57 protein-coding genes and 2 tRNA genes (2 of these 59 cut by a window edge) are annotated in these 54,920 nt (G+C 61.4%); 38 read left to right on the top strand and 21 right to left on the bottom strand.

Translation table 11 applies throughout. The features are described 5' to 3' along the window. From AC1RM7_RS05540 to AC1RM7_RS05490, 11 genes are all read left to right on the top strand, one after another. Positions 1-1,564, top strand: the end of a protein-coding gene (locus tag AC1RM7_RS05540; protein WP_492838754.1) for an indolepyruvate ferredoxin oxidoreductase family protein. 1,928 nt of this gene lie to the left of the window's left edge; 1,564 of the gene's 3,492 nt are visible here — the last part of the coding sequence; its start codon lies beyond the left edge, outside the window; it ends in the stop codon at positions 1,562-1,564. 34 nt (positions 1,565-1,598) lie between these two features. After that, entirely contained in the window at positions 1,599-1,955 is a 357-nt protein-coding gene (locus AC1RM7_RS05535; protein ID WP_024921532.1) for an antibiotic biosynthesis monooxygenase family protein, read from the top strand. Positions 1,956-2,115: 160 nt separating this feature from the next. Beyond that, positions 2,116-3,264 carry a thiolase family protein gene (locus tag AC1RM7_RS05530; protein ID WP_024921531.1) on the top strand — a complete coding sequence of 383 codons (1,149 nt, stop codon included), beginning with the start codon at positions 2,116-2,118 and terminating at the stop codon, positions 3,262-3,264. Continuing rightward, positions 3,264-3,653 (top strand): Zn-ribbon domain-containing OB-fold protein, encoded by a 390-nt coding sequence (locus AC1RM7_RS05525; RefSeq protein ID WP_024921530.1) that lies wholly within the window; start codon positions 3,264-3,266, stop codon positions 3,651-3,653. Before AC1RM7_RS05530 ends, AC1RM7_RS05525 begins: the two co-directional genes overlap by 1 nt. Before the next feature lie 24 nt (positions 3,654-3,677). After that, positions 3,678-4,538, top strand: coding sequence for a MaoC/PaaZ C-terminal domain-containing protein (locus AC1RM7_RS05520; protein ID WP_024921529.1), 861 nt, complete (start codon positions 3,678-3,680; stop codon positions 4,536-4,538). Between the two features lie 24 nt (positions 4,539-4,562). Next, positions 4,563-5,435 (top strand): SDR family oxidoreductase, encoded by an 873-nt coding sequence (locus AC1RM7_RS05515; protein ID WP_024921528.1) that lies wholly within the window; start codon positions 4,563-4,565, stop codon positions 5,433-5,435. A 29-nt stretch (positions 5,436-5,464) separates the two neighbouring features. Then, on the top strand, positions 5,465-6,394 hold the full coding sequence (locus AC1RM7_RS05510) for a dihydrodipicolinate synthase family protein (RefSeq protein ID WP_024921527.1): 930 nt from the start codon (positions 5,465-5,467) through the stop codon (positions 6,392-6,394). Beyond that, a complete protein-coding gene (locus AC1RM7_RS05505) occupies positions 6,394-7,209 on the top strand; it encodes an NUDIX hydrolase (RefSeq protein WP_024921526.1) in 816 nt (271 codons plus the stop codon). The genes AC1RM7_RS05510 and AC1RM7_RS05505 overlap by 1 nt, the downstream gene beginning before the upstream one ends. Positions 7,210-7,305: 96 nt before the next feature. Then, the gene (locus AC1RM7_RS05500; protein ID WP_024921525.1) at positions 7,306-8,046 is read left to right on the top strand and encodes a DUF3750 domain-containing protein; all 741 of its coding nucleotides are present in this window, start codon (positions 7,306-7,308) and stop codon (positions 8,044-8,046) included. Between the two features lie 32 nt (positions 8,047-8,078). Next, on the top strand, positions 8,079-8,864 hold the full coding sequence (locus AC1RM7_RS05495) for a cobalamin-binding protein (RefSeq protein WP_024921524.1): 786 nt from the start codon (positions 8,079-8,081) through the stop codon (positions 8,862-8,864). 74 nt (positions 8,865-8,938) lie between these two features. Beyond that, positions 8,939-9,829, top strand: coding sequence for a LysR substrate-binding domain-containing protein (locus tag AC1RM7_RS05490; protein ID WP_006020992.1), 891 nt, complete (start codon positions 8,939-8,941; stop codon positions 9,827-9,829). 35 nt (positions 9,830-9,864) lie between these two features. Here AC1RM7_RS05490 and AC1RM7_RS05485 read toward each other — a convergent pair whose 3' ends face one another. From AC1RM7_RS05485 to AC1RM7_RS05470, 4 genes are all read right to left on the bottom strand, one after another. Beyond that, a complete protein-coding gene (locus AC1RM7_RS05485; protein ID WP_024921523.1) occupies positions 9,865-11,265 on the bottom strand; it encodes a hypothetical protein in 1,401 nt (466 codons plus the stop codon). 231 nt (positions 11,266-11,496) lie between these two features. Next, positions 11,497-11,573, bottom strand: a tRNA-Arg gene (locus tag AC1RM7_RS05480). Positions 11,574-11,669: 96 nt separating this feature from the next. Further along, positions 11,670-13,394, bottom strand: a complete 1,725-nt coding sequence (locus AC1RM7_RS05475) for a cache domain-containing protein (RefSeq protein WP_024921522.1) — start codon at positions 13,392-13,394, stop codon at positions 11,670-11,672. Between the two features lie 33 nt (positions 13,395-13,427). Next, complete coding sequence (locus AC1RM7_RS05470) at positions 13,428-14,432, bottom strand: ABC transporter substrate-binding protein (RefSeq protein ID WP_152544205.1); 1,005 nt, start codon at positions 14,430-14,432, stop codon at positions 13,428-13,430. A 425-nt stretch (positions 14,433-14,857) separates the two neighbouring features. On the opposite strand from AC1RM7_RS05470, the gene AC1RM7_RS05465 reads away from it, so the two are divergent. Both AC1RM7_RS05465 and AC1RM7_RS05460 read left to right on the top strand, forming a co-directional pair. Continuing rightward, positions 14,858-16,957: a PQQ-dependent dehydrogenase, methanol/ethanol family gene (locus AC1RM7_RS05465; protein WP_444826216.1), complete on the top strand. Its 2,100-nt coding sequence runs from the start codon at positions 14,858-14,860 to the stop codon at positions 16,955-16,957. A gap of 260 nt (positions 16,958-17,217) precedes the next feature. Continuing rightward, a complete protein-coding gene (locus tag AC1RM7_RS05460) occupies positions 17,218-17,667 on the top strand; it encodes a hypothetical protein (RefSeq protein WP_024921519.1) in 450 nt (149 codons plus the stop codon). A gap of 37 nt (positions 17,668-17,704) precedes the next feature. On the opposite strand, the gene AC1RM7_RS05455 is transcribed toward AC1RM7_RS05460, so the two are convergent. Then, positions 17,705-18,832: an S-(hydroxymethyl)glutathione dehydrogenase/class III alcohol dehydrogenase gene (locus tag AC1RM7_RS05455; RefSeq protein ID WP_024921518.1), complete on the bottom strand. Its 1,128-nt coding sequence runs from the start codon at positions 18,830-18,832 to the stop codon at positions 17,705-17,707. Positions 18,833-18,936: 104 nt separating this feature from the next. On the opposite strand from AC1RM7_RS05455, the gene AC1RM7_RS05450 reads away from it, so the two are divergent. Then, on the top strand, positions 18,937-19,848 hold the full coding sequence (locus tag AC1RM7_RS05450) for a DMT family transporter (RefSeq protein ID WP_024921517.1): 912 nt from the start codon (positions 18,937-18,939) through the stop codon (positions 19,846-19,848). On the opposite strand, the gene AC1RM7_RS05445 is transcribed toward AC1RM7_RS05450, so the two are convergent. Continuing rightward, a complete protein-coding gene (locus AC1RM7_RS05445; protein WP_006020984.1) occupies positions 19,845-21,299 on the bottom strand; it encodes a cryptochrome/photolyase family protein in 1,455 nt (484 codons plus the stop codon). The genes AC1RM7_RS05450 and AC1RM7_RS05445 overlap by 4 nt on opposite strands. Before the next feature lie 124 nt (positions 21,300-21,423). Here AC1RM7_RS05445 and AC1RM7_RS05440 point away from each other — a divergent pair, with 124 nt between their 5' ends. Next, positions 21,424-23,160 (top strand): methyl-accepting chemotaxis protein, encoded by a 1,737-nt coding sequence (locus AC1RM7_RS05440; protein ID WP_006020983.1) that lies wholly within the window; start codon positions 21,424-21,426, stop codon positions 23,158-23,160. A gap of 73 nt (positions 23,161-23,233) precedes the next feature. Here the strand turns inward: AC1RM7_RS05440 and AC1RM7_RS05435 are convergent, their stop codons facing one another. Then, a complete protein-coding gene (locus AC1RM7_RS05435; RefSeq protein WP_006020982.1) occupies positions 23,234-23,893 on the bottom strand; it encodes a peroxiredoxin in 660 nt (219 codons plus the stop codon). Positions 23,894-24,275: 382 nt separating this feature from the next. On the opposite strand from AC1RM7_RS05435, the gene AC1RM7_RS05430 reads away from it, so the two are divergent. Next, on the top strand, positions 24,276-24,872 hold the full coding sequence (locus AC1RM7_RS05430) for a hypothetical protein (RefSeq protein ID WP_006020981.1): 597 nt from the start codon (positions 24,276-24,278) through the stop codon (positions 24,870-24,872). A gap of 30 nt (positions 24,873-24,902) precedes the next feature. Here the strand turns inward: AC1RM7_RS05430 and AC1RM7_RS05425 are convergent, their stop codons facing one another. Beyond that, positions 24,903-26,765 (bottom strand): alkaline phosphatase family protein, encoded by a 1,863-nt coding sequence (locus AC1RM7_RS05425; RefSeq protein WP_024921516.1) that lies wholly within the window; start codon positions 26,763-26,765, stop codon positions 24,903-24,905. A gap of 163 nt (positions 26,766-26,928) precedes the next feature. Here AC1RM7_RS05425 and AC1RM7_RS05420 point away from each other — a divergent pair, with 163 nt between their 5' ends. From AC1RM7_RS05420 to AC1RM7_RS05410, 3 genes are read left to right on the top strand one after another with little or no spacing between them, the layout of a single operon-like run. Beyond that, a complete protein-coding gene (locus AC1RM7_RS05420) occupies positions 26,929-28,944 on the top strand; it encodes an acetyl-CoA carboxylase biotin carboxylase subunit (protein WP_024921515.1) in 2,016 nt (671 codons plus the stop codon). 7 nt (positions 28,945-28,951) lie between these two features. Continuing rightward, complete coding sequence (locus AC1RM7_RS05415) at positions 28,952-29,818, top strand: isocitrate lyase/PEP mutase family protein (protein ID WP_024921514.1); 867 nt, start codon at positions 28,952-28,954, stop codon at positions 29,816-29,818. Between the two features lie 16 nt (positions 29,819-29,834). Continuing rightward, on the top strand, positions 29,835-30,134 hold the full coding sequence (locus tag AC1RM7_RS05410; protein ID WP_006020977.1) for an acylphosphatase: 300 nt from the start codon (positions 29,835-29,837) through the stop codon (positions 30,132-30,134). Positions 30,135-30,140: 6 nt separating this feature from the next. On the opposite strand, the gene AC1RM7_RS05405 is transcribed toward AC1RM7_RS05410, so the two are convergent. Next, entirely contained in the window at positions 30,141-30,995 is an 855-nt protein-coding gene (locus tag AC1RM7_RS05405) for a LysR family transcriptional regulator (RefSeq protein WP_024921513.1), read from the bottom strand. Between the two features lie 114 nt (positions 30,996-31,109). Here AC1RM7_RS05405 and AC1RM7_RS05400 point away from each other — a divergent pair, with 114 nt between their 5' ends. Further along, on the top strand, positions 31,110-31,532 hold the full coding sequence (locus tag AC1RM7_RS05400) for a tautomerase family protein (protein WP_024921512.1): 423 nt from the start codon (positions 31,110-31,112) through the stop codon (positions 31,530-31,532). A gap of 58 nt (positions 31,533-31,590) precedes the next feature. Here the strand turns inward: AC1RM7_RS05400 and AC1RM7_RS05395 are convergent, their stop codons facing one another. Then, positions 31,591-33,186, bottom strand: a complete 1,596-nt coding sequence (locus AC1RM7_RS05395; protein WP_244434522.1) for a GNAT family N-acetyltransferase — start codon at positions 33,184-33,186, stop codon at positions 31,591-31,593. A 181-nt stretch (positions 33,187-33,367) separates the two neighbouring features. Continuing rightward, positions 33,368-34,075 (bottom strand): lipoyl(octanoyl) transferase LipB, encoded by a 708-nt coding sequence (gene lipB / locus AC1RM7_RS05390; RefSeq protein WP_024921510.1) that lies wholly within the window; start codon positions 34,073-34,075, stop codon positions 33,368-33,370. A gap of 38 nt (positions 34,076-34,113) precedes the next feature. Here lipB and AC1RM7_RS05385 point away from each other — a divergent pair, with 38 nt between their 5' ends. Continuing rightward, positions 34,114-34,377: a FliM/FliN family flagellar motor switch protein gene (locus AC1RM7_RS05385; RefSeq protein ID WP_006020974.1), complete on the top strand. Its 264-nt coding sequence runs from the start codon at positions 34,114-34,116 to the stop codon at positions 34,375-34,377. A gap of 109 nt (positions 34,378-34,486) precedes the next feature. Then, positions 34,487-34,571, top strand: a tRNA-Leu gene (locus AC1RM7_RS05380). 151 nt (positions 34,572-34,722) lie between these two features. Here the strand turns inward: AC1RM7_RS05380 and AC1RM7_RS05375 are convergent. From AC1RM7_RS05375 to AC1RM7_RS05355, 5 genes are all read right to left on the bottom strand, one after another. Then, positions 34,723-34,860, bottom strand: coding sequence for a hypothetical protein (locus AC1RM7_RS05375; protein ID WP_157223929.1), 138 nt, complete (start codon positions 34,858-34,860; stop codon positions 34,723-34,725). A gap of 15 nt (positions 34,861-34,875) precedes the next feature. Next, entirely contained in the window at positions 34,876-35,112 is a 237-nt protein-coding gene (locus AC1RM7_RS05370) for a hypothetical protein (RefSeq protein ID WP_006020972.1), read from the bottom strand. Between the two features lie 108 nt (positions 35,113-35,220). Next, positions 35,221-35,991 carry an exodeoxyribonuclease III gene (locus AC1RM7_RS05365; RefSeq protein ID WP_024921508.1) on the bottom strand — a complete coding sequence of 257 codons (771 nt, stop codon included), beginning with the start codon at positions 35,989-35,991 and terminating at the stop codon, positions 35,221-35,223. 113 nt (positions 35,992-36,104) lie between these two features. Further along, positions 36,105-37,271: a polysaccharide deacetylase family protein gene (locus AC1RM7_RS05360; protein ID WP_024921507.1), complete on the bottom strand. Its 1,167-nt coding sequence runs from the start codon at positions 37,269-37,271 to the stop codon at positions 36,105-36,107. A gap of 76 nt (positions 37,272-37,347) precedes the next feature. Further along, entirely contained in the window at positions 37,348-38,127 is a 780-nt protein-coding gene (locus AC1RM7_RS05355) for a polysaccharide deacetylase family protein (protein WP_024921506.1), read from the bottom strand. 128 nt (positions 38,128-38,255) lie between these two features. On the opposite strand from AC1RM7_RS05355, the gene mgtE reads away from it, so the two are divergent. Continuing rightward, the gene (gene mgtE / locus AC1RM7_RS05350; RefSeq protein ID WP_024921505.1) at positions 38,256-39,686 is read left to right on the top strand and encodes a magnesium transporter; all 1,431 of its coding nucleotides are present in this window, start codon (positions 38,256-38,258) and stop codon (positions 39,684-39,686) included. Between the two features lie 92 nt (positions 39,687-39,778). Here the strand turns inward: mgtE and AC1RM7_RS05345 are convergent, their stop codons facing one another. After that, positions 39,779-40,003: a hypothetical protein gene (locus AC1RM7_RS05345; protein WP_244434520.1), complete on the bottom strand. Its 225-nt coding sequence runs from the start codon at positions 40,001-40,003 to the stop codon at positions 39,779-39,781. Positions 40,004-40,067: 64 nt separating this feature from the next. Between AC1RM7_RS05345 and AC1RM7_RS05340 the strand changes: the two genes are divergently transcribed. The 4 genes from AC1RM7_RS05340 to AC1RM7_RS05325 all read left to right on the top strand — a co-directional run bounded on the left by AC1RM7_RS05340 (position 40,068) and on the right by AC1RM7_RS05325 (position 42,723). After that, complete coding sequence (locus tag AC1RM7_RS05340) at positions 40,068-40,532, top strand: hypothetical protein (RefSeq protein WP_244434519.1); 465 nt, start codon at positions 40,068-40,070, stop codon at positions 40,530-40,532. A gap of 103 nt (positions 40,533-40,635) precedes the next feature. Next, positions 40,636-40,950 carry a helix-turn-helix domain-containing protein gene (locus AC1RM7_RS05335; RefSeq protein ID WP_024921503.1) on the top strand — a complete coding sequence of 105 codons (315 nt, stop codon included), beginning with the start codon at positions 40,636-40,638 and terminating at the stop codon, positions 40,948-40,950. A gap of 103 nt (positions 40,951-41,053) precedes the next feature. Further along, positions 41,054-41,872, top strand: coding sequence for an aldo/keto reductase (locus tag AC1RM7_RS05330; RefSeq protein ID WP_024921502.1), 819 nt, complete (start codon positions 41,054-41,056; stop codon positions 41,870-41,872). A 44-nt stretch (positions 41,873-41,916) separates the two neighbouring features. Further along, on the top strand, positions 41,917-42,723 hold the full coding sequence (locus AC1RM7_RS05325; protein ID WP_024921501.1) for a YdcF family protein: 807 nt from the start codon (positions 41,917-41,919) through the stop codon (positions 42,721-42,723). Positions 42,724-42,795: 72 nt separating this feature from the next. Here the strand turns inward: AC1RM7_RS05325 and AC1RM7_RS05320 are convergent, their stop codons facing one another. Further along, positions 42,796-43,071, bottom strand: coding sequence for a DUF3253 domain-containing protein (locus AC1RM7_RS05320; RefSeq protein WP_024921500.1), 276 nt, complete (start codon positions 43,069-43,071; stop codon positions 42,796-42,798). 47 nt (positions 43,072-43,118) lie between these two features. Next, a complete protein-coding gene (locus tag AC1RM7_RS05315; protein WP_006020960.1) occupies positions 43,119-43,799 on the bottom strand; it encodes a DUF599 domain-containing protein in 681 nt (226 codons plus the stop codon). Positions 43,800-43,938: 139 nt separating this feature from the next. On the opposite strand from AC1RM7_RS05315, the gene AC1RM7_RS05310 reads away from it, so the two are divergent. From AC1RM7_RS05310 to AC1RM7_RS05290, 5 genes are all read left to right on the top strand, one after another. After that, entirely contained in the window at positions 43,939-44,595 is a 657-nt protein-coding gene (locus AC1RM7_RS05310; RefSeq protein ID WP_024921499.1) for a glutathione S-transferase family protein, read from the top strand. Between the two features lie 15 nt (positions 44,596-44,610). Continuing rightward, positions 44,611-44,976, top strand: coding sequence for a YidB family protein (locus AC1RM7_RS05305; protein ID WP_024921498.1), 366 nt, complete (start codon positions 44,611-44,613; stop codon positions 44,974-44,976). A 283-nt stretch (positions 44,977-45,259) separates the two neighbouring features. Next, complete coding sequence (locus tag AC1RM7_RS05300) at positions 45,260-45,451, top strand: hypothetical protein (RefSeq protein WP_006020957.1); 192 nt, start codon at positions 45,260-45,262, stop codon at positions 45,449-45,451. 70 nt (positions 45,452-45,521) lie between these two features. After that, the gene (locus AC1RM7_RS05295) at positions 45,522-46,496 is read left to right on the top strand and encodes a hypothetical protein (protein WP_024921497.1); all 975 of its coding nucleotides are present in this window, start codon (positions 45,522-45,524) and stop codon (positions 46,494-46,496) included. Positions 46,497-46,552: 56 nt separating this feature from the next. Then, positions 46,553-46,990 (top strand): DUF1489 family protein, encoded by a 438-nt coding sequence (locus AC1RM7_RS05290; protein WP_024921496.1) that lies wholly within the window; start codon positions 46,553-46,555, stop codon positions 46,988-46,990. A 1-nt stretch (position 46,991) separates the two neighbouring features. Here AC1RM7_RS05290 and panC read toward each other — a convergent pair whose 3' ends face one another. Further along, positions 46,992-47,843, bottom strand: a complete 852-nt coding sequence (gene panC / locus AC1RM7_RS05285) for a pantoate--beta-alanine ligase (RefSeq protein ID WP_024921495.1) — start codon at positions 47,841-47,843, stop codon at positions 46,992-46,994. A 186-nt stretch (positions 47,844-48,029) separates the two neighbouring features. Here panC and AC1RM7_RS05280 point away from each other — a divergent pair, with 186 nt between their 5' ends. The 5 genes from AC1RM7_RS05280 to AC1RM7_RS05260 all read left to right on the top strand — a co-directional run bounded on the left by AC1RM7_RS05280 (position 48,030) and on the right by AC1RM7_RS05260 (position 52,177). Then, positions 48,030-48,950 carry a division plane positioning ATPase MipZ gene (locus AC1RM7_RS05280; RefSeq protein ID WP_006020953.1) on the top strand — a complete coding sequence of 307 codons (921 nt, stop codon included), beginning with the start codon at positions 48,030-48,032 and terminating at the stop codon, positions 48,948-48,950. 329 nt (positions 48,951-49,279) lie between these two features. Beyond that, positions 49,280-50,134, top strand: coding sequence for an alpha/beta fold hydrolase (locus AC1RM7_RS05275; protein WP_006020952.1), 855 nt, complete (start codon positions 49,280-49,282; stop codon positions 50,132-50,134). A gap of 165 nt (positions 50,135-50,299) precedes the next feature. Further along, the gene (locus AC1RM7_RS05270) at positions 50,300-50,479 is read left to right on the top strand and encodes a hypothetical protein (protein WP_006020951.1); all 180 of its coding nucleotides are present in this window, start codon (positions 50,300-50,302) and stop codon (positions 50,477-50,479) included. An 86-nt stretch (positions 50,480-50,565) separates the two neighbouring features. Next, positions 50,566-51,312 carry a vWA domain-containing protein gene (locus tag AC1RM7_RS05265; protein WP_492838743.1) on the top strand — a complete coding sequence of 249 codons (747 nt, stop codon included), beginning with the start codon at positions 50,566-50,568 and terminating at the stop codon, positions 51,310-51,312. 130 nt (positions 51,313-51,442) lie between these two features. Then, the gene (locus tag AC1RM7_RS05260) at positions 51,443-52,177 is read left to right on the top strand and encodes a DnaJ domain-containing protein (RefSeq protein WP_006020949.1); all 735 of its coding nucleotides are present in this window, start codon (positions 51,443-51,445) and stop codon (positions 52,175-52,177) included. Between the two features lie 221 nt (positions 52,178-52,398). Here AC1RM7_RS05260 and AC1RM7_RS05255 read toward each other — a convergent pair whose 3' ends face one another. Next, positions 52,399-54,378, bottom strand: a complete 1,980-nt coding sequence (locus AC1RM7_RS05255; RefSeq protein ID WP_024921493.1) for a serine hydrolase — start codon at positions 54,376-54,378, stop codon at positions 52,399-52,401. Between the two features lie 400 nt (positions 54,379-54,778). On the opposite strand from AC1RM7_RS05255, the gene AC1RM7_RS05250 reads away from it, so the two are divergent. Further along, on the top strand, positions 54,779-54,920 hold the 5' portion of the coding sequence (locus AC1RM7_RS05250) for a phasin family protein (RefSeq protein WP_006020947.1). 197 nt of this gene lie beyond the right edge of the window; the window shows 142 of its 339 coding nt (coding positions 1-142); the start codon lies at positions 54,779-54,781; the stop codon falls past the right edge of the window.

Below are 54,920 nucleotides of genomic sequence, written 5' to 3'. Positions count from 1 at the left end.
CGACTGCTCGGTGCAGTCGAACTGCATTTCGGTGGAGCCGCTGGAGACCGAGATGGGGCGCAAGCGCACCATCAACCAGTCGACCTGCAACAAGGATTATTCCTGTGTGAAGGGGTTCTGCCCGTCCTTCGTCACCATCGAGGGCGGTACGCTGCGCAAGCGCGCGCCGGTCGATATCGGTAATATCGGGGAATTGCCGGCGCCGGCCTCGGTGCCCTCGCTGGATCGTCCGTATAATGTCGCTGTCGGCGGCGTGGGCGGCACAGGCGTGCTCACCATCGGCGCGCTGCTCGGCATGGCCGCGCATATCGAAGGCAAGGCCAGCATGATCCTCGATATGTCGGGGCTTGCGCAAAAGGGCGGTGCGGTGCTCAGCCATGTGCGGCTATCGAAGAATACGGCGGATGTGACTTGTTCGCGCATCGTCACCGGCACCGCCGATCTCCTGATCGCTGCGGATGAAGTGGTGGCTGTCGCCAAGGAGACGATTACGCTGGCGGAATCGTCGCGTACCTACGGCGTGATCAATACGCATTTGATCCCGATTGCGGACTTCATTCAGAACCGTGATTTCGATTTCCAGCGCGGCAAGGTCAATCGCGTACTGGAAAATGCGCTTCGCAAGGAATCTGCGTTCCTCGATTTCACCAAACCTGCCGAGACGCTGCTGGGTGACTCGATCGCGACCAACATGATGATGCTGGGGTATGCTTATCAGAAGGGCTTGCTCCCCGTAGGCGCCGAAGCCATCGAGCAGGCGATCGAACTTAACGGCGTGTCGATCAAGATGAACACGCAGGCGTTCCGCCTTGGCCGCCTCGCCGCGCATGATCCCGCAAAGCTGGCGGCCATGATGAAGGACGACGAACCCGAGGCCCCCAAGACCCTCGATCAGATGTCGCTGGACGAGGTCATCGCGCATCGCACGAAATTCCTGACCGACTATCAGAATGCGGCCTATGCCGCGCGGTATCGCAATCTCGTCGATCAGGTTCGGAAGGTTGCATTCGATGGCGGCTACGGCGAAGCATTGCCGCGCGCTGTTGCGATCAACTACGCCAAGCTGCTGGCCTACAAGGACGAATACGAGGTGGCGCGGCTTTATACACATGGGCGGTTTGCGGACAGCATCCGCAAGCAGTTCGACGGCAACTTCACGATGAACTTCAATCTTGCTCCGCCGATTCTGAACACTGGCACCGATGCATTGGGGCGTCCGCGCAAGCGCGCTTTCGGTCCCTGGATGATGAGCGCTTTCGGCGTGCTTGCGAAACTCCGCTTCCTGCGCGGTACGCTGTTCGATCCGTTCAGCTACAGCGAGGACCGCAAGCTTGAGCGCAACCTGATCAAGGGATACGAGCAGGATGTGGTGACGGCGGTGAAGCTGCTGTCGCCGAAGACCTACGACATTGCGGTGGAGTTGCTGTCGCTGCCGGATCAGATCCGCGGCTATGGCCCGGTGAAGGAAGCATCCATCGCGAAAGCGAAGGCGCGATACGAACAGCTTGCCAAGGACCTGGTCAATCCGCCGCCGATGATCGCGCCGCAAATCGCAGCGGAGTGATTGCTGAAGCCACCGCAAAGCCGTGAGGTCTCAAATGATCGCCATTATCTTTGAGGTCTGGCCTGCGGAGGGACAGAAGGACCGCTATCTCGATCTGGCAGCACGGTTGCGCGAAGACCTCGAGCAGATGGACGGCTTCATTTCGGTGGAGCGGTTTCAAAGCCTCACCGATCCCGGCAAGCTGCTGTCGATTTCGATTTGGCGAGACGAGGCGGCTGTTGCCGGATGGCGGGCATTTGCACGCCATCGCGCGGCGCAGCGGGCAGGGCGGCAGGGAATTTTCAGTGACTATCGGCTGCGCGTCGCGGCTGTCCTCCGCGACTACGGGATGAACGAGCGGCGCGAGCAGGCGCCCGCGGACAGCATCGCAAGCTACGCGCCTGAAATCTGACCGGATCGCTATTGCTTCCCGTCCGGTGCGACGATGTCAATGCGCCAATCGGTGCCGGCAGTTGTATGTCAGGCTCGTTCGCCCTGCGAAATTCAAGATGCTTGCCAAGCGCGGCTTGAAGGGTCAGAAAATCCGCTGAGATAATGCAGCGGAGATGACTTTGAGCATCAAGGGAAAAGCCTATATCGCCGGGATTTACGAGCATCCCACCCGGCATGCGCCGGACAAATCGACGGCCCAACTTCACGCCGAATGCGCCAAGGGCGCGCTGGAGGATGCCGGCCTGACCAAGGCCGATGTCGACGGCTATTTTTGCGCCGGTGATGCGCCCGGCGGCGTGATGCCGATGGCCGATTATCTGGGCCTCAAACTGCGTCATCTGGATTCAACCGAGACCGGCGGCTGCTCCTATATCATCGCGCTTGGGCACGCCGCCGAGGCGATTGCCGCCGGAAAATGTTCCGTCGCGCTGATCACGCTGGCGGGCAAGCCGCGCACTGGGCCGATGCCGCCACGCGCGTTCGGCCCCGAGGTCGATTTCGAAGCGGCTTACGGCGCGACAACCCATAACGCATATGGCATGTGCGCCATGCGCCATATGCATGAGTTCGGCACCACCAGCGAGCAACTCGCCTGGGTCAAGGTCGCGGCCTCGCATCATGCGCAATACAATCCGCACGCGATGCTGCGCGACGTCGTCACCGTGGATGACGTCCTCAACTCGCCGATGATCTCTGACCCGCTGCACCGGCTCGATTGCTGCGTCGTCTCGGACGGCGGCGGTGCGCTGGTTGTCACCACGCCGGAGATCGCGAAGTCGCTCAAGCGCCCGCTGGTGCGGCTGACCGGCCATGGCGAATCCCTCAAAGGGCCGAACGGCGGCCGCAAGCTCGACCTGACCTATTCCGCAGGTGTGTGGAGCGGGCCTCCGGCCTTTGCCGAAGCGGGCGTGACGCCGAAGGACATCAAGTACGCGTCGATCTATGACAGCTTCACAATTACTGTTGTGATCCAGCTCGAAGACCTCGGGTTCTGTGCGAAGGGCGAGGGTGGAAAGTTCGTCGCGGACGGCAACCTGATCTCGGGCGTCGGCAAACTGCCGTGGAACACCGATGGCGGCGGGCTCTGCAACAACCACCCGATCAACCGCGGTGGCATCACCAAGATCATCGAGGCGGTTCGTCAGTTGCGCGGCGAGGCGCATCCGAAGGTTCAGGTGCCGAACTGCGATCTCGCGCTGGTGCACGGCACCGGCGGACTGCTGGGTGTGCGTCATGCGGCATCGACCGCTATTCTGGAGCGCGTGTGATGACCGACAAACCGAAGTATCCGGCCCCTGCGGGCAACCCTGAAACCGTACACTTCTGGGACGCTGCGAAAGAGGGCAAGTTTCTCATCAAGCGCTGCACCGCGTGTGGCGAGCCGCATTATTTCCCGCGCTCGATCTGTCCGGTGTGCTTCTCGGACCAGACGGTGTGGGAGGAGAGCAAGGGCGAGGGCGTGATCTACAGCTACAGCCTGATGCGGAAGTCGCCGACGGGACCTTATGCCGTTGGGTACGTCACGCTCGATGAAGGTCCGTCACTGCTGACGAACTTCGTGGACTGCGATTTGGCGACGCTGAAAATCGGTCAGCGCGTGAAGGTCGTGTTCAAGCCGACGGACGGCGCACCGCTGCCGTTCTTCACGCCGGCCTGACAACAATAACAACAGCGAGGAAACATGCCGATCAAGTACGATGAGGTGATGGCGCTCAGGAATGTCGGCCAGAAGTATTCATGGACTGACCGTGAAGTGATGCTCTACGCCTATGGCATCGGCATGGGCGCCGATCCAATGGACCAGAAGGAGCTGTCGTTCGTCAACGAAGGCTACTTCACGCCGCGCGAGCTGAAGGTGGTCCCGACTTACGCGTCGGTTGCTGCGTGGGGCGCAAGTGCCGGCCCCATCGACGTCAACCGCGTCATGGTGGTGGATGGCGAGCGTGACATCACCTTTCACAAGCCATTGCCTGTCGCCGCCAGTATCACGGCGGACTCCAGCATCCTTGGCGTGTTCGACAAGGGCAAGGACAAGGGCGCGGTGATTCTGCGCAAGACCGTGCTCAAGAATGACAAGGGCGAGGATCTCGCCACGCTGATCGCATCGCAGTTCGCGCGCGGCGACGGCGGCTTCGGCGGCCCGTCCGAGGGACAGCCTGAGCCCCACGCTATCCCTAAACGTGCCCCCGACATGACGGTCGACATCTCGACCCGGCCGGATCAGGCGCTGATCTACCGGCTGTGCGGCGACCGCAATCCGCTGCACAGCGATCCAGAATTCGCCAAGCGCGCTGGCTTCGAACGGCCCATCCTGCACGGCATGTGCACCTATGGCCTGAGCTGCCGCGCAGTGCTTCAGACCTACGCGGATTATGATCCGTCCGCCTTTAAGCAGCACGTGACGCGCTTTTCGTCGCCGGTGTTTCCGGGGGAGACCGTGTCGTTCGATCTGTGGAAAGACGGCAACGTGATTTCGCTTGAAGGTCGCGTGAAGAGCCGGAACGTCACGGTCATCAGGAACGGAAAGACTGTTCTCGCCTGAAACAAGAAGAAACGGGAGGACTCGATGGGTTTGCTCGACGGCAAGGTTGCGATCATTACCGGCGCAGGCGGTGGTCTGGGCGAAGCCTACGCCAAACTGTTTGCCCGCGAGGGCGCATCGGTGGTCGTCAACGATCTTGGTGGGCCACGCGACGGCAGTGGCGCCGACAAGTCGATGGCGCAGAAGGTCGTCGATGGCATCAAGGCCGAAGGCGGGAAAGCCATCGCGAATGGTTCGGATATTTCGACGATGGCCGGTGGTCAGTCGGTGTTCAACGATGCGATCAGGCATTTCGGCCGCGCGGACATTCTGGTCAACAATGCCGGAATTCTGCGCGACGGCACCTTCGCCAAAATGACGGAGGACAACTGGGACAAGGTGATGACGGTGCACCTGAAGGGCACCTTCTGCGTCACCCTGCCGGTCTTCAAATGGATGAAGGACAACGGCGGCGGCGTCATCGTCAATACGTCATCGACCTCCGGGCTGTTCGGGAATTTCGGCCAGAGCAATTATGGTGCGGCCAAGGGCGGTATCTTCGGCCTGTCCAATGTGCTGACGGATGAGGGACGCAAGTACAATATCCGCGTCTGGACGCTGGCGCCGGGCGCTTTGACCCGCATGACGGCGGATCTGCAGCGCTACATCGACAATCCGGGGGCCGCCATGGGGCCTGACGAGATTGCGCCGGCGGTGCTTTACATGGTGAGCTCCCTGTCCGGCGAACAGACCGGAAAGGTACTGGGCGTTTCCGGCCCGCGAGGCATCCGGGAGATAAAACTCCTGGAGCGGGAGGGGTGGAAGCCCGGCGGCCCGTGGAAACCGCAGGACATTGCGGCCCATGCAAGCGAGATTTTTTTCGACGAAGGCGTTAGAATTGTGCCGCGCAGCTACTGACACAAAAACAAGAAAGCAGTCCTCCTCTCATGAAACTAACTCACGAAGCGAGCGGTACGTTCGCGATCGCACCAACCCCGTTCTTCGATGACGGCCGCATTGACTATGACTCGATCGACCGCCTGACCGATTTCTACTCGGAGGTCGGCTGCAATGGCGTCACCGTGCTCGGCATTCTCGGTGAGGCGCCGAAGCTCGAAGGCAACGAATCCATCGACGTCGCGACGCGCTTCATCAAGCGGGCCAAAGACAAGCAGATTATCGTTGGTGTCTCCGCGCCGGGCTTTGCGCAGATGCGCACACTCGCGCGCGCATCGATGGACGCCGGCGCCGCCGCTGTGATGATCGCTCCGCCCACGCACCTGCGCACCGACGAGCAGATCACCGGTTATTTCCGGCAGGCGAGCGAAGCTATCGGCAGCGACGTGCCGTGGGTATTGCAGGATTATCCGCTGACGCTGACCGTCGTCATGACTCCGTCGGTGATCCGCAAGATCGTCATGGACAACCCGTCGTGCGTGATGCTCAAGCACGAAGACTGGCCGGGGCTGGAAAAGATTTCGACTCTGCGCGGCTTCCAGAAGGACGGCTCGCTGCGGCCGCTGTCGATTCTGGTGGGCAACGGCGGGCTGTTCCTCGACTTCGAGATGGAGCGTGGCGTCGATGGCGCCATGACCGGCTACGCATTCCCTGATCTGCTGGTGGATGTCGTCAACCTGTCGAAGGCAGGCAAGCGCGACGCCGCGCACGATCTGTTCGATGCGCATCTGCCGCTGATCCGTTACGAGCAGCAGCCGGGCGTCGGCCTCGCTGTGCGCAAATATGTTTTGAAGAAGCGCGGCAAGATCGCGTCGGACGCGCAACGCAAGCCGGGATCGAGCATGAGCGCGCTGGCCCGCAGCGAGGTGGACTATCTCCTGTCGCGCGTCGGGCGCATCGATAAACGGGCGAACATCTAATGAGCAGCGGCGGCAAGAGCGCTCCTGACCCGTCGAAGGCCTTACGCACGGCGTCCACGGTGCTGCTGTTGCGGGAAGCCGCCGGCGGCATGGAAATCTTCATGGTGCAGCGGAATCGCCAGATCGAGTTCAGTTCCGGCGCCTTGGTGTTTCCCGGCGGCAGCATGGACCCGAATGACCATGAGATCGCGACCGATCCGGCGCTCGTCGCCGATCGTGGCGGTCTCGATATCGATACTGCGGCCATTCGCATTGGCGGCATCCGAGAGACGTTCGAGGAAAGCGGAATCCTTCTGGCGCGGCCGCGAGGCTCATCCTCGCTGGTGTCTGCGCAGAAGGCCGACGCCCTGGGTTCGCAGCGCGAGGCGCTCGACGCGGGCGAGGTGAGTTTCGCGGACATTCTGCGCGAACATGACCTTACTCCTGCGATCGATCTGCTTGCGCTCTTCGCGCACTGGATCACGCCGGTGAATCTGCCGAAGCGTTTCGACACGCATTTTCTGTTGGCGCTGGCTCCGGCAGATCAGATCGGCAGGCACGACGGCAGGGAGTCGGTGGATTCCGTATGGCTGTCGCCGAAGGCTGCGCTCGAGGCCGCTGAGTCGGGACGTTACAATCTGCCGTTTCCGACGATCCGCAACCTGATCAAGCTCGACAAGCTCGGAACTGCGCAGGCCGCAATGGACTTCGCGCGGACGACGCCGGTGGTAACCGTTGTGCCCGAGATGAGCAGGAACGAGAACGGAACCACGCGCCTGCGCATTCCGATCGAGGCAGGCTACGACGGCGACGTTTTTGACGTTGCACGCCCCTGAGAGGCTAATTCAGCGCCATTGAATCCATCGGCTGCCGTCACCATTCTCATGAGACGCGAAGCGCGCCCATGACGGTATCCGATGAGATTTTGGAAGATGGTTCTGACGGCTTTTCTGGTCCTGTTATTCGCCCCCATCGGCGTTTCTGCGGCATCGTATTTTTTGAGCGACCGGGCGTCGGCGAACTGGTACGCCGCCGATCGCTCCAGCGCGGGCGTTCTGCCGCAGGTATCGGATCATCCGGATGCGCTGGTTCGGATCTATGCCGCGCGTACGGTGCGCTGGCGCGGCATCGTCGCTGTTCATTCATGGATCGTGTTCAAGGAGAAGGGCGCTTCGCGCTATAGCCGCTACGATTATACGGCGTGGGGAGAACCGATCCGCGTCAACGGCTTCGTGGCGGACGGGCGCTGGTTCGGGCAGATTCCTGATGAGGTCTTCCGCGCAGACGGTGAGCACGCAGCACAGCTGATTCCGAAAATTCGGGCGGCCATTGACCGCTACAAGTATCGTAACCTCGGTGACTATCGTGCTTGGCCCGGCCCGAACTCGAATACATTCGTTGCAGCGATCATCGATGCGGTGCCGGAGATGGATGCGGTGCTGCCGCCGACGGCGATCGGCAAGGATTATCCCTACGATGGCGAATGGTTTGGCCGGACGCCTTCGGGGACCGGCTTGCGCGCCACGTTGGGCGGGTATCTCGGTTTGACTGTCGGCTGGCTGGAAGGCGTCGAGTTGAATGTGCTGGGCGCGGTTCTTGGTGTCGACATTCGCCGGCCTGCAATCAAGATTCCGGGGATTGGACGCATTGGCATGAGTGCCGCAGCGGCGTAGTCAGTCAGAACGATGGCTGACCGAGATTACCGATGACTTTCCCTCCACGACGAATCGTGTGCCTCACCGAAGAGACGGTTGAGACGCTGTACCTGCTTGGCGAGCAAGATCGTATTGTCGGCGTATCGGGATACGCGGTGCGGCCGCCGCAGGTACGGCGCGAGAAGCCGCGAGTCTCGGCGTTCATATCAGCCGACGTTCCCAAGATACTTGCACTCGATCCCGATCTGGTTCTGGCATTCTCGGATTTGCAGGCCGATATCGTCGCCGATCTGGTGCGGGCAGGGGTTGCGGTCCACGTCTTCAACCAGCGCGATATCGCCGGCATTCTGGCAATGATCCGCACGCTCGGCGGATTGATCGGTGAAGCAGAAAAGGCGAATGCGCTCGCGGCATGGTTCGGGCAGCGGCTCGCGGATGTTGCTGCGATCGGGCGCGCCAGAGCGGTGCATCCCAAGGTCTATTTCGAGGAATGGGATGACCCGTTGATCAGCGGGATCGGCTGGGTGTCGGAATTGATTTCGATCGCCGGGGGAGAGGACGTGTTTCCGCAGCTTGCAAAGGCAAAGGCTGCGAAAGACCGCATCATTGCGCCTGAAGCCGTTGTCGCTGCCAATCCCGACGTGATCCTGGCGTCATGGTGCGGCAAGAAAGTCGTCCCGGACAAAATCCGGCAGCGCCCGGGCTGGGACGCGATCGCGGCTGTGCGCGACAACCGTATCGTGGAGATCAAATCGCCGTTGATCCTGCAACCGGGACCTGCGGCGCTCACGGACGGTCTCGACGCTATTATGGCGGCGTTGCAGCCGAACACATGAGATGCATCGACTGAAGGGCTGTTCAATCAGGTCTGACCGTATTAATAACGGTCTTGAATAAGAAGAACTGATCGATGGTGTCCCTTAAACAGCTCAAGTACTTCGACGCCGTGGCCAGATCCGGCCATTTCGGCAAGGCCGCCGAGCACTGCGCTGTGACGCAGCCTGCGCTTTCGATGCAGGTACAGGAACTGGAGAGAACCCTCGGAATTCAGCTCCTGGAGCGCGGTCGCAACGGTGTGATGCTGACCGAGGGCGGCAAAGAAATCGCACAACGTGCGGCGCGCGTCCTTGCCGATGTACGTGACATTGTCGACGTCGCGCGGCGGCAGGGCAACGTCCTGTCCGGCCCTCTGGGTCTCGGCGTCATCCCTTCGGTGGCGCCGTATATCCTTCCGCAATTGCTGCCGATGATCCGGGACACGTTTCCCGATCTCGACCTTCACATCCGCGAAACCCAGACCCAAACCCTCGTTAACGAGCTAGCCGATGGTCAACTAGACCTGCTGTTGCTCGCGCTGCCGGTCGAACACCCCGACATCGAGACGGTTCGGTTGTTTGACGATCGCTTCCTGCTGGCGATGGCGACGTCGCACCGCATGTCGAACCGGGTCAAGGCGACGCCTGATCTGCTGGAAGACGACCGGCTGCTGCTGCTGGAAGAGGGGCATTGCATGCGGGATCAGGCGCTGGCTTTTTGTAACCTGCGGCGGATCGAGAACATCAACACCTTCGGCGCGTCGAGCCTCTCCACACTGGTCCAGATGGTGGCGCACGGTCTCGGCATGACGCTGTTGCCGGAACTGGCGGTGCCGCTCGAAAGCCGGCGCGGCGATATCCACCTGATGCGGTTCGCCGATCCCGAGCCGCAGCGCGTGATCGGGCTTGCGTGGCGCCGAAGCTCGCCGCGGAAACGCCATTTCGCCGAGCTTGGGCAGATGATTTCAGCGGCTGCGGCCAGGTAGGGGCACCGCGGCTGCGGCGCGCTCCAGAAAAACGCCTATGCAACCGCCTTGTCGGCAGGTTGCTGCGTCCAGTCGATCAGCGGAACGCCGTAGGCTCTGCTCCAGACGGTCAGGAAGCGGGGAAACCAGGAGTGCGCGATGGCGCCGCGGTAGGCCCATGTGCGGTACTGAAGGCCGTTTTCGGACAATAGCTCCTGGTATCCGCCATGCGTCTCCGTGGCGTGATGGATATGACGCAGGATTTCGCGGGCGTAGGGCCGGTATCGCTCGACCCCGGAGAATTCATCGTATTCGAGCATGCGGTCGGCGAACTCGACGTTGAAGGTCGGCCATGCGGACCGGCCTTGATAGGACGGCGTGGCGATCCGGTGGATAAGTTTCTTGCGCGGATTATCCGCCGACACGAAGAAGTGGAAGGTATCCGGAATCCGGAAGCGCGGCTCGGCGAGGATAAGATCGGCGGTTGCGCTGAACAGTGCGCGTTCTGCGTCGTTGCTGAAATCCCAGAAACCGTGCTGCACGTTGACGAAATCAAGCGCGATGGAAAACGCAGGCGAGTCCGCGTTGCAGTCGAGGCTATGCTTGATGTAGCCGTCGCGGCCGAACAACTGAAGCAGTTCTCCTTTGTACTGCGAGAGGCTGCGTCCCAGAATTTCCTCCAGTTCGTTCTGGTGCACGATCCCGAGCCGGATGCTCTGCTGGAACGTCGCATAGACGCTGGCGTTGGTGACGAAACGCAGCCGCTCCGCGCGAGTATCCGTCGCCGCCGAACGTGGCGCGCGGACATCGCAAAGCAGGGTACGGATACCATAGCCGTCATAAGGTTCGAGACTTCCTGCGAGATCGAGCAATGATCTCTTCAGGTCTTCGCGATATTCGGCCAGCAACGCGCGGCCGGTTTGTGCGGCGGTTGCCATGTCGGCATAGGGCGAGGGTCGAAAGTCAGCGCGAATGATCTGCTCCAGACCGCCCTGAATGCCGAGAAGCGTATCTGATGGCAGCGCGAAATAGTTGGCGCCGATATAGCGGTTGCGCTTCACGGGAATGAGCGTCGTCGTGATGATGCCGGAGCGCACTGCGCTCAGCATCAGGCGGACGCTTTTTTCCAGCAGACGAACCCGGCGGGTCGCGTCCTCGGAATCGATGATGGTCTGCGGATCGAGAACGTCGGGATAGAACCAGGCGAAATCCCGCGGATAGTAGGCCGACGCGTGCGGTGCGCCAGTGACAAGAAACGCTTCCTGCGCGGAAAAGGCGCTGTTCATCGAGTTGCGGTAAAGCTCGTCAATCTTCGCCGATGCATAATAGGCGCGCCGCAGGAAACGGTCGGAGAGGAAGTTGGTGGCCTGAAGGCAATTGGCGACAAAGGTCGCGGCGAGGCCCTGATAGAACCTGTGCTCGGAATTTGAAGACAGAAGCCCTTCGTTGCCGCTCACAATGTCCTGCCTCGCAATTGCAAGTCTTGAATAGCCTGGCGGCGCGATTCGATTGAAGCGCCATATGGGCGCAGGCCACCGTGCAAAAGCTCGGCAAGCCATGCCGAAAGATGCCACTGTTGGCAATTCAAAATACTGAAATCTGACTGTCATAATTGGCATCTTGCCTGCGCCCGGCTGGGCTCAGACCACGTGCTTCCCGGCTGCACGATGCCGAATTTTGGACGGGAATGGCGCGCTCCGAGAGATTCGAACTCCCGACCCTCGGAATCGAAATCCGATGCTCTATCCAGCTGAGCTAGGAGCGCTGACGGCTGCACCATAGCCAATGACGGCTCGAAATCCAGCCCGAAATCGCTCGAAAACTCCTGTTTTAGCCGTAGGCAGTTGCACGGTGTTTGCGGTCAAAACACAACGGAAAATACCGGAACGGGCTCGTCGAAACCCTTCAGCGTTCGTGGATCCAGCTCGACAAGAGGCACGCTCGACGCCACAGCGGAAGCTGCAATGCGATCGATCAGGATCTCGGAGTTCTTCGCACTCGAACACAAGCGCGAGGCAAGGTTCACGACGTTGCCGATTGCGCTGTAGTGGAGACGGCCGCCGGAGCCGATCCTTCCGACCGTAGCCGGTCCCTTCGCGAGTCCGACGCCAAAGCCGAGCCGGTGATCGAGTGCGTGCCAGCTGGCCAGAAGCCGCTGAACGGTTCTCTGCATGTCGATTGCTGTATGGACGCCGCGCAATGCCGGATCAGGGCAGGCAACCGGCGCGTTGACCAGCACCATTGCTCCGTCGCCGGAGAAACTGATCAGAGTTGCCTCATGGGAGCTGACGACGCTTTCAAGCGCGTCATAGTATTCGCGCAGCACGCCGAGGATAGTTTCGGGCTCCGTGCGCGCAGAGAAGGCGGTGAAGCCTCGCATATCGCAGAATATCGCAACCACATCGACGCGCCGCCCATCGAGAACGCGATCGTCGCCAGTACGGTCAATCAGTTCGGCGACCTGTGGAGCAAGAAAGCGCTTGAGCCGGCTTATGCGTTCGGAACGTTCCTGTGAGATCGCCAGCTCACCCGCCATCTCGTTGAACCGGGTCGCGAGCCGCTCGAACTCGTCACTCGTTGCAAGGTTGATGCGGTGTTGAAAATTTCCCGCACCGATTTGGGCGACCCCGTCCTCCAGCACGCGTATCGGTCCGACCATGCGCTGGGTCAGCCAGTAGGCGAGGATGGCGGCAAGGCCCGCTCCGGCAATTAATAACGCTGCCGTGCGCCAGAGCGCAGCGTAGATCGGCCTGAATGCCTCGGCGACGGGTTGTTTGACGATGACACTCCAGTTGATGCCAGGAATCTGCACCATCGCCCCCAATACCGTCTTGCCTGCGATGTCCTGCCCGGTGGCTGCCTGACTGGGGCGAGACAGAATGGCTGTCCGCAGGTCCCGGAGTGGTTGCTGCGCGGGTTCATCGGCGCGCAGCACAAGGCTGATGTCGGGGTGCGCGACGACGCGGCCCGGCTTATCAAGCACGAAGGCTTCTCCGGTGCGTCCTACGCGAATTCCCGAGACAACCTCCCAAATGAATTTGAGATTGACCTCCGCGATGGCGACACCGTCCGCCGACCGGTTGCCCGCGACGGCGATCGTCATAAACGGCTCCGAGCCGCGATAGAATGTGACCGGACCAAACCAGATCCGATCCGATCGGGCTGCCATCACAGCCGGTTTTGTTGATAGATCCGCTCCGCTCTCAATCCTGTTCAAGCCGATGCGCGACACGAATAGCCTTTCCTTCCCGGCAGGGTCGACCAGACTGAGGCTCTCAATGGCCGGAACCTGACGTAGCAGGCGCAGAGCGTCGAGCCTTCGCCTGTCGCCGCTGTCGTCCGACCACGGCAGTTGGACAACCCAGCCGAGCTGATCCCGGATACTTTCGATGAAGTCCTGAATGTTGACGGCAGCAAACCGGGCTTCTGCGTTCAGAAGGTCGTTTAACCTTGCGCGCTGGTCGTGATAGCCGAACCAGGCTTCACTTGCGCCTGCGATCAAAAGCGGCACGACGGTCGCCGCAAACAGCGCGCGAAAGTATTTCCTGAAAAGTGAGGTGCGCGGGGCGGCGCGTGAATCGGACATCGTCCTATCTCGAGAGACGGCCGGGCGGCCAGGTCATTCGATCACCTCGTCGGCGCTACTCAGAAGCGATGACGGGAAGGATATGCCGAGGGCTTTGGCGGCCATCAGATTGATGAACAACTCGAGTTTGGTCACCCGCTGCACCGGCAAATCGGAAGGCTTCTCGCCCTTGAGGATACGTCCGGCATACATGCCGGTGTGACGGTGCGACTGACTGAAGTCACCGCCGTAACTCATCAGGCCGCCAGCGAGCGGGAAGTCGCGGGATTGTGTCATCGCAGGCACGGCATGACGGGTTGCCAATAGGGCCAGCAGCTCACTACGGTAAGCGAAATAGGGATCGGAGCTGAAGACAAGTCCGCCTGCGCGCGCTTCTCGCACAGCTGCAAACATTCCGTCGAACTCCTGCTCGGCGCTGGTTTTCATAACAATAAGCTCCAACCCGAGGCTTTCCGCCGCGGTACGGAGGTTCTTCAACTGCATATCCGAGGTCGGACTTGTGGGGTTGATGGCCACACCGAATACATTGGTGCTTGGGCGGACCTCATGCATGAACTCCAGGCGTTTACGCGACACCTCCACGCTCTGGCTGGACACACCGGTAAGATTCCCTCCCGGCCGGGACATACTGCCCACCACGCCGAGTGCAATTGGGTCGCCGCCCATCTCAAAGACAATCGGGATGGTGGTCGTCGCGGATTTCGCTGCAAGCGCAACCTCAGCGCCACCTGCCGCGACGATGAGGTTCACCTTTCGAGTGGCCAGGTCCGCTGCGAGTGCCGGCAACCGGCTGTACTGACCTTCCGCCCAGCGAAACTCAATTGTGACATTGCGGCCCTCCGCGTAGCCGATTTCCGCCAGCCCTTTGCGGAAGGCGGTGAGGCGGCTGCCGTAGCGTTGCGGCGTTTCCGAACCAAGATATCCGATGACGGGCATCGTCTGTGCAGAGGCGGGGACTGTCCAAGCAATCGTGCTCCCCACCAGCGCAATAAAATCGCGCCGCCGTATTCGATCTGCAGTTTCGGGCATCAAGCGCATGGCCCGTCCCAAATAACGCCACCAACCATCTACTTCAGCATAGCTGCGAGGTGTGGGTTACGGAACCGGATATCCGGTCCCACAAACACGATTATGAGGATTAAACCGGGCGGGTAAGCTGCCGCGCTGCCTACAATTTGACGGCTGCCTCGAACGGATTTTCCCGGCCGAGAGTTTCGACGCAAATCACGAAGCGCCGCATCTCAACCGGTGCATACTTCAACGTGCGTGCGCTGCAAGAAAACAGACGCACCTTCGTTGCGATGCGCAACATGGTTTCGTTGACGCTTCCTCTTTTGCGTCTAACATTCGTTCAGGCCCGTGAGAGGCCATCGGAGGAATGCATGATCCGTCTTGCCAGCCCTACTGCTCGCCGAGAATTTTCAAGGACTGCCGAAACCCAGCGCTCGCCGCTGGGTTTTTTGATGATTGCATCCACAATCGCAACGCTTGCCGTCGTTTCAGCAGCCTCTGCACAATCACCGCCGAAGGGATCGCCTGAGCACATCAAGGCAGTGACGTCGGCTGTCGATCAGAACTCCATCAAGGCTAACGCAGCAACGTCCAACGACTGGCCGACCATCGGCCTCGACTATGGCGAGACACGTTTCAGCAAGTTGAATCAAATCAATACCGACAACGTGAAGAACCTGGGTCTTATGTGGACCTACAACCTCGAATCGTCGCGCGGCGTTGAGGCAACGCCTCTGGTTGTCGATGGCATTATGTATGTCACCGCCTCATGGAGCGTGGTGCATGCGATCGACGTGCGCACCGGCAAGAGGATCTGGAGTTTCGATCCCGAGGTTTCACGCTCCATCGGCTACAAGGGCTGCTGCGACGTCGTCAATCGCGGTGTCGCGCTTCACAAGGGCAAGGTCTTTGTCGGCGCCTATGACGGACGGCTCATCGCACTTGATGCCGTGACCGGCAAGAAGGTGTGGGAGAAGGACACACTGATCGACAAGGAGCACTCGTACACGATTACGGGCGCGCCGCGTGTCGTGAACGGGAAGGTAGTGATCGGTAACGGCGGCGCTGAGTATGGCGCGCGCGGTTACGTGACGGCTTACGATGCGGAAACCGGCAATCAGGCCTGGCGCTGGTTCGTCGTTCCCGGCGATCCATCGAAGCCATACGAAGATGAATCGATGGAAGCGGCCGCCAAGACCTGGGATCCGGCTGGCAAATACTGGGTCAACGGCGGCGGCGGAACGGCGTGGGACACCATCACCTTCGATCCCGATCTCAATCTCGTCTACATAGGGACCGGCAACGGCTCGCCGTGGAATCGTCATCTCCGCAGTCCCGCCGGCGGCGACAACCTCTATCTCGCGTCGATTGTCGCGCTGAATGCCGACACCGGAAAATACGTCTGGCATTATCAGGAAACGCCGGGCGATCACTGGGATTACACCTCAACCCAGCCGATGATCCTGGCTGACATCAATATCGACGGCGCTCCGCGGAAGGTGATCCTTCACGCGCCAAAGAACGGCTTCTTCTTCGTGATCGATCGCACCAACGGCAAGTTCATCTCGGCGAAGAATTTCGTCGATGTGAACTGGGCGACCGGATACGACGCCAATGGACGTCCGATTGAAGTTGCCGCTGCTCGCGATCCGGAAAAAGGCATGGACGCCATTCCGGGTCCTTACGGCGCCCACAATTGGCACCCGATGTCGTTCAATCCGATGACCGGCCTCGTGTATCTGCCCGCTCAGGGTGTGCCGCTCAATCTCACTCCGCAAAAGGGCTGGAAGCACAATGCCAACCAGCCCGGCGAGTTCGGCGGCAACACCGGCTGGAACACCGGCTTCGTCCTTAACGCGACGCCGCCCCAGAACCTGCCGTTCGGCCGGCTCATCGCGTGGGATCCGGTCAAACAAAAGGAAGCCTGGAAACAGGAATATGTCGCGCCGTGGAATGGCGGCACGCTGACCACCGCCGGCAACCTTGTGTTCCAGGGAACGGCTGACGGCCGCTTCATCGCCTACAATGCGACGACCGGCGACAAGCTTTGGGAGTCGCCTACGGGCACCGGCGTTGTGGCTGCCGCTTCGACCTACATGCTCGACGGCAAGCAGTACGTATCGATCGCGGTCGGGTGGGGCGGCGTGTTCGGGATCGCGGCGAGGGCCACCGAGGCGGACAATCCCGGCACGGTTTACACGTTCGCGATCGACGGCAAGGCGCCGCTGCCGCCCATCACGAAATACCAGATGGAGAACCTCGTCGAAGGCGTGAAATACAATCCCGCAGATGTCGGACCAGGAACGCTGCTGTATGTCAGCAGTTGCGTGACCTGTCACGGCGTCCCTGGAGTGGACAAGGGCGGCAACGTCAGGAACCTCGGTTATGTCGGCGCCGAAACCATTGCGAACCTGAAGAACTTCGTCTTCAAGGGGCCGCACGTCGACAAAGGCATGCCGGACTTCACCGGCAAGCTGAGCGATGACGACGTGGTCAAGATCATCGCCTTCATTCAGGGTACTGCGGATGCGGTGCGCCCTCCGAAGAAGTGAGTCGCTGGACGGTATAATGAGCGGGGGAGCGGGTGGCTGACAGGCCGTCCGCTCCCTTTGCTTTTGCGGAATGGTTTGCGCCGTTCGATTTCTAATTTTTCTTATATTTCAATTTGTTGTTCCATTTATTTGAAGTTCCTTGATGTCCGCTCCGTCATGCTTAACGGTTTTTCAAACACAGTCCCGCCAGAGTCTTGGGGTTGATGGAGCTCATTAGGGCCGTCACCATTTGTTTCCGACTTCATCGTGCTCGGGCTTGCATGCGGATTGCCGTTTTTGTGTCTGTCGTTCTATCGCTGCTGGCCACGATGCCGGCGCGTGCGGACCTGCGCATCACGCGCGACCATGGCGGCTATGTCGAAGAGTACAAGGCAAAGTATCAGCGCATCCGCGCTCGTGGCGAGCGCGTGATCATCGACGGCATCTGCAATTCGGCCTGCACGATGGTGTTCGGCATCGTGCCGATGAACAAGATCTGCGTCACGCCGCGCGCCAGCCTTGGTTTTCATCTGGCCTACTACGACAAGGCCTTTACGTTCGGCATGAAGATCAACAGCAGCGAGGGGACATCGGACTTGATGTCGTACTATCCTCCGACTGTGAAGTCATGGATCAGCCGCAACGGCGGCCTCACCAACGATATGAAGAAGATCAAGAACGGCACGGATCTCTGGCAGATTGTGGATCCGTGCCCGGAGGAGTTCTTCTAACTCCCAATAGTTTTTCTTTGAAGCATCGGCGTTCTCGTCAGAACGTCACGACGCCCCTGATCGACTCTCCGCGCTTCATCAGATCGAACGCCTTGTTGATGTCGTTCAGCGGCATCACGTGCGTGATCATCGGATCGATCTGGATTTTCCCCTGCATGTACCAGTCGACGATCTTTGGCACGTCGGTGCGGCCGCGGGCGCCGCCGAAGGCCGTGCCTTTCCACACCCGTCCGGTCACAAGCTGGAACGGACGCGTTGCGATTTCCGCTCCCGAGGGCGCGACGCCGATGACGATCGACTGTCCCCAGCCGCGATGGCACGCCTCGAGCGCCTGGCGCATCACGGTGACGTTGCCTGTGCAGTCGAACGTATAGTCCGCGCCGCCGATCTGGTCTTCTTTCGTCTTGGTCATGTTGACGAGATAGGGCACGAGGTCCTTGCCGACCTCCGTCGGATTGACGAAATGCGTCATGCCGAAGCGCTCGCCCCAAGCCTTCCGGTCATTGTTGAGGTCGACGCCGATAATCATGTCGGCGCCGGCGAGCCGCAGGCCTTGCAGCACGTTCAGCCCGATGCCGCCGAGACCGAACACGATGGCCTTCGCGCCTTGCTCCACCTTGGCGGTGTTGATGACCGCGCCGATGCCGGTGGTGACGCCGCAGCCGATGTAGCAAACCTTGTCGAATGGCGCGTCCTCGCGGATCTTCGCCACGGCGATTTCCGGCAGCACCGTGTAGTTCGCGAAGGTCGACGTGCCCATGTAGTGATGGATCGGTTTGCCGCCCAGCGAGAAGCGGGACGTGCCGTCAGGCATCAGGCCCTGTCCTTGCGTGGCGCGGATCGCGGTGCACAGATTGGTCTTGCGCGAGAGACAGGAGGGGCACTGGCGGCATTCCGGCGTGTACAGCGGAATGACATGATCGCCTTTCTTGACGCTGGTGACGCCGCGACCGACGTCAACGACAATGCCCGCGCCCTCGTGGCCGAGAATCGCGGGGAAGAGACCTTCCGGGTCGGCGCCTGACAGCGTGAATTCATCGGTATGACATATGCCTGTCGCCTTGACCTCGACCATCACTTCGCCCTCGCGTGGGCCTTCGAGTTGAACGGTCGTGATCTCGAGCGGTTTGCCGGCAGCGGTGGCAACGGCGGCGCGAACATCCATGGGATCCTCATGTTTGAAGCGAGTTCGGTCTGCGTTTCCGGGCAGGGCGTCCGGCGCATTTGACGATTGCCCGACACCATAGGATCGGGCAAGCAGTTGCGCAAATGAGCCAATCGTCGCCCCAGCCCACACTCGAATCGATTGCCGCGCGGACCGCGCCTGCAATCTTCGTCCTGCTATGGAGCACCGGATTCGTCGGCACGAAATACGTGCTGGCCGGCGCCGAACCGCTGACCTATCTCACCGTGCGCATGGCCCTCGTGGCATTGCTGATGGGTGTGATCGCTGTGATCTGGCGGGCCAAATGGCCGGATCGCGCGGGCATCATCCACAGTGCGATTGCAGGGCTTCTCGTCCATGGCTTCTATCTTGGCGGGACAGCAGTCGCGATCTTTCATTCCGTGCCTGCGGGGCTGTCCGCGCTCATTCCGGGTCTGCAACCCATCCTGACATCCACACTCGCGAACCGCTGGCTCGGCGAGCGCGTTTCGCCGCTTCAGTGGACCGGACTGCTGATGGGCCTCGCCGGAACGCTGATCGTTCTGCACGGCCGTTCGCTGTCGGGCGAGGCGGGCTGGGGGTGGCTCGGCACCTCTGTCGCGCTTGTCAGCATCACGCTCGGCACGCTCTATCAGAAGCGTTATTGCAGCCAGATCGACTGGCGCGCCGGAAATTTCATTCAGTTTATCGCGGCGGGGTTGTTGTTCGCACTCGGCGCATGGTTGTTCGAAACGCGCGTTATCGTCTGGAACCGCGAGTTCGTGCTCGGTCTCGCGTGGCTGGTTATCGTGCTCTCGATCGGATCAATCGGCCTGCTTTACTGGCTGATCCGTCACTCGGCCGCGACACGGGTGGCTAGTCTCTTCTATCTGGTGCCCGGTGTGACCGCGATTATGGCTTATGTGCTGTTCGACGAGCGGCTTGATTTGATCTCTATCGCGGGCATGGTGATCTGCGCCACGGCCGTGCTGCTGGTGAATCGCCCGGCGAAGGCCGACATCTCTCCCGGCAGCTAGTCGCGCGTCTTTGCATACGCAGCGAGCGCCCGCGCACGTGCTGTCTTGTGATCGACGATTGGCTCCGGATAGGTTTTTCCAAGCGTCACGCCGGCTGCGGCCAACTCCATCGGCGTGGCTTCCCATGGCTGATGGATCAATTTGGCCGGAAGGCGCGCCAGCTCGGGCACCCACTTCGAGACATACGCGCCGTCGGGATCGAACTTCTCGCCCTGCAGGATCGGATTGAAGACGCGGAAATAGGGCGCCGCATCCGCGCCCGAGCCCGCCACCCACTGCCAGCTCGCCGGGTTGCTTCCGGGGTCGGCATCGACCAGCGTATCCCAGAACCACTTTTCGCCGTCGCGCCAGTCGATCAGCAAGTGCTTCACCAGAAACGATGCGACCACCATCCGTACCCGGTTGTGCATGATGCCGGTGTGCCAGAGTTCCCGCATCCCGGCGTCGACGATGGGATAGCCGGTCTGGCCGCGCTGCCAGGCACGTAATGCTTTAGGATCGCTGTGCCAGGGGAATGCATCGAACGACGATTGAAGATTCCGTTCGGCAAGTTGGGGGTGATCGAACAAGAGATGACGCGAGAATTCGCGCCAGCCGAGTTCGCTCAGAAATTTCGCGACACTGCTGGATATTGCGGGTTTTCCGGCCGCAGCGAAACTGGCGGAATGCCAGACCTGACGCGGGCTGATTTCGCCGAAGCGCAGATGCGGCGATAGCCGCGACGTAGCATCGCGATCGGGGCGGTCGCGCAACGATGCGTAGCTTGCGATGTCGTTGTCGAGGAAATCCTTCAGCCGTTTCTGTGCTGCGGCTTCGCCCGGCGTCCATGTCTCGCGCAACCCCGACGCCCAGTCGGGCCGCGTCGGCTCCAGGTTCCAGGAAGCCAGGTCGTCGGTGGCGATCTTCGGGCCGGCTGTCAGCGCCTTTGGCGCGGGCAGGGGTTGGGGTGGGTCGCCGAGGCTCAGGACGCGTTTCCAGAATGGTGTGAACACGCGCAGGCCGCGGCCTTCCTTGTTGCGCAGCTTTTCGGGTCTCACCAGCAGGTCGCTGGGAAAGCTGCGCGATGCGACGCCGATGCGGTCAAGGGCGGTCGTCACCTCGCGCTCAGTGGCCGCCTCACCCGGGATGTCGCTCTCGTTCCAATGGACCGCAGAAGCGCGGATCTCTTGCGCAAGATCTGCGATCACCCGCGCGGGACGGCCCCTGCGGAGGGTCAGCGATTGGCCTCGTGCAGTAAGGCTCCCCTGCAAACTCCGGAGCGACTGGGCGAGCCACCAGCGCGATGCGCTGCCGATCGGACGTCCGTGCTGAGGGCTGCCTTCTTCGTCCAGAACGTAAAGGCAGACGAGCGGTGCGCCGCTTTGGGCGGCATCATGCAGGGCTGGATGATCGGAAAGCCGCAGATCGTCCCGAAACCAGACGATCAAGGGGGAAGCTGAAGAACCTGTCATTGCGCTGGCAATCCTGACGTTAGCGGCAGCGCTTGGCCACCTGGCGAACTGTTAATGAGGCGGTAAACATAAACTGTCAAAATTCATCGATTTTTCATCGGAATGCATTTTTGGGGACGACACGATGGCACTCGGCTTGGGGAAGAATTCCCTTGGTTTCCTGAAGTTTAAACTCGGGACCAAGGCCACGATCTGTGCGGCGGTACTGATCGCCGCGACCACCTCGATGGTTGTCGGAGCAGCCTACTGGTCGCTGAGCACGGAGTTCGAGACAAGGGCAAAATCCGACATCGAAACCAGCCTTCGCACGCTGGCTCTGGCCTTCGCCGAAACTTACGGGGATGCCAAGGTCACGATCAAGGACGGCATCGTCAGCCGTGCTGAAATTCCTGCGATGCCGGAGTTCAAGGATCACACGACGGTTGATCGCGCGACGTCCTACGTCGGCGGGAACGCCACACTCTTCGTGTATGACGACGCGACCGGGCAGTTCGTCCGCAAGACCACCAACGTCAAGAAGGAGAACGGCGACCGCGCTGTCGGGACCCAGCTTGCGCCGGATCATCCCGCGCAGGCGGTCCTCCGAAGCGGGCAGGCCTACAAAGGCCCGGCTGTGCTGTTCGGCAAAAGCTTCATGACCGCGTATCAGCCGGTGTTCGATGCTGCGGGAAAGATCATCGGAATTCTCTATGTCGGGATTCCGACGGCCCCGCTCGACGCGATGCTTGTCCATGCCATGCAGATGATGACGATTGCAGCGGTGGTCGGGGCGTTGCTGGTTCTCGGTTTGACGATGCTGATCGTACGCAGCGTGACCCGGCCACTCCGCTCCGTCACGGATACGCTGACATCGCTTGCGGAAGGCAAACCCGACGTGACCATCAATCATGTCGACAGGTATGATGAAATCGGCGCCATCGCCCGGACCATTGGCGTGTTCAAGAACAATTCTCTCGAGCGCCGCCGGCTCGAGGCGGAGCGCAAGACCGCCGAGGCGGAATCAGTGCAGCGGCGCAAGGCGGAATTGCAAAGCTTCGTGGATGAATTCCAGTCCAACGTCGGCGGAATTATCGACAAGGTCCTGCATTCGTCCGGCGAGTTCGAGAGTGCGGCAAGAAATCTGACCGAAACCGCGCGCAGCACGGCGCATCTGTCGAAGGCGTCCGCCGATGCATCGGCGCAGGCGTCGGAGCACGTGCGCAACGCGGCTGCGGCGTCCGAAGAACTGACAAGCTCGATCGCCGAGATCAGCCGCCGGGTTCAGGAATCCAACGGGATCGCTGCTGATGCCGTTCAACAGGCGGTCGCCACCGACGCACGGATGGCCGATCTGTCGATGGCAGGAGATCGGATCGGTGACGTCGTGAAACTGATCACATCGATTGCGGAGCAGACCAACCTTCTGGCGCTCAACGCGACCATCGAGGCAGCGCGGGCAGGCGAGGCTGGACGTGGCTTCGCGGTGGTGGCGCAGGAAGTCAAAAACCTGGCCGGCCAGACGGCGAAGGCGACCGACGAGATTAGCAGCCACATCGTCAACATGCAGTCTGCGACGCGTGAATCTGTCGCCGCGATCAAGGCCATCGGGCAGACCATCGAGCAGATCAACGACATTGCAACATCGATTGCCGCCGCGGTCGAGCAGCAAGGGGCCGCGACGCACGAAATCGCCAAAAGCGTTCAAGCCGCCGCAACCGTCACCACCGAAGTCGCCGCCAATGTCGGGGACGTCGCCCGTGGCGCAAACCGGACCGGCGAGACGTCCGACGAGATCCTCAAGTCGGCGCAGGCGCTGAGCGGCGAGAGTTTGCATCTTCAGGCGGAGGTTGAGCGCTTCCTCGACGGTGTCAGGGCGGCCTAGGGGCGACCAACTAACCGACAAATAGAAAAGGGGACGCAATGCGTCCCCTTTTAATTTTGCGTCCTTGCCGCGATTATTTCGGCTGCGGAACAATCCGGATATAGGGCTTCGGCGACTTCCAGCCGCCCGGATAGATCGTCTTGGCTTCATCGTCGGTGACCGAGCCGGCGATGATAACGTCTTCGCCCTGTTTCCAGTCCGCCGGCGTCGCCACGCGATGCTTGGCAGTGAGTTGCAGAGAGTCGATCACGCGCAGGATCTCGTCGAAGTTGCGCCCGGTGGTCATCGGATAGACCAGCACGAGCTTCACCTTCTTGTCCGGACCGATGACGAACACCGTGCGCACCGTGGCGTTGTCGGCAGCGGTGCGGCTATTGGCATCGCCGGACGTGCTGGCGGGCAGCATGTTGTAGAGCTTGGCGACCGCGAGATCGGTATCGCCGATCATGGGATAGTTCGGCGCAAACCCCTGTGTCTCCTTGATGTCATCGCTCCACTTGGCGTGCCTGTCGACCGGGTCGACGCTCAGCCCGAGCAGTTTGACGCCGCGCTTGTCGAATTCTGGCTTCAGTCCCGCCAGCCGTCCGAGTTCGGTCGTGCAGACCGGCGTGAAATCCTTCGGATGCGAAAAGAGAAGAGCCCAGCTATCGCCGATCCAGTCGTGAAATTTGATGCGTCCTTCGGTGGTATCAGCCTCGAAATCGGGCGCCACCGCGCCAATCTGGATTGTCATGTTTTTGGCCTCACGTACTTGGAGTTGCGAGGAAAATCTCGCTGCGCTGGTATATCGGCAGATGCCCCAAAACGGAACTGCATACCGAAAAGGACAAGGTTTTTCTCGCGAAGGACAGTCCTTTGAAAATCCGTTCTGCCGCGAGCCGGATTAATGAAAATTCATAATTGGCCGGCGCGGGCTCACTTTTTCGCTATGCCCCGAATTTGACTTTGATGCGCCGCAACGCCGCCGGTTCCGGTTGGCATTGCATGAACCATGCGGACGGTCAGTGCGACCAATCCGCAACCATAAGGGAAAGAAGCGCGCTCCAAATCGCTTCATTAACGCTTCGTTTACATCCGCATGAAAATGCTGCGGGACACAAAAAGAGAATAGTAACATGACGTCCGCCTCGATCATCTCCAACGCTCCGCTTTCCGACCTGATCCGGAAAATCGAAACCGGCTCCGTTGCCGACCGCGATGTGTCTGCCTACGCGCTCGCTTTCGTGCGCGACGGTGTCATCACCGGGGAGGGGCCGACGACCACAGGCCGCGTTCACTTCTCGCGGGCGCTGGATGCGGACGATGCAGCCTGGTGCGCGCGTATTCTCAACGCCGCGGCAAACACCAACGAGCCCGTCAGCCGCGCCGAGGCTGAAACCCTTTTCGAGATCAACAAGGCCGCGACCGAGCGCAGCGACGACGGCCGGTTCGACGACCTGTTCACAAAGGCGATCGTGCATCATGCGGCTGCTGCTTCCGGTCTGCCGGTGCCGCCGCGTTCCGTTGCGCTCTCACCCGAGACCTCGATCGAGAGCTGGGCGCCGACCACTGCGGTTGGCGTCAACACCGAAGTACTTGAGTGGATCGCCGGCCAGATGCGCGGCACCCGCCGCAACAACCGCGCGCTCGCGGCGCTGGTCGCGAGCCTGATCGGCGCGGCGACCATGCCGCTTGCGCACACGCTGCCGAATTTCCTCGACCTTGGAATGTAAGGCGAGCGGCTTCTAAATGACGGACAGGCGCTACTTGGCGCCTGCCGTCTTGGCCAGTTCGGGAAGGCCGACAGTTTTTCCCGGGAATCCCGCCACATCGAAGTAGCGCTGCTCCTGGACGCGCTGGAACTTCAGCACGGTTCGCAGGCCATTGGCGGCTGGCTTGCCGGTGATGGTGGTGGCGAACGACTTCGGGATGAGGCCGTTCGGCATCGCTTCCGTCATCACACGGCCCATCAGCGTGCCCTTGGGCTTGCGGTTGAGACCGAGAAGATGCGCCGCTGTGATGCCGACGTCGGCATTGCTCACGGGTAGTTCACTGGCAAAGCCGGCTTTGAAGTCAGGACCGATCGCCGCCATGAAATTCATGGTGTCGCCGCGGCTGAAACTGCCGTGCATGCCCTGGCCCTGACGCAGAACGGTGTCCGCGATTTCGACCGAGCACAGCGTCGGTTCGTCGCACCCCGTGGAATAGGAGCGGAAGTTCACGACGATGGCCGGGTGGGGTGTCACGGCCTTGCCTCTCAGGCTGAGGGTCGAGAGCGGCAACGTGCCGGGAAGTTTCCCGAGCTTATCCTCGACGAAAATGCCGCTGACGTAATCCTGTTCAAGCAGCGCCTTCACGGTGCGGTCCGCAAGTTTCTTGTCGCCCTTCGGCAGGTAGATCAGGTCGGAGCCGCCATTGGTCGCAACGACCAGATCCGGCTTGCTCGGGTCCTTCCCGAGCAGGGCGTTGCCGGCTTTCGGATACGCATTGGCGCCAACCTGCTTGTCTCCGTCGTTAGGATCGAACAGCGGAAGGTCTAATGCCTTCGCCAGATCGAGGGCAAGAAAACCGAGCGGCAGAAAACCTTCCGGCGTGTCGGGATAGCTGTTCTTCACCGTCGGACTGGTCTTGCTTTCCTTCGAGATTGTCGAGAAGCCGTGATCCGCCGAGACGATGATGTTGGTGGTGGCGGAGAGGCCGAGGTCGTCGAGAGCTTTCCGCAATTGAGCGAGATTGTTGTCGGCATTCTTGATGGCCGCGAGCGAAGACGGGCCGTTGATGCCCGGCGTCACGCTGTTGAGGCTGTCTCCCTGGTTGTGCTGGGTGCCATCAGGATCGCGCGACCAGAACACCAGCACGAACGGCTTGTTGCGCGCCTTGAACATCGGCAGCACGACCTTGCTGGCGACGTCGGCGAGATATACCTGCTGCTTGATGTTGGCGACCGTCGTGCCGGGGGTCTTGGCGTCACCGGCCTTGCCGTTGTCGCCGCGGCCGGGCGTCGCGAGAGGGAGGTTGGCGGCGGTCAGGGCCGCCTTCATTTCATCGGAGAGCGGAATGCCGATCAGCTTGCCGTCCTTTTCGACGGCGCCGGTCTGATCGTCGACGGTGATGGTCTTGGTGCCGGTCCGCTCGGTGTGGTCGAACAGGAATGTCGGGCCAACCTTGCCGATGGCGGCCGTGCTGAACCCGGCGTCGCGCGCGGCTTTCAGCAGGGTTTCCTCGTTAAGGTAGTCGCCGTTGAAGTCCTTATCGACCTCACCCAAAATCTGGTCGTGCTCGATGAACGGCACGACCGTGCCCAACTGGCTCGGAACCGACTGCACCGGATGGCCGGTATAGATCGAGTTGCTGAAGGTGCCTGTGTCACCGAGATAGTGCCCGGTCGACATCCCGGACGCGTTGGCCATCGTGAAGGTGGGGAAGAGGGAGTGGGGGTTCTTGAAATTCACGCCCTTATCGCGCACGGCAGCCATCGCGGGCGCCAGTTCGGGGGTGACCTTGAGCGCGCGGAGCCCATCTGGCACGAATAGAATCAGGTTGCGGGGCTGGCTGTTTTGGGCGAAAGCGACAGCCGACGACAACGCCAAAAAACCAAAGGAAATGAAAGAAATGGTGCGGCGCATGGGAGACTCTTTTTCGGATGGGTATGCGGTCAATGCAGGTGTGCTGAGTGGTAACTTGGTGTAGTTACGCCTCGCGACAGAATTGTTACAACCCGCCGTGCATGCAAATTTGCGGTTGAAAGCTCTTCCAGCCGAATTCCGCCCTTAAGGTCCAAATCAGCTCATGTTCAAGAAGATACTGATCGCCAATCGCGGCGAAATCGCCTGCCGGGTCATCAAAACGGCACGCCGTATGGGCATTAAGACGGTTGCCGTCTATTCGGAAGCCGACCGCGACGCACTCCATGTCGAGATGGCGGACGAGGCCCTCTTCATCGGCCCGCCGCAGGCAGCCGAGAGCTACCTCGTCATGGAGAAGATTGTCGAGGCCTGCCGCCAGACCGGAGCAGAGGCGGTGCACCCTGGCTATGGGTTCCTGTCCGAACGTGAGGCTTTCCCGCGGGCGCTGGCGGCAGCGGGGGTCGTTTTTATCGGTCCTAATCCGGGCGCGATCGCCGCGATGGGCGACAAGATTGAATCGAAGAAGGCCGCAGCCAAGGCCAAGGTGTCCACCGTGCCGGGCTATCTCGGTGTGATCGAGGACGCGGCGCATGCCGCCAAGATCGCCGACGAGATCGGTTATCCGGTCATGATCAAGGCGTCGGCCGGCGGCGGCGGCAAGGGCATGCGCATCGCGCATTCGAAATCCGAGGTCGAGGAAGGCTTCAACCTCGCCAAGGCCGAGGCGAAAGCGTCGTTCGGCGACGACCGTGTTTTCGTCGAAAAGTTCATTGTCGATCCACGCCACATCGAAATTCAGGTGCTGGGCGACAAGCATGGCAATGTGATCTATCTCGGCGAGCGCGAGTGCTCGATCCAGCGCCGCAACCAGAAGGTGATCGAAGAGGCGCCGTCGCCGCTGCTCGACGAGGCCACCCGCCGCAAGATGGGCGAGCAGGCCGTCGCGCTGGCCAAGGCCGTGAATTACGATTCCGCCGGCACGGTGGAATTCGTGGCGGGCCAGGACAAGAGCTTCTACTTCCTCGAGATGAACACCCGCCTTCAGGTCGAACACCCGGTGACCGAACTGATCACCGGCGTCGACCTCGTGGAGCAGATGATCCGCAGCGCCGCCGGCGAGAAACTCGCGCTGACCCAGAAGGACGTGACGCTGACCGGCTGGGCTGTCGAGTCGCGCGTCTACGCCGAGGATCCATTCCGGAATTTCCTGCCTTCGATCGGACGCCTCGTGAAATATCGTCCGCCTGCGGAGAGCAAGGTGGACGATATCACCGTGCGCAACGACACCGGCGTGCAGGAAGGCGGCGAAATTTCGATCTACTACGATCCGATGATCGCCAAGCTGGTGACCCATGCGTCATCGCGGGCCGCCGCCATCGAGGCGCAGTCGCAGGCGCTGGATTCGTTTTATATCGACGGTATCCGTCACAACATTCCGTTCCTGTCGGCGCTGATGAACCATCCGCGCTGGCGTGAGGGCAATCTGTCGACGGGGTTCATCTCTGAAGAGTTTCCGAAAGGCTTCGGACCGCGCACGCCGGAAGGCGAAACCGCAAACCGGATCGCGGCCGTTGCCGCGGCTGTCGATCACATTCTGGGCGAGCGCAAGCGCCAGATTTCCGGCCAGTTGAACGGCCGCGCGGTGTCGCGTGAACGCCGCCGCGCGGTGTGGCTCGACCGGAACGAAGTGCCACTCGAAGTCGCGCGAGACGGCGACGGGATTGTCGTGCGTCTTGTCGGCGCCGATGGCGCGCTCGGTCAGCCCGTCACGCTGCTCTCGAACTGGAAGCCCGGCGATCCGGTCTGGCAGGGCAGCATCGCAGGGCATCCGCTCGCCGTGCAGGTGAGGCCGATGCCGAACGGCTTCCGGCTGGCCTATCAGGGCTATGAAGTGCCCGTGCAGGTCTTCACCGAAACGGAGGCTACGGCGGCGCGCCTGATGCCGATCAGTTCGGCCGCAGATGCTGGCAAGAAGGTGCTTTGTCCGATGCCGGGGCTCGTGATCTCGATCGCCGTGACCGAAGGTCAGGACGTCAAGGCGGGCGAAACCCTTGCTGTCATCGAGGCGATGAAGATGCAAAACGTGTTGCGTGCTGAACGCGACGGCGTTGTGAAGAAGATCGCCGCCACACCCGGGGCAACACTCGCCGTCGATGCGCTGATCCTCGAATTTGCGTGAGGGTGAAATGGTCCCGCAGGAGAAGCGCGAAGCATTCCGTGCCATCCTGTCGGGCCGCGAGGTCATACGTCCCGGTTCGGTCTACGATCCGATCTCGGCGCGCATTGCCGAGGACGTCGGGTTCGAGCTTGGACTGCTCGGCGGCTCCGCTGCGTCGCTGACCATCCTCGGCGATCCTGATCTGCTGCTGATTACGCTGTCGGAGCTTGCCGAGCAGGTGCGGCGCATTTGCCGCGCAGGGAAAATCCCCGTGCTGGTCGATGCCGATCATGGCTATGGCAACGCGCTCAACGTCCGCCGCACCGTGCAGGAGCTTGAAGCAGCTGGCGCCGCCGGATTGACCATCGAAGATACTTTGCTGCCGCAGGCTTATGGGCAGGCCAGGCCGCAGGTGATCTCGATCGAGGAAGGTGTCGGCAAGATGAAGGCGGCGCTCGACGGGCGCTCCGATCTGTCGCTGGTGATTGTCGGCCGCACCGGCGCCGCGTCGATCACCAGCATCGACGACACGGTGGCGCGTGCGAGAGCCTATGAGACCGCTGGCGTCGATGCGCTGTTTTTCACCGGTCTGAAAACCCGCGCCGAACTTCAGGCCATCGCGGCTGCGACCAAGCTGCCGATCATCATGGGAAGCGCCGATGGCGAACTCGCCGATACGGCGTTCCTTGCCAGCCAGCGCGTGCGTGTCGCCAATCAGGGCCACCAGCCGATCGCGGCGGCCACGCAGGCTGTTTACGAGACTCAGAAAGCGCTGCGCGATGGCGTTGCTCCGAAGGATTTGAAGGGACTGCCGTCAGCGGAACTCACCAACCGCGTAATGCGCAGCGCCGAGGTGAAAATTCGCAACGACGATTTCCTCGGACTGAAGAAATAAACGCGAGGCCGAAGCGATGAGCGGTGTCATTCGTCACATCATCGTTCGAGGGAAGGTGCAGGGCGTTGGATACCGCGCCTGGATCGAGGGCGAGGCCGTGGCGCGAGGGCTCGCGGGATGGGCGCGCAACCGCAAGGACGGCACGGTGGAAGCGGTGCTTTCCGGCTCCGAATCCGATGTGGCGGCGCTGATCGAAAAATGCCGGCATGGGCCAGGCATGGCCCACGTAACGGCGGTCGATAACGAGCCTGCCGGTGAGGACATGCTGAACCTGCGCACGCCGGGTGAACGGTTCTCGATTCTGCCGACGATCTGACGCAGGTTACTTCGTGCCGGCTTCCTTGCGGAATGTTGCGGCCAGAATACGCAGCGCGGCCCGTTTCGATGCGTCGCTGACGCGGGAATAAAGCATCACTTTCGATGGGCTGAGCCGCGGCAATCCGAACGCCGGGCCGACATCGACCATGCCGGCCGGTGCGATCCGTTTCGCGAGCGGTGCGACCGCCAGTCCTGCGGCTGCTGCGGCGACGACAGCGCTCACGCCGCCGCCGATGAAAGCCTCGCTCCATTTCACATTCGCCTTGTCGAGCGCCCGCGTTGCGGTGGCGCGGACGCCGCATGGAGCGGCCAGCGCTGCGACGCGGAGCGTCTCGCCCTTGGCCCAGTGGAATCCGGGCGACGCGAACCAGCCGAACTCATCGGTGCAAAGTGTTTCCCCGCCGCGCCGGCTGCCTTCCTGCCGCACCACGACGGCATCGAGTTCGCCGCCGTCGAATGCATCGAGCAGCGTCCGCGAAAAATCGATGGTGACCGCCAGTGTCAGCGATGAGGATGCAGCGTTCAGCTTTTCCAGAATGGGCACAAGCTCAGGGCCCGCCGCATGGTCGCTGAGACCGAGCGTCAATTGCTGGTGCACCGGAGCCGATCCCGACAGCGCGCGGTCGTGGGCAGCGATCAGCGCGCGCGCATTGTCCTGAAAGGCCGCGCCGTCGGCAGTCAAACTGACGGCGCGGGGAGAGCGCTCGACCAGCCGCTTTCCGAGCGTGGCTTCGAGGCGCTGGAGTTTCATGCTGACCGCCGCCTGCGTCGTGCCGAGGGCCTCGGCGGCGCGGGTGAAGCTTTGAAGTTCGGCCACCAGCAGGAAGGCCTGAACGGTCGGAATATCCAGCGTGGTCATTTTATCATCACATACCGTTATGATTGAAATACATAACGATAAGATATCAATATCATGCGGGAAGGTCTAGCTTCCAGTCACGCGCTGATTGCGCAAGACCAGGGAGATACGTCCATGCCCCTCATTACAGTCCAGTACACCTCGCAACGTCACACACCCAAGGCCGACATCGTGGCCGCCGTCACCAAGCTGTCGGCGGACATTCTGCACAAGGACCCCAACGTCACCGCGGTGATCGTGCAATCCGTCGATGCCGCCGACTGGTTCGCCGGCGGTCGATCGCTGGCCGATCAGAAGCTCGCCAGCGTGTGGGTCGATATTCACATTTCCGACGGGACCAACAGCAAGGACGAGAAGGCGGATTTCATTGCCGCTACGTTCAAGCGAATGGATGAACTGCTCGGACCGCTGCACAACGAGAGCTACATCTATGTCCATGATGCGCGTGCGGATGCCTATGGGTTCGGCGGCCTGACGCAGGAACGCCGTTACATCGCAGGCAAGCTTGCGGCGGCGCCCCGCAGTGCCGCGGCCTGATTTGCGCAGGTCTGAGAGCGCCTTCGGGATGCAAAATCCTCGAAGGCCTCCCTCTGCTTCAGAGGCTTTGATCGAGGCCGATGTGCGGAGCGGTCTTTAAGATGCTGTTCCGCTGGGCAAGGGCCAGACTGTAGTCGGGCTTGAGCGCGAGGGCTGAATCGAAGCTTGAAAGCGCTTCCTGATGCCGCCCGAGCTGCTGAAGAGCGATACCGCGGTTGTAGTGAAGTATTGCAACGGCCGGCTGCAAGCCGATCGCTTGCCGGAGCTGCTGTTCAGCAGCTTCGTATTTGTGCTGCTGGAGGAGGGCGACGCCGAGGAGATACATCGCATCGGCGTGTTTCGGCTCGGCTTCCAGGATCGCCCGATAGGCTCTTTCCGCTTCCGCAATCTGCCCGCGCTGATGGAAGCCCTTGGCCGTGGCGAGATTGGCCGGCACCGCGCGCCGCCGCTCGGCGTCAAGGCTCTTCAGCAATTGCGCCGCGTCGGCATGACGTGGGTCGGCATCCAAAATCTGACGGCAGGCCTGCGCTGCTCCCTCGAGGCTGCCTTCCTTTTTCATTCGCAACGCGCGATCGAAAACCACCGGTAAGGTCAGAGGCTCGAGTGTGCCGCGAAGGTTGCGCTGGTCACGCGTGCTCACGCGCAGGCATTCGACCCGGCGCTCGATGCCGCCGAAGTCGTACTTGTAGGGGAAGTCGCCGGTCTGGAGATCGTAGACCGCGAAGCCGTTTTCAATCCCCCAGCGGACGCATTGCAGATGAAGAACGAAACCGGGAGGCGGGCGCTTCACGTTCAGATCGCGTCCATTCAGCAGGCTGATCAGCGAGCGGTTTTTCCAGTCGATAAGGCTCGCCTGAATGCCGATCCGGTTTTCTCCCTGCCAGAGAATTGGCAGGTACAGCGCATTGTCAGCGAAGCAGCACCGCAGCATGTTGCGGAAGTTGTTCATCATGCCGTAGGGCAGCCGCGGATTGTATCGCGCGGCGAGCTTGGCGGCCCATTGCAGTTCCCAGAACTTCAGAAGGGCCTCGATGTCGTCTTCGATCGTCTCCGCGGTGGGGGTGGTGATTTTGTATTCGCCGTCCTCAGCCTGTCTCAATGCGGCGCGTGCATTTCGCCGCGCTTTCGTATCGAGCCGCTCGTACAGGAAAGCGTCCCAGCTATCGGGCAGGTTCACATAGACATAGATGTCGTGATCGATGCCGTCGCCATCATCCGGGCGCTGGATCTTTTCCGTGACGAAGTCGGATGACGGAAATTCGTTCAGGAAGAGGGCAAGCCGTTCCGGCGAGGCGAAGATGTTCTCCAGGTGGAGTCTTGCCCAGTTCAGCCGCTTGGTATGATCCGCGAAAGCGGGGATGATGCTCCGATCGAGCTTGGGATCGCAGATGAAGCCGGTATAGCCGGCGAAATAGCCGCCGCCGGTGCGCAGTTCGTTGTGGAACGTGCCGTCCCGCCGTTGTTCAGTCCGCAGTTGCAGCGGGAAGAACCCGACATAGTCGGATGAATTGGCGTCCGCTTTCGCGGCCAGGACGATCCACTGGCAGCCGAGCTTTTCAAACCACCCCGCAATCCATGTCCAGGACATGTAGAGCTGCGCTTCGGGGTCCGCCTGATACACAGCCTCCCAATTGCTCCGAACGCGGAGCAACATGTCCCGGCTTTTGATCACATCCACATGCATGGCGTTGACCTTTGCTCCTGGGAGCGCTGGCGCACGAATGAGAAGTGTCTGCAGGCGAAGGCTGTTCTGACCGTATTCCTTGCTTAAATTCCAAGACTGGCCCGATTACGCCACGGAAGGGCGGCTTTTGGCAAGGCTGTCCCGGTTTGCCTCAGGCGCCAAAGACGTCCCTGAAGGCCTGCTTCAGGGCCACGTCCACATCGGCCATGGTCACCGGCAGGCCGAGATCGACCAGGCTGGTGACGCCGTAGCGGGGGTCTTCGACGCCGCAGGGGACGATGCCCGAAAAGTGCGCGAGATCCGGCTCAACGTTGATCGAGATGCCATGCAATGAGACCCAACGCTTCAGGCGCACGCCGATCGCGCCGATCTTGTCCTCATAAGCGGGGCCTTTCTCGGGCCGCGCCACCCAGACGCCGACACGGTCCTCGCGCCGCTCGCCGCGCACGTTGAAGGCGGCGAGGGTGCGAATCGTGAATTGCTCGAGGCTGGCGACATAGGCGCGAACGTCGGGACGGCGGCGCTTCAGATCGAGCATCAGATAGACCACCCGCTGGCCGGGGCCATGGTAGGTGAACTGCCCGCCGCGCCCCGTTGCAAACACGGGAAATCGCGCATCGAGCAGGTCCGCGGCCTTGGCGCTGGTACCGGATGTGTAGAGCGGGGGGTGTTCGAGCAGCCAGACCAGCTCAGGCGCGTTCCCGGTGGCGATGTCCGCAGCGCGCTTTTCCATGGTCTCTACAGCGTCCTGATAGGCCACCGGCGAATCCGCCACCCGCCACTCGGCGGGCGGGCCGGAGCGGGGGAAAAACGACGTCAAAGCAAGGTCTTCGCGGCGCTCCTGGAGCATATTAACCATTGGGTAACCATAATCGTGCTGATCTGCGTCCATCATTCATGTGTGGGTGTCAAATCAAAGTGGCAACTCTCGATAACGTCTCGGTGGATCTGATGGTGGTTCTGGGGACCACGTCGATGCCCGTCCATCAGGTGATGCGGCTCAGCCGCGGCGCGATCATCGAACTCGACGCGACCGAGCAGGACGAGGTCAAGGTGCTCGCCAACAACCTGCCCATCGCCAGCGGTGTGGTGGTCGTCAACCGCAATCGCATCGCGGTTGAAGTCAAGCAGATGTTGCCCCGGACGCCCGATAACAGATAATCGGGAAAAGCCTTGCCGAACCATCGGCCTAGGCCTTGTCCCCCTAATCTCGATTTGTTACACGGGCGCCGTTGATCCGCGCCGGGTGCGAATCCGGGCCGATCTTCTAGCGCTCGTGGCGGAATTGGTAGACGCGCTGCCTTGAGGTGGCAGTCCGTAACAGGGTGGGGGTTCGAGTCCCTCCGAGCGCACCATATTATAATTATAGCCAAACCATTGAAATAGCTGATCTTGCTGGCCCAGAGGCCTCGCGAACGCGCGGCGCGGGTTGGCGGCCCCGTGAGTTCCGCCGTCGCGGGCGCTCGCATTTCGCGCCCTATGCGACCACGTCCTAAATCCCCGGACCTATTCGGCTGATTTCTTCAGGTCTTCAAGATCGGGATCTCTGTCAGGGTCCTGGTCAGGATGGTCCCAAGGCTCATCCAAAATCTCTTCGGGCTCGTCCCCTGCTTCGCCTTTTGCCGGCTTCTTTGGATCATTCATCTGACGCCCCTGTGGTTAGCTGCGGTTAGACCAGTACGGCCCGGTAACTTTTCGCAGATCGTCCTCTGCCTTCCGCGCGGCCCGGTAATCTTCCAGAAATTCGATGTTCGTGTACGCGCCCTGCTTGGCGAGCAGGTGATAGACGCTGCCGATGTGGCGCAGCCAGAACTTTGGCGGACCGGGCGGCAAGCGCCTGGCCTCCAGGATCGTCTTTCTGGCATGAGCCATGAGATAGTCGGTTGCGTCTGACATGCAGGAACAACGGCGTTGAGAGCGCGGTGTTCCATCTGGGCGGTAGGAAGGGCTACCTGGATTCAACCATGGAGCACACCCCTTACGCGGTGGGTGAGCCGCAGGAGGTCAACGAAGTCTGATCCATGCAGGCGCGTGATCGCTCGCGCCGTCTTCTGCACGAACGTCGGCATCGACGCCGCCCTCGATCAGCTTGGGCGCCAGATTCTTGCTCAGCAAAAGGTGATCCAGCCGAAGCCCGTCGTCGCGCTCGAAGCGGTTTCGCCAATAGGTCCAAAACGTATAGACCCGTTCGTCGCCATAGAGTTCACGAAGGGAGTCAGTCCAGCCTTTTGCCACCAGCGCGGCAAACGCTTTTCTCGGCGCCGGCTGCACGAGAGCATCCTTCGCCCACGACTTCGTCGGGTAGATGTCCAGATCTGTCGGAGCAACATTGTAGTCACCGGCCAGGATGACCGGGTGACCTTGCTTCTGAAGCTTTGCTGCATGTTTCGCGAGGCGCGAAAACCATTCCATTTTGTAGGCGAACTTTGGACCGGGTTGAGGATTGCCGTTCGGCAGATAGATGCAGGCGACGAGGACGCCGTTGATTGCCGCTTCGATGTAGCGGGCCTGATGATCCGACGGATCGCCGGGAAGCCGCCGGGCTGTCGCAACCGGCATGGCGCCCTTGGCAAGGATCGCAACGCCGTTCCAGGATGTCTCGCTTTCCCAGATCGCTGAATAGCCAGCTTTCAGAAGCTCCTTTTCGGGAAAGGATGCGGGCGCACATTTCAATTCCTGAAGACACACCACATCCGGCTTGCTCCGCTTCAGCCATCTGAGAAGGTTCGACAGCCGCTTGTTGACGTTGTTGATGTTGAAGGTCGCGATTTTCAAAGGCGAGTGTCCCTGTGAGACGCGTGAGGCATCACCTCGGAGCCTCGGCCATCGCTGCCAAGCACAACTCTATACTGCCTGAGATCGTCCGGTGCTCGCCGGGCGGTTTTTGTTCACCGGATATTCGGACCGGCCGGCACATCCGTGCGGCTGCCGGTTTTGATCGGCGCGGTGAGGGGCTTGAATGTTCCGTCGCTTGCCCGGACCGGATGACTGCCCGGAAGGCGTGCGAGGCTTCGCGGCCTCGCCGCGGCGGAAATGTCCGTGCGTGCGGGCTTGCCCAAAAGCGGCGCGTTGGATGGCTGCAACATATGGACGGACGCCCGCGGGGCCATCTTCTGCTGCGCCAGCCAGACCGAACGCACCGACCGCGGGGCATCATGGAGCGGTGTTTCTGCCACTCCGAACACAAAGCCGCTCGGAGTCTTCGCCGCGATATTGGGGCCGTGAATCCAGTACGGAACCCATTGCGCGGGATCGGTGACGGTCTTTGGCCGTTCCGGCGTTGCCGGAGCAACGTGGACGATGCGATAGCCGCGCGTCTTCAACTCGCGAAGGATCACAGGCAATGCGGCTTGTGTCCGCGCCTGAATGTCGTGCAGCAGCAGGACGCCTTTGCCTTTGGCTTCGAGCCGCGACAGCGCGTAGTTGACGACCTGCGTTGAGGAAATATGCCGCCAGTCGTCAGCGGGGAAATCGGCACTCCAGGTCATCAGGCCGCGCTTGGCCAGTTCGGCTTCGAGCAGATCGCCGCGGCGCAAGCCGGGAATCCGGAAGAACGGGGCAAGCTGCGAAGGATCGGCGAGGGCGGCTGAGACGTGGGCTATGCCGTCATCGATTTCAGCGCTCATACGCTCCGGTGGCAGTTTGCCGAAGAAAGTCGGATGGTTCTCGCTGTGGGTGCCGATGGTGTGCCCGGCATCGTGGATGCGGCGCACGTCCTGCGGAAATTCTTTCGCCATCCGGCCGACCAGAAAGAAAGTCGCCTTGACGCATTGCGCGGCAAGGATGTCGAGAATGGCGTTGGTGTGAGCCGGCAGCGGGCCGTCGTCGAAGGTCAGGACCACCTCATGATCTTCCAGCGGCAGAGTCTCGCCGTACTGCATGGTGCCGATCCGCGAATGCTCCTTCGGATCGACAACGATGGTGCGCGAGGTGCCGAGCGCGTCCGCCTTGCATTCGGCGGCCTGAGCAACGGTGGCCCCGAACGAGGCCGTCGCCGCGGACAGGCCAAGTGCTGTGAGGAGCGCGGTACAGGTTCCGCTTGCGGTTCGGCGCATGGACAATCCGTGATGGCGCGAGACCATCCTGCTTACCGCCGGGCCTCTGAACGCATGCTTAATTCGGCGGGTGTTCCTAACGGTCATTCAACGTACTCTTGACCGGCCGCGGCGGGACGAGATGAACGACCTTGTAGCCGTTGCGCCGGAGGTACTGCAAAAACGCGGGCAACATTTTGGCGGTCTGTGCCTTGGTGTCGTGGAAAAGGATGATTCCCTTCCCCGCGTTGTCGAGCCGCTCGGTAATGAGGTTCAACTGCTGCTCCGGGGTCATCGGCTCCCAGTCGCTGGCCCAGAAGTCGGCGCCAAGAACCGCGATCCCGCGCGACTGAAGGCCGCTCAGCAGGGCGGGTGTCGACGCGAAGCCGGGAAAGCGGAAGAAAGGCGTCGTCGGGACGGAGGTTGCCTTACCGTGTAAAGCCTTCTCGTCGGCAACGATCCCGCGATCGATTTCCTCGATCGCCTGCGGCTGGCTAATCTTGTCCAGCCAGCGATGCGACCAGGTGTGGTGGCCGATGGTATGGCCTTCCGCAGCGATTTTCTTGACCATTCCCGGATTGGCTTCGGCATTCCTGCCGACCAGAAAGAATGTCGCCTGAACGCATTCAGCGGCCAGCGTGGCCAGAACTTTCGTCGTGGTCGGCGGGAAGGGGCCGTCGTCGAACGTCAGGACGACTTCCTTGTCCGCCAGCGGCAGGGTTTGCGGGAAGCTCTTCAGCCCGACGCGGGGAAATGCCTGCGGATCGACCGTCATGACACGCGAGGTGCCGAGCGCATCCTTGCGCGGACAGTCCGCAGCGTTGGCTGCTGAAACCGACGCGACAACAGCGAGCAGTGCGGCCTTTAACACGGTCATGACAGAATTCCCGGGCGCGCGGATTTCGCGCGCCGCACATTTAGCATTGCGCCCGGCGGTGTCGATTGGGTATTGCCTGAAACGCACACGCAAATCAGCAGACCTCCATTGAACCAGTGAGGCACGGCATGGCCGATCAACAAGACCTTGCCGAGGCGGATGCCGCTCACGATTCCGTGCTGGACCAATATCCCATGAGGGACGAAGACGGCGAAATTCGTCCCCGGTTCGTCGGGATGATTGCGGATGCGGTTCAACACGGCGATTCCGCATTTCTTCAGAAAATCGTCGCCGAACTCCACGAGGCCGATCTCGGCGATCTGATCGAGGCGCTGGAGCCCGATCTGCGGCCGCGGCTGGTGGAACTGACCGGTGCGGCCTTCGACTTCTCGGCGCTTAACGAGGTCGATGACACGGTTCGCGAGGAAATCCTCGAAGAGCTGGAGCCGGAAACGGTCGCCGAAGGCGTTCGCGAACTGGATTCCGACGACGCCGTTGAACTGCTTCAGGACCTCGACGAGGAAGACAAGGAAGAGATCCTTGAGAAGCTGCCGCAATCCGAGCGTGTCGCGCTGGAACGCAGTCTAGACTACCCGGAAAATTCCGCCGGCCGCCGCATGCAGACGGAGTGCATTTCGGTGCCGGACAACTGGACCGCGCTGCAAGCCATCGAATACATGCGGGACACGCCGGGACTGCCGGACCGGTTCTACGAGATTTACGTGGTCGACAGGGACAAGCGCCTGAAAGGCGCGGTGCCTCTCGATGCGTTGCTGCGCGCGCGGCGGCCGGGGCCGATCATGGATCTGGTCGACGAGGACCGCCGGCGGGTTTCAGATCACGAGGACATCGCGGAAGTCGCGCGGATGTTCGGCAAGTACAATCTTGTCGCCGCGCCGGTGACCGACAGCGAGGATCATCTCGTTGGCGTTATCACCATCGACGACGTCGTCGACGTGATCGAGGAGGAGGCCGACGAAAACATCAAGGCTCTTGGCGGCGTCGCCCGTGACGAAGAGCTGTCGGACTCGGTGTGGACCATCGCCAAGAGCCGGTTCAACTGGCTGCTGGTCAATCTGGCGACGGCGTTTCTTGCGTCGGCGGTGCTAGGCCTGTTCGAAGGCGAATTGCAGAAGATGGTCGCGTTGGCGGTGCTGGCGCCGATCGTGGCCAGTCAGGGCGGAAACGCGGCCACTCAGACCATGACGGTCGCGGTGCGCGCACTCGCCACTCGCGAACTCGGCTCAAACAATGCCTGGCGTGTTGTCATGCGTGAAGGTCTCGTCGGTCTGGTGAATGGGCTGGCCTTCGCTGCTATCACCGGCGTGGCCGCTGCGGTGTGGTTCAAGACTTCGGGTCTCGGCATCGTTATCGGGCTCGCGATGATCTGCAATCTCGTCGCCGGCGCGCTCGGCGGCATTCTCATTCCGATGGCGCTTCAGCGCCTGCGCGCCGATCCAGCCGTTGCGTCAGGCACATTTGTGACGACGGTCACCGACATCGTCGGTTTCTTCGCGTTTCTTGGTATCGCGACGCTCTGGTTCGGACTCAAAAGTTAACGCTGCCCGTTTCGACATGGGTTCCTTGCGTTTGCATGGGTCTATGGGCACACCAGCGCCTCATTCTCGCCACCTGCCGCAATAAAACCAAATCATCGCATGCCGCAAAACATCGATGTTTTGGCGGCCTCTTTGAATCTTAGGCGAACGTGACGTTGTCGCACGCGACCGTCCATCACGCCAAAATCATCCGGAGCTAAAATTTTGATTAGAACAGTCACCGCCGTGGCGGCGCTTTGTGCGTTGTCCTCGATGGCCGAAGCGCGTGTTCGTGCACCGGCCGTCGCACCAGAATGCAACATCACGATGCCATGCATCGGAGTCGACAATCCTGTTCACGCGCGTCAGCGCGGTCAGCGTCGAGTGGAGCCCGCATTTTCCATGATGCAGCTAGCGGCGACGCCTCGGCTGAGCAGGCGGCAACAGCGGGCGCTTGAACGCGCTCAGCGCAACTTTGAACCGGCACCGCGTGCGGTCGCCGAGCGCGCGTCCTATGCATCGGAAGGATATTCCGCCGGTCTGGTCGGTCCGCTGGCCGCCAAGCTGGCATCGATTCAGGCAGCGTGTCCGGGAACGCAGGCAATCTCGGGCATTCGCCACACGCGCATCGCAGGAACGCGCCGGATGTCGCTCCATGCGCAGGGCAAGGCCGTGGACGTGCGTGGTCCCTATGGCTGCATCTATGCGCAGCTCAAGGGCTGGAGCGGCGGCTACTCGACCGATTCCGGGCGCGTGCAGCACATCCACATTTCCTATGACGATGCGGGCGGCCGTGAGATGGGCCTTCGCTTCGCTCATGGTGGCGGACGCCGTTCGTGGCGCGAAGCCAACGCGCGCATGCGATAACCTGAACGACAACCGTCCGGGAACATCGGCTTTCCGGACGGGGCTTTCTGTTAACCGTCGATTAACCATGTTGGGTTGACCCTCCGCTCTGCGGAGGTGTCGCATGCAGCGGCTACGGCTGAAGGCAGATGGACGGATTGTGGAGGTGCTGGACGGGCGGGAAGCTCCGCTCGTGCCTGACATGCCCGGCGGCAACGCGCCATCACGCGGAGCCAACACAGCACCGGTCGTGCGTGATCTGCGCCTTCGCGCAAAACTGACGCAGGTCGAATTTGCATCACGCCTCGGCGTTCCTCTCGAGACCATACGCAACTGGGAGCAGGGCAAGCGTTCACCACGTGGTCCGGCGCGCGCGCTGCTGACCGTGATCGCTCACGAGCCCGATATGGTTTTCGCGGCACTTGCGCGTCGGCCTTGATCGGGCATGACGTTAATGTTTCGCTATGCAGCGTTCTTGGCAATGCGGCATGCGCGGCGCAAGATGGTGAGCCTTCCGGCCTGGAACGACGCTGAGGCATGCGATGCACACCCTTGAAGCGAACGGCGCCAACATCCCGACGATAGGTCTGGGAACGTGGGAGTTACGTGATCGTGCCTGTGCGCGTATCGTCGAGCAGGCGCTTCGGCTTGGCTATCGCCATATCGATACAGCACAGATTTACGAGAACGAGCGCGAGGTCGGTGAGGGCGTGCGGGCCTCCGGCATCAAGCGCGCCGACGTCTTTGTCACCACGAAAGTCTGGACCACCCATTTTGCGCCGAACGATCTGTTGCGCTCGACCAAGGAAAGCCTCGCGCGCCTGCGCATGACCGAAGTCGATCTGCTTCTGCTGCACTGGCCCAATCCGCAGGTGCCGCTGGAAGAAACGCTGGGCGGGCTTGTGGAGGCCCGGAAGCTGGGTCTCACACGTCACATCGGAGTGTCAAATTTCACCGTGGCGCTGATCGAGGAGGCTGTGGCGAAAGCTGCGGCGCCGCTGGTTTGCAATCAGGTCGAGTATCATCCGTATCTCGACCAGAACAAGGTGCTTGCGGCGTGTCATGCCAACGGGCTGGCGCTGGTCGCGTACAGTCCGGTCGCTAAGGGGCGCGTTAAGAATGCGGAAGCGCTGAACCGGATCGGCGCGCGATACCGCAAGAGCGCGGCGCAGGTCTGTTTGCGCTGGCTGATCCAGCAGGACGTGGTGGCTATCCCGCGCACATCCAAGGTCGAGCGCCTGTCCGAAAATCTCGACATCTTCGATTTCAATTTGTCCGACGACGAAATGACCGAGATCTTCGCAATGGGGACGCGCGGCGGCCGCATCACAGATTTCGGTTTTGCCCCCAAATGGGATTGAGTGCGGCTTGATCTTGCCGCGGGGATCGCCCATTCAGGGCTGGCATGTTCTTCGCCGTCTCCAAGATTCTTGGCTTCTTCGTCGTCCCGTCCAACGCGGTCGCAATGCTTTGCGCGCTCGGCGCGCTGCTGCTGCTGACGCGTTTCCGCAAGGCGGGGTCGCGCCTTCTCGGACTCGGCGTCTTTTTTATGCTGGTCTTCGGCTATTCGTCGCTCGGCAATCTGCTGCTGCTGCCCCTGACCGAACGCTTCCCGGCGTGGAGCGCGGCGGGCCGTACGCCGGACGGGATTATCGTTCTTGGCGGCTCCATCGATCCTGAGCGCAGTCAGGCGCGGGGCTCGCTGGAAATGGACGCGGCGGCCGAGCGCATCATTACCATGCTGCAATTGGCCCGTCGCTATCCGCAAGCGCGTATTATCTTCAGTGGCGGCAGCGCGAACCTGATTCAGGAGCCGGTATCGGAGGCGCCGATCGCCGGCGATCTGTTACAGGACTTCGGAACACCGGCTTCGCGCATTGTGCTGGAAGGGGATTCTCGTACCACTGCCGAGAATGCGGAGTTCACGCGCAAGCTGGTTTCACCAAAGCCGGGCGAGCGATGGCTGCTTGTAACATCGGCATTCCACATGCCGCGCTCCATCGGTGCGTTTCGCAAGGCCGGCTTCGAGGTCGAAGCCTATCCGGTGGATTGGCGCACGCGCGGCTGGAACGATGCGACGATGCCGTTTACGGCATTGAGCGCCGGCCTGGCGCGTACCGACGTCGCCGTTCATGAGTGGATCGGGCTGATCGCCTATTGGGCGACGGGGCGCAGCAGCGAGTTTTTTCCCGGACCGCGCAAGATTAACTAGGCCTGATCCCGCAGCATGCCATCGGGCTTGACCCGAGGCGGCGCCGGTTTTCGGATCAGGTCATGCCCATGTTTAATCGTGCCGCGGCAGGCCGAGGCGATAGACGCCGCGAAAATCATTCGGGTCGGCGGGTTTGCCCTTGCGGTAGATCACAAGGCGGCCTGCCTGTGCGAGGGCCACAGCGGACCTTCTGATCGGCACCAGCAGCCCATGCCAGTCGTCGCCGGCCGCAATGGCGTGAGCGATCTCCGGCGCGCTGAGAGTCTTTGCCTCGGCGCGCGCCAGCACGCCGAGAATGGCGTCGTCGAGCGACAGGCTATCGAGAGCTTTCGAATCGGAATGGTTCATGACCATGCCATGACGCATCCGAACCCGCGCGGCAAGCGCGCAGGGTGCTATTTCGACATCGCGCGATAGGCGTCGGAATCGAACTGGCGGCGCCAGATCACGACCACAATGGCCAACGTGGTTGCGATCAGGACCCATGGACTGATGAACCAGCCGAGATAGCCCAGCGCGAACAGGAACGCGCGTTGGCCGCGATTGAAGTGCCGTCCCGCCGACTGGAACAGCTTTGTGGTTCGCATCACATGTGATTGCGCTTCGGGCGTGTCGCGCTTCTCGGCAAAGGGCATCGCCCCGAGCAGGATGGCGACGTAGTTGAACAGGCGATAGGCCCATGAGAATTTGAAAAACGCATAGACGAAGATCACGATCAGCCCGACGCATTTGATCTCCCACAGCGCAGGAGAGCTTCGGATGCCCAGCGGGAGCGTGGCGAGCACCGACATGGCTTCTTCGGTCGATCGCAGCAACGTCAGTCCGCCGCCGATCGCCAGCAACGTGGTCGATGCAAAGAAGGCTGTGCCATTCTGCAGGGAGGCCATGATCTGCATGTCGACCATCCGCGCTTCGCGATCGAGGATGCGCCGGACCCACACCTCGCGATAGATGCTCATGCGGGCGTTCAGGCTGTTGCGTCCATGCGCGGTGCGTTCAAGCGTGACCGCGTAGACCATCCAAGCCAGGACGAAGAACGCGATCGCCACGAGGTCGGCAGTTGCAAACAGGTTCACGATTCGATGCCTTCTGAATGATGCCTGTCACGATAGACAGGAAGCCAGCCGCTGCGAAGCAGTTTTGGCGTTTCCGGGGGCTGGTTGCGTGCCGCGCGCCGGGCGTGGCAAGGTCGACTTTGCAGGGAGAACTCAATCGATGGCTTTGACGCTCGTTATCGGGAACAAGAACTATTCCTCATGGTCGATGCGGCCGTGGATGGCCCTGAAAGGGACGGGAATCACCTTCGAGGAGATCGTCATTCCGCTCTACACCGGTGATGCGGACAAGCAGCGCATTCTGGATGTCACCCGGTCGGGCAAGGTTCCGGCGCTGGTCGACGGCGACATCACGGTCTGGGATTCGCTGGCGATCATCGAATACGCCGCCGAGCGGTTTCCGGATGCGCGTCTGTGGCCGCAGGACGTCGTGGCGCGTGCTCATGCACGCTCGATCTCGGCAGAGATGCATTCCGGCTTCATGGCGCTTCGCAACGAATGCGGCATGAACATTCATCGTCCGATCCGCTCAAAGCCGCTCTCCGACGATGCCAGGGCGAACATCGCGCGCATCCAGCAGATCTGGACCGAATGCCGGGCCCGGTACGGCGGCCAGGGGCCATATCTGTTCGGCGCCTTCAGCGGTGCGGATGCGATGTACGCGCCGGTTGTCCATCGGTTCCGGACCTATGCCATCGATGTAACGCCGCCGGTGCGCGACTATATGGAAACGATGCAGGCGAATGCAGCTTTCCGTGAATGGAGCGATGCGGCTCTGGCCGAGACGCTGCTTATCGAGAGATTCGAGATCGATTGAACCGGGGACTACATCATGGGAATTCTCGACATGCTGACCAGCGTGATGGCGGCGAGAGCGGCGAGCGAACTGGACTCAGCCGTCATTCCGGCTGTCCTCAGCGAAGTGCTCGGCAGCGGTAATCAGGGCGGGTTGTCAGCGATCGTGGCCAGGCTCGAGCAGGCCGGGCTCAGCGAGCAGGTGAAGTCCTGGATCGGCACCGGCCAGAACCTGCCGGTGAGCGCGCAGCAGCTCCAGCAGGTGCTAGGCAACGATGTGGTCAGGCAACTTGCGACCCGTTTCGGGATCCCGGTGGATCAGCTCTCGACGGTTCTCGCGCAGGTTTTGCCGGGAGCAGTCGACCGGGCAAGTCCCGACGGAGCGTTGCCGGGCAGCGCCTAAGATTATCCCGTTAACGCACTGAACTTGCCGGGGAATCGTTCCGTCGCGCAGATAAGGCGAAATTGTGGCGTTGCACGCGGCTGGACCCTGCCTTGCCGCGGGCGCAAGGCCCTCGAAAGGCCTTCAAGGCACTGATAAATAGAAGTTATTTCGTCATTACCCATGTGCTGGTTTATCTGGCAAATGGGGGCTCTGCGTGCTATACTTCTGCCGGGCGTCAAACTGGCTTTGCCGTACAACGGCAGGCCGCCAAAATGCGCGTATCGCGTGATGGAGCAGGGTGTTGAAGCACAAATACATTGTTGGAGAGACTGTCTATTTCACGGCAAGCAATGTGGCGCGGCCAGCCGCCAGCGGAACCTACGAGGTGATCCGTCTTCTGCCGACAGACGGTGACGACTGCCAGTATCGTATCAAGAGTTCGACCGAAGCCTTCGAGCGTGTGGCCAAGGAAAGCCAGCTCGCCGTCGCCTGACAATTTCGGCTTGACGGAATTTCGCCGCGGTTACAGCGCTTGGTCTGGTTCGTTGTGAAGGGGACCTTGCATGAACCGGGCTTTGGCCACGTCGATCGAGAACTTTTGGAATTCGCAAAGCTTGCCGATGTGGCTGACCATTGCCGCAGCGGGCTTCTTTGCGATTATCCTTCTGGTCACTCTGTTTCGTGCTGAGCGATCGGTCGCGAACGGAGCGCTGACCGTTATCACGCTTCTGGCCATCGGCATTGCGGTCACCACGATGATCCGCGCGTCAGGTGTGGCCGGCGGCTCGTCCGGGGATTCCAGATCTTCCGTTCAATCCGGGGCTTCTCTTCCGGCGCTGGCCTGTCTCGATGGGCTTGCCGGAGAGAGCGTCGAGGCCGCCTGCGAAAAGGCGTTGTTTGCGTCAGCCGATTCCGTTGCGGCCGGCGTGTCCTATACCGCCGCGCAGATCACCCGTCTTGCCGCGTTTGGCAATGTCGCTGCTGCCAACAAGGTCATGACACCCGAACTCAATGCTCTGCGGCGGACGATCGAACGCGATCGTTACGGACTGGTTGCTCAGGTGCTCAAGACGCGCGAGGGGTGTTCGCTCTCGGCGCCGTGCCCGTTCTTCCAGTCGCTGACCAATTCGGGGCAGATTTCGTCCAACATGAGCGAAAATCTCTACGACGGCTTTGTCGGCCGCTACGCTGCCGCGTGGAACGCTCCGCCGGTTACCGCGAGCGCAGCACCACCCGTCGCGGCGCTTGGCACCGTGCCGCCGCCGGGACGGCCGGTGTCGGGTGATTTCCCGAGTGCGGCGTCGATCCCTCCGATCAACATCATGTCGCCTGAGCCGGCTGCGCAGGGCGCCCAGGCATCACAACGCTCGTCGGAACCAGCGGCCGCGCCGGCGGCCCGTAACGTGCCTGGCGCAGTGATCAATCCGCAGCCGGCACCGGCCGCCGCGAAGAAGGCCGCACCTGCGCCTGCGCCACAGAAATCGCGTGCACAAGCGCCCGTGCAGCTTGCGCCTCCCAAAGAGAGCGATGATAACTGATCGCTCTTCCTCTATTTGAAGCGCGATGCTCCGCGTCGCGCTGGCGATTTCCGAATATGCCGCTTCATCTCGTCAAGCTCAGCGTCGGTGCCACCTCCATCAAGGATCTTCGGGGCTGGATTGCCGAACGCGTGAAGCAGGCCAAGGCGAAGGGCCTGCCCCCGCGCCACATCCACGTCACCCGGATGTCTCCCAAACGCGTCGACGAACTTCTCGACGGCGGATCGATCTACTGGGTCATCAAGGGCGAGATCGCCGCGCGCGAGAGAATTCTCGGCATCGAGTCGTTTCGCGATAAGGATGGCATCGGACGATGCCGCCTCGTGATGGAGCCAAAGCTGATTGCGGTAGCGCCGCGGCCGATGCGGCCGTTCCAGGGCTGGCGTTATCTCGATCCGAAAAGCGCGCCGCCGGATCTCGGCAAGGCCGCTGCCAGCGTCGCCGCGATGCCCGAACCGATGCGGCGCGAATTGCGCGAACTGGGTCTTCTTTAGCCTAAGCCTTGATGTTGTCGATCAGCCGCGTGGTTCCGATTTTCGCGGCGACCAGCAGCCGCACCGGTCCATCGTTCAGCGAGGAAATCGGCTCAAGCGTCTCTGCGTGCCGCGCCTCGAGATAGTCGAGGGCAAAGCCAGCCTGACGGATGAGATCGGCGCCGTCGGACAACGCGGCCTTGAAGTTATCGCCGTCGCGCATCCGCTTCGCCGTGGCCTTGAGCGTGCGAAACAGAACAGGCGCCGTGCTGCGCTGGTCGGGTGACAGGTAGACGTTGCGCGACGACATCGCGAGGCCGTCGCGCTCGCGGATGATTGCGCCGCCGATAACCTTCACCCCCAGATCAAGATCGCGCGCCATGCGCGTGACGACCTTGAGCTGCTGGAAATCCTTCTCGCCGAACAGCGCCATGTCGGGGCGCACCTGTGTGAACAGCTTGGCGACGACGGTCGCTACGCCGCCGAAGAAGTGCGGGCGGAATTTATCTTCTAGCCCTGCAAGTGCCGGTCCCTCGGGCGCAACCCTGGTTGCGAAGCCGTCCGGATACATCGTCTTCACATCCGGATTCCAGATCAGGTCGACACCCTCTGCCTTGAGGCGTGCGAGATCCTCCTTCCATGTGCGCGGATAGGAGCCGAGATCTTCGTGCGCGGCGAACTGCGTGGGGTTCACGAAGATCGATACGGCGACCTTCTGTGCACGACGTTTGGCAAGACGAACCAGCGACACATGGCCGTCATGGAGCGCACCCATGGTCGGCACGAGGGCGAGAGTGGAATTGCGTTTGCAGAGTTCAGTGCGCGCGCGATGAAGGGATGAAAGCGAACGTGCGATGATGGGGGAGCGGGTCATTCGTGCCGGTGTGTGCAACGGGTGATTGTCGGGTGGGCGCTAGTCTTAACAAAGGTGGTGCTGCGAGCCAACGACCGCCCGTCGTCTTCGTGCAGACTGCACGGCGATTCATCATGAAGTATGAGCCAATCGAATTTCACTTGATTCTTTCTGGACTTGGCTGAAGATATCCACAGGGGTTTTTGCATGCTTTTGCAGGCGAGTCAGGGGCAGTCCGGGTCGGCGCATGTCGTCGTGCTGGGCAACGAGAAGGGCGGGTCGGGCAAGTCCACCACCGCGCTTCACGTCGCCGTTGCCTTGCTCAAAGCCGGGCAGCGCGTTGCCACGATCGACCTCGACTCGCGCCAGAAGAGCTTCACCCGTTACATCGAGAATCGCCGGGCGTGGGCCCAGCGCACCGGGCTCTCCCTCGAATTGCCGCACCACTGCTGTGTTGCCCTGGGCTCCAGCATGCAGATCGGCGAGAACGAGATGTCCGAGTTCGAGCAGTTCTCCGCCGCCGTCAGCGCGGTGGAGCGAACCTACGACTTCATCGTTATCGATACGCCGGGGACCGACAGCTACCTGATGCGCCTGGCGCACTCGATGGCCGATACGCTGGTCACGCCGATCAACGACAGCTTCCTCGATTTCGATGTTCTCGGCTCGGTGGACCCGGCGACCTATTCGGTGATCGGCGAGAGCCACTACGCGACCATGGTGAAGGTTGCGCGCAAGCAGCGCCGCGACCTCGACGGCGCGACCACCGACTGGATCGTCGTCCGGAACCGGCTGTCGATGCTGGGATCGCGCAACAAGCAACTGATCGCAGAGGGGCTCGACCAGCTCTCGTTCCGACTCGGTTTCCGCCCCGTGGACGGGTTCGCCGAGCGCGTGGTTTACCGCGAGTTCTTCCCGCGGGGCCTGACGGCCCTCGACGATCTGGACGAGGCGACCTTGGGCACCCGCCCGAACATGGCCCATGTGACTGCCCGCGAGGAGGTGACTGGCCTGTTGCGTCACCTGAAGCTCCCGCTCGACGAGCGAGGCCGCCGCCGGGCCGCGACCCGTGCTGAATGGTTCGCCCAGGTCGACCGCCCTCTCGAAAATCATGGGCTTACGGCCTAAATTTAAGGCTGAACTGCCGGGTTCCTTTGCGTTCCCGGAGCAGTTCCATGGCCAAAAGAGCGAATTTTTATTGCAAAATTCGAACGTATCGACGAATAGGCGGTTGTTATTTACCTGCGGTAGACCAAGCGGCGCGTTTGGGTGCCGGTGGCACGTTTGATGCATCGCACAATTTACTGGTCTCTGTCAGAGACATGACGTGGAATTAAGTTGGTTTGTCGCCAGTCTGTCATCATCTAACTGGACAAGTGACAAGGATTCTAAAACACTGTGTCGTGAAGGGCGGTCTGGACTAAATTCCGACTGGCACCTGACAATTCGAGGACGTGATGAAGCGCGGAATTTTCATCCTGCTTGGTCTGTTTGCGATCGTCGTTGTCGCGTATTTCACCGCGAGCAAATGGGCGATCCGTCACGAGACTCTGACGTTCTACGATGCCGCGCGTAATCGTCAGGTCGATGTCGCGATTGCCGTGCGCCGTGACAAGGAAATGCAGGCGAATGCCGGCATGCTCACTTTGCCGGTGGCCGTCGTGAATCACGGCAATACCGTAAAATTCACAGAATACTCTTTCCTCGCTAACGTGCTTGCGGCTCGCGGATATTTCGTAACCAGCATTCAGCATGATCTGGCGACCGATGCCCCGTTGGTCACCAAGGTTGGCGAACTCTATGTCGGACGCCTGCCGGTCTATCAGCGCGGCGTGGCGAACATCGAATTCGCAGTCGACCAGATGCGGAAAATCCAGCCCAACGCAGATTACGATCGTCTCACGCTGGTTGGACATTCCAACGGCGGCGACATCTCGATGTACTTCGCCAAAATGCATCCGGAGAACGTGAGAAAGATTGTCACGCTGGATAATCTTCGCGTGCCGTTCCTCACCGAAGGCAAATTCAAGATCCTGTCGTTCCGTTCGAAAGACCCCGTGTTTAAGGCCGATCCTGGCGTCGTGCCGGATGATGATACGTGCGATCAGTCCGGGATCACCGTAGTCAACACGGGCTTCCAGCATACCGACATGAGTGATCGTGGGCCTGATAACGTGAAGACGTCGATTCAGGGCGTTCTCGACAAGTTCCTTGCCGAAGACAATAGCAAGCTCGCGCCGGTCGACACGACCAAGAAGATCTCCATGCCGAAGCCTGACTCCGTGGCGCAGGTTGCCCCGCCCATTAACTAACTAAGTTGCGATCACGGTTGGTGTCGCCGGACTTACCTCGGCGCATCGCACGTTTGCGTGAGATAATCCCACTGCAAATGATTCCTGCTTGCTCTCGCCACATTCCGTTGGTGGCATAGTTTCTGCTTGTTTGGATGTATCCAAGTGGCAAGTGAGGTGAGAGTCATGCCCGTCAGCTCTTTTCAATCTCCCAGTCTGGTTCCGTCCGTGAAAGACCAGATCGCTCACGTCATCAGTGACGATGAGTGCATGTCGCGCCTGGCGCGCGCCGTGGCTGAGCACGATGACCGGCGGCTGAACGAGGTCGCCGAGCTTATCGGGCGACTCGCGGTGCCGATCGAGTAGGGCGATCCTTTAGCGATCTTTGGCCGGAGAATTGACCAGGCGCTCTCCGCGCTCCACATAGGACTCGCACCCAACCGCGAGATCCGATGACCCGCGATCCGACCATTCCGAAATCCGGCGAGCAGCCCATCACAGGGCGCAGTCGCACGGAGCCGGACGTGCAGACATCGGCGTCGGCCGACATCGCCGCCTTCGTTGCCAAGGCGCGGGCGATGACGCCCGGCAAGGCGGGGACGGGCCGGCTGATCTTCGCGCTGGATGCGACCATGAGCCGTCAGCCGACATGGGACATGGCGTGCCAGCTTCAGGCCGACATGTTTCGTGAAGCCGGCAGCATCGGCGGACTTTCGGTTCGTCTCGTGTACTACCGCGGTTTGAAAGAGTGCCGCGCGAGTCCATGGATTTCGGATACGGCGCATCTCGCCAGACTGATGAGCAGGATCGATTGTCAGGGCGGGCAGACCCAGCTTGGGCGCGTGCTGGCGGACGCGCGGCGCGAGGCTGTCGCCTCTGGCGTGCGTGCCATCGTCTTCGTGGGCGATGCGATGGAGGAGAACGTCGATGCACTGTGCGCCACTGCGGGCGAACTAGGGTTGTTGAAAGTGCCGTGCTTCATGTTTCAGGAAGGCAACGACCCGGCGGCGGAGGCGGCGTTCCGTGAGATCGCGCGGCTGACCGGAGGGGCGTGGTGCCGGTTCGACATGGGTTCGGCTGCGCAGTTGCGTGAGCTTCTGCGCGCGGCGGCCGCCTACGCCGCGGGCGGGCGGAATGCCCTCCTGAGGCTGGCGAAGAACACCTCGGGCGCTGCTGCTTTGCTTGGGCAGATGAAGTAATCGTCAGCAGGACAGGCGCAGCGTTATTTCGCAATATGTCAGCTTAACAAATCCCGATATCACCATAGATCAGGTATGCGTGTCGGTAGCGCGCACTGCCGACGAACGATTGCAAGGATGATTCCACGCCATGCCGACCCTGATCGCAGGCATCGTCGCTGTCGCGCTGCTTTACGTGGCGCTGAACATCATCAAGGGCGCCGATCCGAAATGGCTCGCGAAGATCATCCGCGGCGGCGGCGGCGTGGTGACGCTTGCCGCGGCGCTGTTCATCGGGGCCAGAGGCGAGCTTGCGGTGGCGATCCCGCTCGGCATTTTCGGCGCAGGTCTGCTCGGGTGGTCGCCGTTCGGCGCGCAGCTCGGTTCGGCCTGGGGCAACTACGGCCCCGGCGCCTGGAAATCACAGGGGCAGAAGTCCCAGGTACGGTCCCAGTTTATAGAGATGACGCTCGACCACGACACTGGAGCGCTTGAGGGGCTTATTACCGCCGGACCCGAAGCGGGGCGCGTACTCGACGAATTCACGCTCGACGAACTCATTGCTCTTGCGCGCGGGTTCGACGCCGAGAGCTGGGCTCTTCTGGAAAGCTATCTGGACCGCCGGTTTCCCGCCTGGCGTGAGCACGCGCAGGGCGAGGGGACAGGGCGGAGTGGAAGCGAGGATCGCCGCGCGGCGCCGAGTGGAAAAATGACGACGGAGGAGGCCTATCAGATCCTTGGCCTGAAGCCGGGTGCGGGGCGCGACGAAATCGGCAAGGCTCATCGTGGGCTGATGAAGAAACTGCATCCCGACCAGGGGGGCTCGACGTACCTCGCTGCCCGTGTGAACGAAGCCAAGGACACTCTTCTTCGCAATCATCGCTGACTCCAGCACGCAACATCACGCTACAAACTGCGAGCAGCCTTCCTCTGATTGAAATGCCCCTGCGGACGCCCGCCGTTGTCCGGCGTGATCGATCCTGCGATTAAGGTTTTAGAGACCAAATCTTGAAAAATGGTTGAATGCGCGCGCGCCGCGCAAAAAAGATAAAGCCCGCGGCAGAACCGCGGGCTTTGTTTTTCCGATCTTGAACTGTGTTTTCGCGATCAGTTCCTGATGGCGATGCAGGAAATGTCGGAGCGCTTCAGCGTGCGGCATGCAGCTTCGGCGGAGTCCTGATTGAGGCCGGCGAAGCGTGCGCGGTAGAGCGTCTTGTTGCCCTTCGACACGGTCTCGGTGAACGGATCGGCGTCGCTCAGCAGTCTGCTGGCGCTGCCGCGTGCCGCGTCGAGACGCTGGCGAGCTTCGCTTTCGGTTTCGAGGGCGCCGACCTGAATGATCCATCCCGAGCGCACGGCAGTCTTGATCGCGCCGTTGTGCTGCACGGTCTGGGTCTGCGCCGGCTGTGCAGGCGGCAACGCGGCCTGTTGAACGGGCTGCGGAGCAGGCTGCTGCGGGGGAGCGGTGGAGGTCTGGAGAGCGACGGCCTGCGCGCCGAGCGTGGTGGGCGGTGCGCCGCGGCCGGGATCTGCATAAGCCAGCGTCTGCGCGTGCGGGGTCGATGACGAAGGGCTCGGGGCGGGAGCGGAGCCGATGATGCCCTGACCGATGCCGTTGCTGGTGTTGGGCTGAGCCGGGAGCGGAGCCGGGAAATCGCTGCGCGGTTGATTGGAAGCGACCGGCCAGGGCTCGGCACGGCGGTCGACCTTGGTCTCCGCTTTGGCTTCGGCCTTTGTTTCGGCCCTGGCGACAACGGCCTTCGAGGTTTCTGCAACCTCGGCCTTCTGCGGTGCCGGGATGGCGCTGGTGGCAACCGGAGCAGGCGAACCCGGGGCCGCAGAAGCAACCCTGGTTTGACCCATGCGGACCTGAACCGTCTTGACGCGCACGGGTGTCATCGGTTCGGCGGAACCCGGGATGGCTGCGAAAGTCTGCGAGGAGATCACGCCGCTGGTGAGCGGAGCGGGAGCTGGCTTGTCCTGAGTTTCAGCAACAGCTTTTGCTGGTGTCGCCGGTGTTGCGCGCGGAGCGGGAAGCGGAACGGCTTCCGGCGGCGTCGATGCGACCTTGATCGCGCCCTGAACCTGAACCGCTGCGGCGGGCTTGGACTTGGCCTCGACCTTGGTCTCGGCTTCATCGTTGTCATCCGCGCTTACAACCCTGGTGTCGCCGCGTTCGGTGATGGCGGCAACGGTGCGGCGGGTCGAGGCCGCGTCGAGGTTTTCGGCGAGAAGGTTGCGCATGATCGCATCTCGCGAACCGCCGCTGCGTCCACCCATCACAACGCCGACCAGATAGCGATTGCCGCGCTTCATCGAGGTGACGAGGTTGAAGCCGGAGGCGCGGGTATAACCGGTCTTGATGCCGTCGACGCCTTCGACGCGGCCGAGCAGCTTGTTGTGGTTGCGGATCGAGCGGCCCTTGTAGTTGAACGCTTCGGTCGCGAAGTAGCGATAGTATTTCGGGAAGCGGTCCTGAATGGCGCGGCCCAGCGTGGCCTGATCGCGCGCGGTGGTGACCTGATCGCTGTCCGGAAGACCCGACGCGTTCTTGTAAACGGTCTTGCTCATGCCGAGCGCGCGCGCCTTGCGCGTCATCGCTTTGGCGAAATCGTCCTCGTCGCCGGCAATCGCCTCGGCGATCACGACGGCGGCGTCGTTGGCGGAGCGGGTCACGAGGCCCTTGATCGCGTCCTCGACGCGAAGTGTCTGACCGGGACGCAGACCCAGCTTGGTGGGCGCCTGCTGCGATGCGTGGACCGACACATCCATTGGTGTATCGAGCTTCATCTTGCCGCTCTCCAGCCGCTCGAACAGCATGTAGAGCGTCATGATCTTGGTGAGCGAAGCGGGGTGGCGCAGACTGTCGGCGCTGGTGGCCTGAAGCGTGTTGCCGGAATTGGCGTCGACGATGATCGAAGAGAAAGAGGGGCTGTAGCTGGATACGGCGGCGTGGCTGCGGTGCCGGTGACGCCGCCGGGCGTCGGCGGTGTCGAGCGTAAACGTGACGGCCACTGAGAGGGTGGCGACGCCGAGAAGGCAAAGGCGGAGGGCGCGTGAAGACGCCGACGATTTGACCCCAAGCATGAATTTCCCCGTCCGATTCCCAGTTTATTCGCCTCGTTCTGAGGCCAAATTTGGTCCGGCCACAGCCCAATTTCGGGAGCTGGGTCGTCCACGCGAAGCCGCGGCTCGGGAGCCGGTGCCGGATGCTCGCTGATCCGGGCTAAGGCATTGGAACCGCGCCGCTTTTCGAATTCATCGCGGAATGCAAAAAGCGCAGGGAATCAAAGTAGGTGGCCACGGTTTCAAAAGGGTTAAGCAAGAGTTTCCGCGATGCTTCACTTTTGTCTCGGATTTGAGACGATTGTGCGACGCACAAGATTCTTGACTTCTATTGTGCATTGCAGTACTACCAAAGTCGTGGTTAGGGAGCCGGGTACCTCCCGGCAGGTAAGGTCATCAGTCTGGGAAAGGACTCTGTGTAATGGTCAAGGTTGAAGAATTTCAGCAGTTCGGCAAAGAGCAGTTCGACGCAGCGGTTGCATCCGCCAACACCTTCTCGAGCGGCCTTCAGTCGATTGCTACCGCTTACGGCGACTACGCCAAGAAGTCGTTCGAAGACACCA

This window comes from Afipia sp. GW822-FHT03D08 (assembly GCF_058801645.1).
This window is presented reverse-complemented; position numbering and strand designations above follow the sequence as displayed.

What these genes read in the sequence shown, in the direction of transcription:
- AC1RM7_RS05535 (WP_024921532.1), top strand. Translation starts at nt 1,599, where the DNA reads ATGATCGCCATTATCTTTGAGGTCTGGCCTGCGGAGGGACAGAAGGAC.
- AC1RM7_RS05525 (WP_024921530.1), top strand. Translation starts at nt 3,264, where the DNA reads ATGACCGACAAACCGAAGTATCCGGCCCCTGCGGGCAACCCTGAAACC.
- AC1RM7_RS05520 (WP_024921529.1), top strand. Translation starts at nt 3,678, where the DNA reads ATGCCGATCAAGTACGATGAGGTGATGGCGCTCAGGAATGTCGGCCAG.
- AC1RM7_RS05515 (WP_024921528.1), top strand. Translation starts at nt 4,563, where the DNA reads ATGGGTTTGCTCGACGGCAAGGTTGCGATCATTACCGGCGCAGGCGGT.
- AC1RM7_RS05510 (WP_024921527.1), top strand. Translation starts at nt 5,465, where the DNA reads ATGAAACTAACTCACGAAGCGAGCGGTACGTTCGCGATCGCACCAACC.
- AC1RM7_RS05505 (WP_024921526.1), top strand. Translation starts at nt 6,394, where the DNA reads ATGAGCAGCGGCGGCAAGAGCGCTCCTGACCCGTCGAAGGCCTTACGC.
- AC1RM7_RS05500 (WP_024921525.1), top strand. Translation starts at nt 7,306, where the DNA reads ATGGTTCTGACGGCTTTTCTGGTCCTGTTATTCGCCCCCATCGGCGTT.
- AC1RM7_RS05495 (WP_024921524.1), top strand. Translation starts at nt 8,079, where the DNA reads ATGACTTTCCCTCCACGACGAATCGTGTGCCTCACCGAAGAGACGGTT.
- AC1RM7_RS05490 (WP_006020992.1), top strand. Translation starts at nt 8,939, where the DNA reads ATGGTGTCCCTTAAACAGCTCAAGTACTTCGACGCCGTGGCCAGATCC.
- AC1RM7_RS05475 (WP_024921522.1), bottom strand. Translation starts at nt 13,394, where the DNA reads ATGTCCGATTCACGCGCCGCCCCGCGCACCTCACTTTTCAGGAAATAC.
- AC1RM7_RS05470 (WP_152544205.1), bottom strand. Translation starts at nt 14,432, where the DNA reads ATGCGCTTGATGCCCGAAACTGCAGATCGAATACGGCGGCGCGATTTT.
- AC1RM7_RS05465 (WP_444826216.1), top strand. Translation starts at nt 14,858, where the DNA reads ATGATTGCATCCACAATCGCAACGCTTGCCGTCGTTTCAGCAGCCTCT.
- AC1RM7_RS05460 (WP_024921519.1), top strand. Translation starts at nt 17,218, where the DNA reads ATGCGGATTGCCGTTTTTGTGTCTGTCGTTCTATCGCTGCTGGCCACG.
- AC1RM7_RS05455 (WP_024921518.1), bottom strand. Translation starts at nt 18,832, where the DNA reads ATGGATGTTCGCGCCGCCGTTGCCACCGCTGCCGGCAAACCGCTCGAG.
- AC1RM7_RS05450 (WP_024921517.1), top strand. Translation starts at nt 18,937, where the DNA reads ATGAGCCAATCGTCGCCCCAGCCCACACTCGAATCGATTGCCGCGCGG.
- AC1RM7_RS05445 (WP_006020984.1), bottom strand. Translation starts at nt 21,299, where the DNA reads ATGACAGGTTCTTCAGCTTCCCCCTTGATCGTCTGGTTTCGGGACGAT.
- AC1RM7_RS05440 (WP_006020983.1), top strand. Translation starts at nt 21,424, where the DNA reads ATGGCACTCGGCTTGGGGAAGAATTCCCTTGGTTTCCTGAAGTTTAAA.
- AC1RM7_RS05435 (WP_006020982.1), bottom strand. Translation starts at nt 23,893, where the DNA reads ATGACAATCCAGATTGGCGCGGTGGCGCCCGATTTCGAGGCTGATACC.
- AC1RM7_RS05430 (WP_006020981.1), top strand. Translation starts at nt 24,276, where the DNA reads ATGACGTCCGCCTCGATCATCTCCAACGCTCCGCTTTCCGACCTGATC.
- AC1RM7_RS05425 (WP_024921516.1), bottom strand. Translation starts at nt 26,765, where the DNA reads ATGCGCCGCACCATTTCTTTCATTTCCTTTGGTTTTTTGGCGTTGTCG.
- AC1RM7_RS05420 (WP_024921515.1), top strand. Translation starts at nt 26,929, where the DNA reads ATGTTCAAGAAGATACTGATCGCCAATCGCGGCGAAATCGCCTGCCGG.
- AC1RM7_RS05415 (WP_024921514.1), top strand. Translation starts at nt 28,952, where the DNA reads ATGGTCCCGCAGGAGAAGCGCGAAGCATTCCGTGCCATCCTGTCGGGC.
- AC1RM7_RS05410 (WP_006020977.1), top strand. Translation starts at nt 29,835, where the DNA reads ATGAGCGGTGTCATTCGTCACATCATCGTTCGAGGGAAGGTGCAGGGC.
- AC1RM7_RS05405 (WP_024921513.1), bottom strand. Translation starts at nt 30,995, where the DNA reads ATGACCACGCTGGATATTCCGACCGTTCAGGCCTTCCTGCTGGTGGCC.
- AC1RM7_RS05400 (WP_024921512.1), top strand. Translation starts at nt 31,110, where the DNA reads ATGCCCCTCATTACAGTCCAGTACACCTCGCAACGTCACACACCCAAG.
- AC1RM7_RS05395 (WP_244434522.1), bottom strand. Translation starts at nt 33,186, where the DNA reads ATGTTGCTCCGCGTTCGGAGCAATTGGGAGGCTGTGTATCAGGCGGAC.
- lipB (WP_024921510.1), bottom strand. Translation starts at nt 34,075, where the DNA reads ATGGTTAATATGCTCCAGGAGCGCCGCGAAGACCTTGCTTTGACGTCG.
- AC1RM7_RS05385 (WP_006020974.1), top strand. Translation starts at nt 34,114, where the DNA reads ATGTGTGGGTGTCAAATCAAAGTGGCAACTCTCGATAACGTCTCGGTG.
- AC1RM7_RS05375 (WP_157223929.1), bottom strand. Translation starts at nt 34,860, where the DNA reads ATGAATGATCCAAAGAAGCCGGCAAAAGGCGAAGCAGGGGACGAGCCC.
- AC1RM7_RS05370 (WP_006020972.1), bottom strand. Translation starts at nt 35,112, where the DNA reads ATGTCAGACGCAACCGACTATCTCATGGCTCATGCCAGAAAGACGATC.
- AC1RM7_RS05360 (WP_024921507.1), bottom strand. Translation starts at nt 37,271, where the DNA reads ATGCGCCGAACCGCAAGCGGAACCTGTACCGCGCTCCTCACAGCACTT.
- AC1RM7_RS05355 (WP_024921506.1), bottom strand. Translation starts at nt 38,127, where the DNA reads ATGACCGTGTTAAAGGCCGCACTGCTCGCTGTTGTCGCGTCGGTTTCA.
- mgtE (WP_024921505.1), top strand. Translation starts at nt 38,256, where the DNA reads ATGGCCGATCAACAAGACCTTGCCGAGGCGGATGCCGCTCACGATTCC.
- AC1RM7_RS05345 (WP_244434520.1), bottom strand. Translation starts at nt 40,003, where the DNA reads ATGCATGGCATCGTGATGTTGCATTCTGGTGCGACGGCCGGTGCACGA.
- AC1RM7_RS05340 (WP_244434519.1), top strand. Translation starts at nt 40,068, where the DNA reads ATGATGCAGCTAGCGGCGACGCCTCGGCTGAGCAGGCGGCAACAGCGG.
- AC1RM7_RS05335 (WP_024921503.1), top strand. Translation starts at nt 40,636, where the DNA reads ATGCAGCGGCTACGGCTGAAGGCAGATGGACGGATTGTGGAGGTGCTG.
- AC1RM7_RS05330 (WP_024921502.1), top strand. Translation starts at nt 41,054, where the DNA reads ATGCACACCCTTGAAGCGAACGGCGCCAACATCCCGACGATAGGTCTG.
- AC1RM7_RS05325 (WP_024921501.1), top strand. Translation starts at nt 41,917, where the DNA reads ATGTTCTTCGCCGTCTCCAAGATTCTTGGCTTCTTCGTCGTCCCGTCC.
- AC1RM7_RS05320 (WP_024921500.1), bottom strand. Translation starts at nt 43,071, where the DNA reads ATGAACCATTCCGATTCGAAAGCTCTCGATAGCCTGTCGCTCGACGAC.
- AC1RM7_RS05310 (WP_024921499.1), top strand. Translation starts at nt 43,939, where the DNA reads ATGGCTTTGACGCTCGTTATCGGGAACAAGAACTATTCCTCATGGTCG.
- AC1RM7_RS05305 (WP_024921498.1), top strand. Translation starts at nt 44,611, where the DNA reads ATGGGAATTCTCGACATGCTGACCAGCGTGATGGCGGCGAGAGCGGCG.
- AC1RM7_RS05295 (WP_024921497.1), top strand. Translation starts at nt 45,522, where the DNA reads ATGAACCGGGCTTTGGCCACGTCGATCGAGAACTTTTGGAATTCGCAA.
- AC1RM7_RS05290 (WP_024921496.1), top strand. Translation starts at nt 46,553, where the DNA reads ATGCCGCTTCATCTCGTCAAGCTCAGCGTCGGTGCCACCTCCATCAAG.
- panC (WP_024921495.1), bottom strand. Translation starts at nt 47,843, where the DNA reads ATGACCCGCTCCCCCATCATCGCACGTTCGCTTTCATCCCTTCATCGC.
- AC1RM7_RS05280 (WP_006020953.1), top strand. Translation starts at nt 48,030, where the DNA reads ATGCTTTTGCAGGCGAGTCAGGGGCAGTCCGGGTCGGCGCATGTCGTC.
- AC1RM7_RS05275 (WP_006020952.1), top strand. Translation starts at nt 49,280, where the DNA reads ATGAAGCGCGGAATTTTCATCCTGCTTGGTCTGTTTGCGATCGTCGTT.
- AC1RM7_RS05270 (WP_006020951.1), top strand. Translation starts at nt 50,300, where the DNA reads ATGCCCGTCAGCTCTTTTCAATCTCCCAGTCTGGTTCCGTCCGTGAAA.
- AC1RM7_RS05265 (WP_492838743.1), top strand. Translation starts at nt 50,566, where the DNA reads ATGACCCGCGATCCGACCATTCCGAAATCCGGCGAGCAGCCCATCACA.
- AC1RM7_RS05260 (WP_006020949.1), top strand. Translation starts at nt 51,443, where the DNA reads ATGCCGACCCTGATCGCAGGCATCGTCGCTGTCGCGCTGCTTTACGTG.
- AC1RM7_RS05255 (WP_024921493.1), bottom strand. Translation starts at nt 54,378, where the DNA reads ATGCTTGGGGTCAAATCGTCGGCGTCTTCACGCGCCCTCCGCCTTTGC.